Below are 57,671 nucleotides of genomic sequence, written 5' to 3'. Positions count from 1 at the left end.
CCAGCCGCATGAAGTGGCCTACGTCGGGGACAAGTACGCGCTAGACGCGGTAGGAGCCCACGAAGCAGGGCTGCACGCCTACTGGCTCGACCGCGCGAACACCAGCGACAGCACGGCCATCAGGAACGACATTCGAGTCATCCACTCCCTCGATGAACTCCCAGCCGCCCTCACCGGCTGAGCTCTGTTGGCATCATGCCGACCATCGCGACACCTCGCCGAGGCACAGTCAGCTGTCGATGTAGTCCTTTCCTCGATGGAGCCAGGGGACGCGGCATGACGCCATCCTGCTCGTTGCGTCCAGGTTGGCCTTGAGCGCGGCGAAACACTGAGTGCGGAGCTGTTCCGCCACGCCCGCCGTGTTTTCAGGAGACGCGTGGCAGCGATAATGCTGTGGGCTCTTCGCGTGGTGTCCGGTTGCGGCGCCTGGACTCAGCGGCGGTACGAGGTCGGTCTTTGAGATGTTCCTGCGCATGCTCGGTGAGGAGAGTCATCCAGATCGAACGCGCCTGCTGATAGAGCCCTCTTCCCGTCTCCTCGTAGCCCTCTGGCTGCTTGGTCCGGAGGATCAGGAACTCGCCTCCCTGGCAGGCCCACTCGTACGCTCCACAGCATGAGGTCTCCGTGATCCGAATGCGGTCCCTTGGCCGAAGCAGGGACTCCCACCGTGGTGCAGACAGATCAGGAAGCTGGACCACGGCACGTCGCTTCGACGGCGTACTCCTGCAGGTAGCGGTAGACGTTGCGGCGGCTCCGCTGCCATGTGCAGGCGAAGGCGAGTTCTAGGGAGGTGTGGGCCACCAACTCCTGCTGGAGGCCAAAGGTGATCTCCTCGGTGGTCAGTTTGGGTAGGGGTCTTGCTCGCCAATCGCCGAGAGGGTCACGGCAGACGTAGAAGCGTCTGAATGCGCCGAGCATGTCCGGGTCAGGCGCGGCTGAGTCCTCTGTCGTGCGCACGTCGTGGGTGAGGTGCATAGCTCTGTGGTGGGCGTTTCGTGGTTCCGCCATGTCACGGATGGCGGTCGCCGCCTCGGCGGCCGCTCGCAAGCGGCTGTTCAGGCTGGCGTCTGTTCTTGGCTGCTGTCCTGCCATGTCCCAGTGATCATTGTCTGGGGTCATGATGCGCCTCCCTGCGCTTACGCAGGACGACCCATGTGCGATGCCCGGTGTGGTCGCCGGACGCGCCGAAGGATATGGCGGCGCTGGATAGTTCGGCTGTCTCGAAGCCCCGGTGTCGTCGAAACCGCCAGGATCGTGGACCTCGATGCGCAGGCTGTCGGGTGTCACGTCGATCTGTGTGTGGATGAGTTCGTCTCGCTTGGTGCGCCGGATGGCAGCAGACACCAGAGCGCGGGTGGCTTGCTCAGCGTCGCTTGCGAGATCCGGGCGTTCGGTCTGGGCGACAGCGCGTGCCCAGTGGCCGACACTCTCGATACACGTGTCGGTAGGGGATAGAGACAGCCGGTACACCACGCAACCTTCTGTGTAGGTTCTGTATCTATCCGTAAGCTTGAAGCTTGCTGGTAAGGCTGTCAAGCTACCGGCGTGGATCGAGATGCTGATCGCCCTATGTACCTCCGCGTAGCGGACACGTTGCGCAGGAGGATCGCGGCAGGGGAATTTCAGGAAGGTGATCGCCTTCCGTCCGTGCCGAGCCTGGCGGCCGACTTGGGCATCTCGCGCTCGACGGCTGCCGAGGCGCTGAAGGTGCTCATCTCCGAAGGTCTCGCCGTTGCCCGATCCGGCTCGGGCACTTATGTTCGTCTGCCCCGGGAGCCGCAACGGCTGATCCGCGCGTGGCATCGTGCGACGCCGTACGGCTCGCCGTTCAGGCAGGACATGGAACGGCAGGGCCGTGAGGCCGGCTGGACCTACAAGTCACGGACGATCCAGGCCCCACCAGAGATTCGCGACCGCCTGGGCCTCGATGAGCCCGGGGAAGGCATGGAAGATGTGGTGCGGACTGACTATGTCTTCTCGGCCGACGGGGAGCCGGTCATGCTTTCGACCAGTTGGGAACCGCTCGGGGTTACCCGCGGGACGCCGATCGTGCTGCCGGAGGACGGGATGCTGGCCGGCCGCGGAGTGGCCGAGCGCATGCTGAGCATCGGCAGGCCCATTGACGACTGGGTGGAAGAAGTCGCGGCACGGCTCGGGACGGCCGAGGAGTGCGAGCGCCTACAGCACCCGCCCGGCTCGATCATGGTGACGATTCAACGTACGTACCACGCCGGGGAGACGCAGGTAGAGACGGCAGACATCGTGGTACCGGCAGACCGGTTCGCACTGGTCTACAGCGGCAAGATGGGTCGTGTCTCAGTCTCCGACAAGCTATCCGCCGGGGAGAGCGCCTGACCTCGGCTCGCGACCCGGTTCTCCGGAACCGGGCGGAGGGCTTCAACATCTCCGGCCTGTTCCAGGCGGCGACGGAATGCTTCTGGTTGCGGGCTTTACGCGCATGGACTGACGCTCGCACCCGAGTCGTGTCGCACTTGCCCGCAAGAATTATGAGTACGGCCCTGCAGGCGAGGTTTCGCCGGAGTTGGTGACAGGAAGGAGTGATGGCGATGGTTCAGTGCTCGCACAGGGAGAACTCTCGCTCGTAGAGCTGCTCGTTGTGTTCGTCGACGAAGAATTTGCGTTCCTGCATGAGTTGTTCGCGGTAGCTCTTGGCCTGATCCAGCGTCATGGTCGATGTGGCAGACCATGGCTGTTGCGGCGGCACATCGGATGTCGAGACAATCGTTACCGACGGATCGACCAGGAAGAACGCAAGGATTTTGCGATATCCCGGCCGGGTGGGGTCCGTGAGGCGAAACGAGCCGACGCGGTGTTGCAGGATGTTCGGGAACGCCAGGCAGCGGCCCGCTGGGGTCGATGCCGATCCCAGCACCTGATTCAGTGGGTCTTCGTCGTTCAGGCCATAGACCTCACGCACACCGGTGTCGTCATTCTGTTCGTAGTCCGGGTCGTCGACTGCCGCCCGGAAACTCAGTCGACTTTCTGTGATGTTCTCGCTGTCCCAGTAGTAAATGCCGGTCGAGACGATCCGCTCGTTCATCATCCCCTCGACATGCCAGGAACCGCCGGGGTACTCGAGCTTGTCCGGGGTGAGATGAATAGTGGCGAGCTTGACGATGACCTGGAGACGGCGGCCGCGCAGGTCGACTCGAGCGGAGTCATCGGGCAACGCGGGCGGGATGAAGACCGGGGCGTCCGGGACGACCGGGCCGCATTCCTCCATGGCTTCTTCCTCAGCATCATAGGCGTCGTCGTCGGAGGGTTCGACCGGCTCGTCCGGGGCCTGGTCGTACCACGTGTAAGGATCGGCCTCGATCCGCAGGGGCCGCGGATGGCGCAGATCGGTGAGCACGTTCTCCAGCAGCGGGCGCAGGCGCGCAAACAGGACTGGCAGGACGGAGGTGAGTTCGCGATGAGCCACGGGGTGGACATTGTTGACGTACGAACGGAAGACGACATCGCCGTCGTCGCCGACCTCGACATCCGTGGGTAGCCACTGGAATTTCTCCGAGAATTCGTACCGCAAACTGCCGGCTGCCGGGCTCTGCCATGCCCGCTCGGGTGCGCCGCTCACCTGACGCACGAGGCAGAACAGTGAGGGATGAACCAGATCCAGTACCTGGCCATTGGATCCCGGATGCCAATCCTGTTCCGCTTCGGGGACCTGTTCCAAAACCCGAACCGCCTCGCGCAGCCGGGACCTGAGCTCGTCGTCGACCAGTGTGTCCGACTGCCACACCCCATCGACGGCGGACACCTCGATGCCGGTTCGCCCGTCCCGCAGCTCGGCGTAATACGCGAGTTCGGCAAGCACATAACGAATCTGCGCTTCGGTCAGGCCCTCGGCAACCGCTTCTCGCGTCCACCTGGCGACGATTTCGGCGTCGTTCATCTTGACGAACCACCCTGGCTTCGCCCGAATGTGGGCGCTGCACTGCATCATCTGAAGTTCCCGCAATGTTCGGGGCTCCGCGAACGATATTGTTCGGGAAGCAAGAAAGGGCAATGGGAAAGCAGACAGGTCAGTCAATTCTCTCGGTCCTCCCAGTTAATGCGTAAGCATTCATCAGCTCTGTGACGCTCTGTGATGCTTGCCGGTCAGTCGGTCAGGGCGATCGGGGGCATCCAGAGGTGGCCGGTGAAGGCTCGGCGGATCGCGTCCAGGGCGTTCAGGCCGCGCTCCAGCAGGTTGCGGCCTGGGGCACGTGGATGCAGCGACAACCCGACGGCCACACCGTGGTGGAAGGACTCCCAGTGGACCAGCGCCCGTTTGGGCGGGATATCGGTGAAGTGTTGGGCGGCCGCCTTCTTGGCCTGCTCGTTCAGTTGCGGCAGTGCCCAGCGGACCTGGACGGGCCAGCGCTGTTGGGGGTGGTCTTCAGCGGCACCGGTCAGCTCGCGGGCCAGGTGCGCCCCGCACAACTGATGGCGGGCATCGGGGTAGCCGACATACAGGGCCAGCGAATCGCCGCGAAAGTCCGGCAGCACGCCCAGCGTGTTGGCGCCCTCGCGCGAGCGCGGCCCCAGGCCGAGTAGGGTGAGCCGCTCGGTGCAAGCCACGTGCAGCCACCGCTGCCCGCCACCGATCCGGGTGGTGGTCTCATCGGCGTGCAGCACATGCCCCAGCGTCAACAGAGCACGGATCAGCTTCAGGCTGTCGGCCACCGGGCCCGCGGCCTGCCCCAACGCCCCTGACGCCCAGCCGGTCGACACGTTCGCGCAGGTCAGATCACCGATCAGCCGCGCGGTCCGCTCGACCGGGATGTGCTGGAAGTCCAACAGGTAGGCCGCCAAAGCGCACAGGTGTAGCCCGTAAGAGGTCGGCGAGCCGGCCGCCGTCACGGGCATCGCCGCCCGGGTCGTCATCCCGCACCTACACCGGCACCGATGCGCCCGATGCTCGGTCGCTGTCACACGGATCAGGGGGATGTCCCATACTTGGCGGCGCTCGTATCCGGCGCCGTCGGCCAGGATCAGCCCGGCTCCGCACCCGCCACACCCTTGGGACAGATGATCGTCGACCCGGTCCGGGGTCTCGACCATGGCCAGCCCACCACCCGCCGAACCCGGCCGACCGCCCCGCCGCCGCCCGCTCCTGGGCGTCGGCTTCTTCTCTGGCCGGATGAAGGCGGCGGCCGACGGCAGCAGCGAAGAGTTGCCCGAATGCCTGTTCAGCCGCCGCTCCAACTCGGCCACCCGAGCCGAAAGCCGCCCATTCTCCGCCCGCAGCCGTTCATCCTCGGCCAGTAACTCAGCGATGACCCGCGCCTGCTCCACGACCAAGGCGGCAAGCTCGTCATACGACGGACGCCCATCCCCAGCCTGCACCGAAAGATCATCCCACGAGCCGCCGCGACGTGTAACCGGCCCAGGCTGATGGAGACAGAATCCGCTCCCTGGCGCGGAGGCATCCGACTGCCGTGGACGCCCTCGGTGCCGCGGCCCTCTTCGCGCTGAGCGCGGCCGACCTTCCCGACGCGGCGCTTGATGTTCGAACCTCGGCGATATTCGTCCTGCTGGCAGTGGTCGTCGCCGCGCCGGCGGCACGCCGCAGGTGGCCACTGTGGACGTTGGTCGTCACCACACTCGGGGTCGTCCCCGCAGTGGCATTCGGCAGCGACCTCGAACCGTTCTCATTCCCGTTCCGGTGCCGGTGGCGATCGCGACGTACACGACCGTGGTCGGAACGGACCGGTGGACCGGTGCCGAAACCTGGCACTCGTGGGCAACAGCTTGGCGCTGAGCGTCCACACTTCTGTTTGTCATCCGACCATACTGATCAACGAGAGAAGAGCATGCAGCGAAAGAACGGAAAGAGAAAAAGCGTCAAAGAATCTGCGCCGTCGTGTTGTTTGGCGTTTGCGGGTTAGTCGTGCTTAAGTGCCACCCCGACGCCTGGTGCGAGGCCCATGTGGTATGTGGGGGGCGAGAACGTCAAGGATATCCTCGGCGGCTAGGGGCCTTTTGGCGCTGCCCAGTTGCCCGGCCGTCCGGTCGTGGACCAACGCCTATGCAAAAACGCCATGATAATTGCCCATGGCGTACACCATCGATCGCGGGTATATCAGACCGATGATTATGTCGTCCAGATTATAATTGGTTCATTCGAAAAGCACGGAGGTGCTGACGATGACAGCAGTTGAACCCACTCCGTTCGACTCGCCGCTTCGCCGTGATGGACACCCTCAGTCGCGACGGGACTTGCTGAAGAAGGCTGCCCTCGTCGGGCTCGGTGCCGGCGCGGTCCTCGCAACCGAACCGGCCATCTTCGCCAAGCCGGCCGCCGCTGTCCAGAGCGGCTGGGCGCACTGCTATCACTGCCGAGGCCTGTTCTATCCCGGCAACGGCCCGAGTGCCTGTCCCTTGTTCACGAACGGTAACGGCAGCCACAGTACCGTGAGCGACGATGGCGTCGCCAGTTGGAACTACGCTCTCTGGACCGAGTCGAGCGGACCATCCGGCTTTCAGAAAGGCTGGCGCTGGTGCTCCAAATGTCAGGGTCTTTTCTACCTGCCCAACGGCAATAGTCACTGCCCAAAGGGCGGCGCGCACAACGGCACCGGCAGCTTTGCCTACATGCTGGAGGTCGTCCCGCCCGGTACGACGGTCGGTGGCGACGAGCAGGCCGGCTGGACATGGTGCAGAAAGTGCCAGGGCCTGTTCTTCGGACCATTCCAAGCGGACAGTTACTGTCCGGTCTTTTCGACGAATGACGCCCTCGGGCATCACACCGGCGGCGGCATTAGCTATAACTACAGCCTCCTGTACGTGCCTTGATCACGCCTGGCCGCAAGCATGGCGCAAAGGGTATGTCCCCCGGTTCTCTGGCGCGAGCCGCGCCTAGTGGGTGGGGGTCAAACCAACCTGGTGAGAACAGGCACCAATACCATGGCGGTCGGCTCTGCTCAGGGGCTGACCGCCACGGTCGTTCCTCCCCAGCGACACCCAGCGTTCGCCTGTCGCCACGCGACGGTGTTCCCGAGACGGGGCGCGATATAGATGGTGGCCGCGCGTCGAACGGAGTCGGCCCGGCCGCCGCACGAGCAATGGGGCCGACGGCGGGACGTCATACTGGTCGCCAGGCAACTCCCGTAGCGGGTGGGGGGTTTCTCCGCCATGAGAAGCAACATTGGTGGTCATTGAATAACTTAGGGTGATGAATCCTGGCATCCCTGTCCAACGCTCTGAGCGCTGAACAGCCGGTAAGGCGTGCAGGTGGAGATGCGCCGAAGGGGGTCAGGCCCTCGCTGTCCAGCTCATAGGCGAATATGTCCGCCAGTTGGGTCCAGCGTGACAGTGGTCAGGCGTGCCGACATCGGTCTCACCGTCATCCAACTGGCCGATGTCGATGGCGCCTGAACGCTGGTAAGTGACCTGTGATGCGTCGTGACAGTTTGCCGCAGACCTTTGCTGTCTGGACCATGCGATCTTGTCCATGACGCGCCAGAAGTTATGCGTATGACCCTCTCTCTCAAACGGAACCCACATCGACCGTTTGTCGAGACGACCAAGCAGCACGAGACTCCGGATCGGACTATTGCCGATGCAGGCAGGCCCTGACACCATCCGCTTAACGAAACCAGGGCATCACCCCGACAGGCGGTGGCCATGCGTCAGGTGGTCCGAACAGAGAACCTCCCGCGTGCTGACCGGTTCGAGTTCTGGCGGGAGACCTTGGCACAAGTGGCCATGCCGGTCGACGTGCTCAGCACTCACTCGGCCGACTTCGTGGCGACCATCCAGACCGCGAGTTTCGGGGCAATCGAAACCATCGTGATGAGACAACCGCCGATAGACGTCGAACGTACGCGTCGGTTGATCCGGCAGTCCGATCCTGAGGTCTATCAGTTGGTACTCAACCTTGCAGGCCACCAGCAGTTCGCCCAGGAGCGCAGAGAGGCTGTCCTGCGGCCAGGCGAGATGATGCTCTATCACAGCTCCAGCCCGTTTCGAACCCGCTCGGGCGTCCGTGACGGTCGTGAATCGGCGGTAGTTGTGACGATCCCGCCGGCGATGCTGCATTTGCCGGCCAGGAAGCTAAAAGACCTACTCGCCGTTCCGCTATCGCGCCGTGAGGACGGACTCGGCCCGCTGGTCTCCCGCTACCTGCTCACGCTGGCCAGCTCCACCGCCGGATACAGCGCCACCGACGCTACCCAGCTCTCGTTCGTCACTCTCGACCTGATCTCGATCATGCTGGCCAGCCGGCTCGATGCCGAAACCTCGTTGTCAATGGAGACACGAGAGCAGGTGCTGTTCGCTCGGATTCAGTCGTTCATCCATCAGCGTCTGGGCGACTCCACGCTATCGCCAGAAACGATCGCCTCCGCCCACCACGTCTCTGTCCGCTCCCTGCACCGGCTCTTCCGAGCCCACGGCATGACGGTCTCCGGATCGATCCGCAGCCGTCGACTGGATCGCTGCCGACGCGACCTGACCGACCCGCTCCTGCGCGGGCAGTCGATCAGCACCATCGCCGCGCGCTGGGCATTTCCCAGCAACGCAACCTTCGGCCGCGCCTTCAAGGCCGTCTACGGCATGAGCCCTGGAGACTACCGCCAGCGTGTGATGTAAGGGGCCTGAAACGGCCGACGAATACGATCAACCGTGAAGGACGAAGGCCGGTGGGGTGTTGCGCCAGATGGTCCGGGTGGGGATGACCTCTTCGAGCGGTCGGCCAGCAGATGGCGGAAGCGGCGGGTGGAGGCGAGGGGTACGGCCCCAGGAACACGGAGATGACGGTGACGGTCGTCGAGAAGGCGCTGCTGGCCCAGTCGCACATGTACCAATCGGTGCATTCCCGGCGCCCTCGCGACCAACTATCGGACGTCACCTCGGGGCGCTGTCGACCGTCATCGGATGCACCTCTTTGCCAAGACTCGCCGCAGGATATTGATCTCGGCGCCCCAGGGTCAATCAACCGTGATGACGAGCTTTCCGAGCGCGTTGCCCGCCGCCAGGTCACCCACCGCGGTGGAGGCCTCCGCCAGGGAGTACGTGCGCCCGACGGCCGGTCGAACGGCCCCGGCCTCGATGAGGTCGCGCAGCGCGTTCAGGTCGGCGGTGCGGGTCAGCGCGATCAGCGAGTCCAGGCGCTGGCGCGTGAACGGGGTGATCAGCCGGGCGACCAGCAGCCGGCTGAGCCCGCCGAACCACCGACCGCCGCCCTCGCCGCCGACGATGACGAGTCGGCCGCGCTCGGTGAGCAGCCCGCGCAGCAGGGCCAGCGGCCGGATGCCCGCGATGTCGATGATCAGATCGTACGTCCCGGTGAGTGGCTCGCGCGTGTAGTCGATGACGGCCTGGGCGCCCAGCGACCGGACGAGGTCGGCCTTGGCTTTGCTGCACACGGCGGTGACGTGGGCACCGCCGGCCACCGCGAGTTGCGTCGCAAAGCTGCCCACTCCGCCGCCGGCACCGATGACCAGCACCTTCTCGCCAGCGGTGACCTGGCCGACGGCCCGTACCGCGGTCACCCCTGACGTGGGTACGGCCGCCGCTTCGGTGAAGCTCAGGTTGGCGGGCTTGCGGGCGAGCTTGCCCGGGCGGGCGAGCGCGAACTGCGCGTACGCGCCGGTCGCCGCGCCGTACACCTCGTCGCCGGGGCGAAACGCGGTCACGTTGGCGCCGACGGACTCCACGACGCCGGCCACGTCCATGCCCGGCACGCGGTTGCGGGGCCGGCGCAGGCCGAAGCCGAGGCGGCCGATGAGCGGCAGCCCGGTCATGACGTGCCACACGCCGTAGTCGATGCCGGCCGCGTGCACCCGGATCAGCACATCGTCGGCGCCGGGCGTCGGGATCGGGACCTCATCGAGGCTCAGCACGTGCGGCGAGCCGTACTCGTCCTGGACGATCGCCTTCATGAGGGGTCTCCTTCGGTGTCGGGGTACTGGAAGACGTCGTCGAGTCCGGACCGGAACACCCGGGCGATGCGGAATGCCATCTCCAGCGAGGGGGAGTAGCGACCCTGTTCGATCGCGATGATGGTCTGGCGGGTGACGCCGACCCGGTCGGCCAGCTCGGCCTGGGTCATCTCGTCGTGCGCGAACCGCAGGGCCCGGATCGTGTTGGTGACCTGCGTCGGCTTCACCACGTCTGGAAGCCGCCCTTGCGGTACGCCATGATCTTGGCAAACGAGCTGAGCACCGAGGACAGCACGAACGCCAGGTAGACGGCGTTGGCGATCCAGAAGTGGCGCAGCTCGGCGATGGCCATGACCAGTGCAGCGAGCGCGCCGACGATGACGATCGACTGCCCGATGCGCTCACTGACCTGGTTGATCTCACGGTCGCGCTCGTCAGTGCGGTCGCTGCCGTGGCCGCCCGCGATGGCCATCGCGATGTTGGCCACGATCGCGGCGACGATGGCGCCACCGATGGTCCACAGCAGAGTTCCCGCGTAGGCGATGTCGGTGAGCGGGCCGTCGCCGGCCCGGCTCAGGACGGTCGCCACGTAGATCGTGTAGGCGCCGACGGAGACCAAGATCATCAGCCAGGCGCGCTTTTCCTCGAAGGCCATGCCCGCTCCTCACGTAAAACAAAGCTGACATCAACCAATGTAAAGCGCCCCGGACACCATGTCAAAGTTTATTTACACGCATGGTGGGCGATGCCATGGCGCCCGGCGCGGTGTTGCTACAAAACGTCCACAGTCGGCTGGACGGCGCAGGTCGCACCGGCCCGCCCTCATCGGAAGAGCCCGCAGAATCTGGGCTACTCCGGTTCGCGCCGCTGGGCGGCACCCTCGCCGCCGCCCGGTGGCAGACGCTTGGCCACGTCCAGCCGCACCTCGCCGTAGGGCTGGATGTGCTGCCAGAACAGCGGGGTCAGTCCGCAGCGGTCGGTGGGCTTGAGCAGCTCGGCCCATTGGGGGTCGGCCAGGACGTCCTGCAGCATCGGGGTGTTGATGTATGCGAGCGCGGCCTGCAGGATGCGCACGCCGCGCGTAGTGGCTACAAGAACGAGCCGTTGTACCGGCGGTCTTTCACACGATCGTAGATCTCACGTACCCACGGCTGACTAACCAGCGGCAGCCGCTCCAACGTCCTGAGGAACACCTCCCAATCAGGCCGGAAAGGACTGTTCGGCAGCAGCGGCGGCGAATCATCGCGGCGCACATCTGCGGGCATCCGGGCTGCCGCCTGCGCGAGCTGCCGCGAGCGCTGGGCGCATGTGCCCGCCCCTCGCGGTGGGCGACTCTAGACGGCAGCGAGCGACCAGAAGTGGTTGTCGTTGTTGCCCGCGGACAGACGCCGAGGGCCAGGTGCTGTTCCGGACAAGCGCGCGGTGTTTCCTCGATGTCCAAGTGGATGCGCTCTGACCTGCGGTTTCATTTGTCCAATGGGGCGAGCGCCACTTTGGACGACCTCTGGACAAAGATCCCTTGGCCGAGCGGAAAGCCGCGTGCCAGCATACGACCGGGGCCCGCGCCACGGACGCCTTTCCCATTCGAGGGCGCGCGGATATCGATGACGGAGGAAAGAGAAATGTCCACGGCAACAAGACCGGTCAGGCACGTTTGGCGTGCTGGTGCAAGAACCTGATCGGCAATGGTTCGCAGCAGAAGAGCTGGATGAACGTCAAGCCTGGCAAGACGGTCAGGTTCGTGGGTGAATGCACCTTCAAGGCCCGCAACACCGACCGCCCCGGGGATGCGTTTCCTGCTCGTCCGAGGGCGCCGATCAGGAACTAACCTCCTCAAAAGCAGCGCTCACGTCGTCACGGCCGCCTCCAAGGGGGGCGTGGGCGGTCGGGGCGCCGTGGTGGACCTGGACGGTGGTGGCGGCGATCGACAGGCCGAGTCCCAGGCCGTCGCCGGTGGCCCTGCGCCGGCCGGACGACCCCCAGGGCGAACCGATTCGACGAGATGTATCCACAATGCATATGCCGCATCCCGGCGAAACTCACTACTCTGGAAGGAACCCGATGCGAGTCCTTGCTCTCCTGGTTGCGGGCGCCACTTTCTTCACCGCCCCACTGACCGCGCAGGCCGCTACCGGCTCGGCCGCAGGCCTGACCCCGGTCGCGAGTTCGAGTGCCCAGCGCGCGGCCGCCGCCTGGCCCTCCTGTGTGAAAGCCACCCGCACCAAGCTGAACAACAACGGTTGGTCCGATCCCAAGTGGCAGGTCCGGGTGGCCAACAACTGCGCTAGCAGGACCAAGTACTCGATTGTGCGCGACCGGCAGTCCGACTTCGACTATGTGGCGGTCGCCCCCGGTAAGACTAGCTCTCGTAACATTGGCAAGTACTCCTTCGGGCACAGTGCCTCCGAGCCCGACGGCGTGAAGATCTACTACCGGGGCACCCGCTACACGAAGCGCTTCTGAAGCAAGGGCGGGCGGCAGTGGACTGGACTTCCCTGCCGCCGCCCCCATTTCTGTTGGCTCTGTCGTAGCTTCGGTGGTGACGGTACGTCTCACTGCATCACATTGAGTCACGAATGGTGCAGACGAGCTCGTAAGCGTGGTGTTCTCCGGGCTATCGCCGCTGATCATGGATGACGCGACGCGCTGGGCGTGATCTTCATCGTGCTGGGTCTGAGCTAGGCCGATCGTCGTGGGCGGGCCATGGCTCGCTCCAGTCAGCTCGGGGCCAAGCGTGCGGTCCGGCACGCGGCGCTGCTCACTCGGCAGAACCTGCCGCTGCGCGACCCGCACCCTGTTCCAACTGTTGTACGAGAGCGCGGCCCGGGCGGAAGAGGTGCTGGCCCTCGACGTCGACGAGCTCGACCTGCGCAACCGCCGCCAGTCTGGCGCCTCGGTCGTGAGGGCGCTGCTTTGCTGTAATGCGGCACGGTGGAGCGCGAGCGGGGCGGTGATGGACCAAGTGGTCCTGGCCGCGGTTCTGGAGTAGGGCGCCAAGCCGCCCAGCTAGCTCGGCCGTTGCGCCAGGGTGCAGGACCAGCGGCCGTCGTGCCAGCCGCAGGTCTGCTCGTAGCCGGAGCGGAACGACCCGAGCCAGGGGATGTCGTCCTCGTAGCGCGTGGGCGGCGGTGTCGGTGCGAAGTTCGCCGCGTCGTCGATGCTGCCGCTCCCGTCGTAGCGTGCGACGGTCGGATAGGGGTAGACCGGCCGGGTCCGTACGACGGTGTCGTCCTGACGCTTCGTGGCGACGAGCCGGTCGGGTGCGATTCCGTTCTCGACCCAGGCGAGGGTGGGGGTGAGCGCGTCGATCGCGTCCGGTCCCTGACCGTCACCGCAGTGGGCGACGCCCGGCAGCATGAACAGGCGGGCGAACTGCTGCGTGGCGTCCGTCCCGCCCATGCGCTCGGTGAGGGCGTGGTAGTAGGCGATCGTCCCGTAGGGCGAGATTGCCTGGTCTGCCCAGCCGTGCCAGAGGAGGAGCTTCCCGCCTGCGGCGCGGAAGGCCGTCAGGTCGGGGTTGCTCGCGTCGTAGACGCCGGCCTGCCGGTAGATCTCGCGGAACGTCGCCGAGTCGTAGTGCAGGTCATGCAGTGTCGCTGACGGCCGGGCAGACGGGTAGGCGAGGTACTTCAGCGCGCTCGTCGCGTTGCCCTCGGCCACGGCCGGGACGCCGGTGGCGGTCGGGGTGACCCAGCGGGCCCAGTTCGCTTCCGAGCCCACGGGCTCGCCCCCCGGGTACATCCGCCGGCCCCGCTCGTCGCGTGGCCCGTCGTACAGCTTGCGTACGGCATCGATCTGCGCGTCGGTGAGGCAGTCCGCGCTGTCGGTTCCTGTCGCGCAGCGCAGGCTCCGCGGATCGAACGCGCAGGCACGCGGGTCGTCGATCTGGCCGTCGGCCAGGCCGTCCCGTGCGTCGCACTCGCGCATGACGGCGGCGTGCAGCGCGGGAAGCTTGGCAGCGGTCATGATGGGCCGGCCCTGCGCGTCGGTGTTGGCCGTGGCGTGCCAGCCCGTGGACCACACGATGAGCGAGGTGAACAACGACGCCGGGGCGCCGGCGATGATGCCGTCGAAGTCGCGCGGGTAGCGCTGCGCCTCGGTCATCCCCTCGTGGCCGCCCTGCGAGCAGCCGTCGAAGTAGGAGTAGCGCGGGCCTTGTCCGTAGTAGAGCGCGATGAGCCGCTTGGCGACGAGCGCGACGACGTGGTCGGACCGGTAGCCGAAGTCGACCCGGAGTTGCGGATCGGCACCGAACGTGCCGTCGAAGCCGGAGACGCCGACGTGTCCCCCGTTGCCGGTGGCTATGACGAAGTCGCCGCGGGTCAGCGGCACGCACCCGTCCGTCGCGTCGGCGTAGATGTCGACGCTCCCGCAGAACGCCCCGCAGCCGGTCTGCAGATACCGCTGCCGCCACGTCGTGGTGGGGAGGAGCACGTCGAACTGGATCTGCGGCGCCGCGGTTCCCTTGACTTCGCAGGCTGCCCAGCCGACCGGCGAGATCGTCGCGGTCGCGGACCCGATGACCGCCGGAGCGCCGGGCGTCCCCGACAGGTCCTGCCCGGCGAGGGCCGCGCAGTCGATCCTCGGCAGCACCACGGGAGGGCCGGAGGACGAATCGCGCGCCTCGGCGGGCACCCCGGCCACGGCCGTACGGGACGCGGCCTGGCCACCGCCGGCCGTCACGAGGACGGCGAGGACAGCGAGCACAACCGGTAGCGCCCGGACTCCGGCGGTGCGGGCGGCGCGGCCCGGCATCCAGCCCCGTACACAAGCGAGCAGTTCTTGCGTCATCGCCATGCTTGATCATGACGGAAGGCGGGGATCGGCGTAAAGGCTTTTGGGCCCGCTCCAGGTCGAGGTCGGTCGACCCGCATTATCCGCACGCGGTTGATCATGCCAAAGAGATAACCGAGCCAGCCACAGCCACCGCTCGGAAACGATCACGAACCGCAATCGTGATCCCGCTACCTGGCGGCTGGGGACACGATCTGGAGCGGCGGGCCTTAAATACGGCAGAAAGGGGCCACGTCCGGCTGGAGCCGCACGTCATGCCTGGCGTGCTACTAGTAGGTAAGCCGGTCCCTTGCCGCGCCGCCGGACACGACATTGCGGTTGCATCCGATGAAGAAATCGGTCCGTCAGCTCCGATGCGGCCCGTTTCTGCCGTATTCGTGTGTCCTGAACGTGAAGGAGAGTTCGATGTAGGCGAATGATCTGAAGCGATGCTGCTCGGACGATGAAGGTTGTGGCCCTTCGGGGTCGCCCTGCGGAGGGAGACTCCAAACCACCTCATGCCGCGTTTGCTGAAGACAGTCGTGGTGAGCGATGAGGAAAAGGCGCTGGAAAGCCGTCAGGTAGGGACCGGAAAGGCGAACGCGAGTAAACCACTGATGACGTGTCGAAATCGGAACAGATGACATCGAAACCGGGGAGTGAATACGACTCCGGGATGAGCCTGGCGGGTGTCCGCTTATGGGCCAGGCGGTGTCCGGCATGGAGGTGGCGCGAGTCCGGTCTGCGGCGTTCGAGTGGAACAGGAGAAGGTGTGTTCGGACACTGCTCGCTTCGGCGGGTGACAGGGGAGAGCTGTGACCTCGGGGAACCTTGGAGGCAGCGTCAGAGTACCCGTCGCCGGGCGCGCCGGCGGACCGGCTCGTAGTAGTGGTGAAGGTCCTGTAATGGGGCTGGAGCGAAGGGGCCGGGTCGTTCGTGACTTGTTTGTTCGATCAACCGGAGATTCTCCGGGAGGAGTCGCGTGGATGAGTTGAAAGCACCGGGCAAGCCGTTTGAGATCTCTAAATGGGCTGTCCAGGTGGCGTGGGATAAGGTCAAGGCGAATAAGGGTTCGGCCGGGATGGACGGGTTATCCATCGGGGAATTTGAGAAGGATCTGAAGAACAACCTGTATAAGATCTGGAATCGGATGTCCTCGGGGACGTACTTTCCGCCGCCGGTCCAGGCTGTGGAGATCCCGAAGGCGCACGGCGGGGGCACGAGGATGTTGGGCGTGCCCACCGTGGCCGACCGGATCGCGCAGACGGTGGTGGCCGGGGTGCTGGAAGCGAAGCTCGAACCGATCTTCCATCCGAGTTCCTATGGCTATCGCCCGGGCCGCACGGCGCTGGATGCGGCCGGGGCCTGTCGGCAACATTGCTGGGAGTTCGACTGGGTGGTCGAGTTCGACATCCGGAAGTTCTTCGACTCCGTGCCGTGGGACCTGATCGTCAAGGCGGTCCAGGCGCACACCGACCTGCCGTGGGTGGTGTTGTATGTCAAGCGGTGGCTCGCCGCGCCGCTGGCACTGCCCGACGGAACCTTGCAGGATCGAGATCGCGGAACCCCACAGGGGTCGGCGATCTCACCCGTCTTGGCGAATCTGTTCCTGCACTATGCGTTCGACGCCTGGATCACCCGGGAGTTCCCGGACGTGGTGTTCGAGCGCTACGCCGACGACGCGGTCGTGCACTGCTCCAGGCTGGGGCAGGCTGAACGGGTCTTGGCGGCGATCAAGGAACGGATGGCCGAGGTCGGGCTTCAGTTGCACCCCGACAAAACCCGGATCGTCTACTGCAAGGACGACAGACGGCGCGGCTCGCATGAGCACACGTCGTTCACGTTCCTGGGGTTCACCTTCCGGCCGCGAGGGGTGCGGACCAAGACCGGGAAGATGCGTTGCGGCTTCAACCCGGCGGTCAGCAAGCAAGCCTTGAAACAGATGAGCGCGACAGTGCGGGCCTGGCGGCTCCACCATCGCACCGGTTCCTCCGAACACGACCTCGCACGGCGGATCAATCCGGTCGTGCGGGGCTGGATGCAGTACTACGGCGCGTTCTATCGCTCCGCGCTGCATCCCCTCCTGGCCCGTATCAACGCCTACCTGATGCGGTGGTCGCGCAACAAGTACAAGCGGCTACGGAGCCGAAAGAAGGCCCAAGCCCAATGGGAAAGGGCCGTGAAGCTGCGGCCCACATTCTTCGCCCACTGGATCTGGGTGAACACGGTTCCAGCAGTCTGGTGACCAGGACGACAAGAGCCGTGTAACGAGAGATTGTTACGCACGGTTCTGTGGGAGCCCCGGGCTGAGACGCCCGGGGCGACCCGACCGGTCACCTGGGCCGAATGCCGGCCACACGCGGCTGGCGGGTTCAGTCCAGCCAGCGGCCGACGCCGCGTACGGTGACCTCAAGCAGTTCCGCCGGATTGTCCGGGTCGGGGTAGTAGATGATCATGGTCGTACCTGCCGGGAGCAGCAGTTTGATGGCCTGGATGCACCCCGCCACGACCTGTCGCTCCGCATCGGGTCCTGTGCCCTTGATCGGCACCGCGTCGCAGACGCCGCCACGGTTGTTCATGACAAGCCGGAGCGTGTTGTCGCGGAGCGCCACTTCCCGTGTGGCGACGCGAAGAGCGAGTTGCGTCTCAAGGTGCCACGCCGGGGGCGCCATGGGCACCCCGAATGTCTGCCTGTACAGCAGCGCGAGGCGGTCTTCGAGGGCCGTCAGGTCGTCGTGCAGGCCGCTCTCGACCGTGTATTTCGCCCATGCGTCGAGGTTGTCGATCGGTGGAAGATTCGCGATCGGCAGTCCGTTCGCGTCGAGCACCCGTCCGGACGCGTCGACCAGATAGCCCTGGTTGTTCTCGGGCTTGATGGACTCGCTCAGGCTCCTGAGCTGTTCCGCGGCATCCTCGTAGGGGCATTGCCCGCCCTGAACGCATTCGATCGGAAGAATGCGCAGCAGTGATGTCGCGAGATCGCTCTCATAGATGGCCCAGATGATGGTCCGGTCAGCCTGGTGATGCATCAGGTACATCGGCCCCCAGATCGAGTTGTATTCGGCGAACCGGAGTTCTTCTGGGACGAGCGAATCGACGAAGGTTCCCCTCCACTCCTTCGAGTATTTGTTCCAGTCGGGGTCTTCGCTCAGGTCCAGCGCTCCGCTGATGCAATCCGAGAACGCCTGCCCCGCGTCCAGGATGTTTCCCTTGGGGGCGCTCCTGCAGTCATTGACCAGCGAATACTGGGAGCCGGCGTTGATCAGGTCCAGTGCGAACAGGCTCATGTACTCCTCGGCGAGACGATGGGTATCGCTCTCCCGGTCGGCGATCCCCCTCGCCGCGAAGGTGAAAAGCGGGCTCATGACGAGGGACATGCAGGCGTCCTGAGCCTTGCCGACGAACTGGCTCCTGCAGTGCTCGATTCGGTCCTTGGCGTAGCCGTCCGGGTCGTGAAGAGGCCCCTTGGGATCGTTAAGGATCTTCTCCGCGTAAGCGTCGCAGTCGTGGTACCCAGGCAGACCGTCCTCGGGCCCCCACTTGCAGTGTTCTTTCCACACGCTCTTGAGCTCGCGCAGACGGATCTCGGCATCCTCCCGATAGTCCTCGAATATCTGGGCAGCGATGAGAGCCGCGTTCGACGCGCTGTTGCCGGCCCGGATCTGCGCGGCGTAGGCGGTGTCGTAGGCGGCGAAGGCGCTGGCCGCGTCCTGTGCCGCCGAGACGGCCGAGGCGCGGGCCCAACGAGCCGAGAGGGACGCCTTCCTGGCTGACTGCTGGGCCTGCTGGGTCGCGGCGGCGGCGGTGCGGACGGCCGCCGCGGCTCGTTCCGCGGACGTGGCGGCTGACTGTGCGGCGGCGAGGGCTTCCTTGGCGAACTCCTTCGCCTGGTCGGCTGCCTTGCCGGCGGCGTTCGCGTAACCGATGGCCTCCTCCGCCGCACCGCGGGCCCGTGCCGCCGCCGCCTGCGCGGTGCGCGCGAAGTCGACGGCGCTCTGCGCGATCTGCGACGTCTCGATCATCAAGGATGAGGCGATGTAGTTGTGCGTTGCGGTCGCGTAGTCGCGTTCGGCCGCACGGTGTCGTTCCACCTCCAAGAAGTTGACCTGCATGGCCGTCGTGCCGGCGAGAGCGACCTGGGCGCCGTTCCTCACCTCGGTGCCGTTCGATTCATCGCCGGCGATCGCGCCGACCTTCGCCCGAATGTCGATCGTGTGCGCGGTGTTGTACGTCGAGTCCAAAAACTCATCGAGGGCGTCCGGATCGTCCGAGCGCAGGGCGTTGTTCGCCGCTTTTTCGATCTCCGCGTTACCGGCGCTGCGGGCATCGGCGAGGATCCGCCCGATCCGCTCTCGTAGTTCGGCGGCCCGCTCGGGGTAGGCGGGGTTTTCGAGAAACTCGACGACGTCTTGCCGCCCGCGGTCGAGGGCGCCCTGAGCGGCGGCTCTCATGGCCGGGGAGCCGGTGACCAGGAGTCCGGTCAGTGTTGTGCGGTCGTCCTGCTCCTCGGCGGCCGCGAGCCCGCGCTTGACGAAATCGAGGACAAGAAGGTCCGCGTCCTCGCCGAGAGCGGACACGGCCGCCGAACTGGTCCACGTACCGGGCGAGGTCGCGAAGTATCGAGCCACTTGCCGCGCCTTGCTGACCGCCAGTGCCGGATCAGTCTGCGTATTCGCGGCCTCGGCGATCAACGCGTCGATCTGCGGCGTGTGATACTGACGCATCGGCGCGCCGAAGCTGCGGGCGTCCCCCAATTTGGCCTGGGCGGCTTCCGCACTGACATGCCGGGCGAAGGACAGCTCGAGTTCGAACTCATCCTGCAGTCGTTCGGCGTCCGCCTCACGCGCCGATTTGTAGACGGTTTGGGCCGTTTCGGCCGCCTGAATCGCGTCCTCCGCCGCGCGGAAGGAATTGTTCGCGTGCTCTGTCGCCAGCTCGGCCGCGTTGACAGCAGAGCCTGCGTGCTCGGCCGCGCTCGCCGCCGCACTCGCCGCCGCCTCCGCGTACGACACCGCGCGCGTTGCGGCGTCTCGCGCCTTGCCGGCCGCGTCTTTGGCGATGTCCGCGTGACGCACCGTTTCCGCGGTGGCGCGCTTGGCCTCTTGTGCGCTTGCTCCCGCACGCGCGGCCGCCGCGAACGCGGCCTTGGCCTCGGCGCTCGCGGCCCCCGCATGGCGGCCGGCGGCCTCGGCCGCGCGCCCGGCCGCCTCGGTGTTAGCCCGCGCCGAATCGGCGGCGGCGACCGCGGCGAACGCCTGCTGGTTCACGGCGATGATCTGGTTGATGGGCGAGATCCAGGCGGAGATCTGCGGACCGATCTGTTGCATGACCCGGTTGTGATTCTCCGCCGCGGCGGCGGCATCCGCATTCAACTCTGCCGCCGATGCGGCCGCCCACGCCTCGTCGGACTTCGTATGCGCCCGCGCCGCCGCGGTCGCCGCGCGAGCGGCGGCCCCGGCCGAAGCGCGCGCCGCGTCCGCCGCTGCCCGCGCGGCCCGTACGGCGACACGGCACGCCGCCTCGGCGCGGTCGGCAGCCTGAGCCGCACGTAGTGCCTGAGCCTTGGCGACCGCCGACTCCTGCCCGGCCGCCGCGGCAAGGCGTTCCGCCTCCTGCGCGTCGTTCTTGGCCGCCAGGGCCTCGGCCTCGGCGCGGTCGGCCTGCGCGACCGCGGAGGTCGTCTCGAGTGCCGCACGCACAGTCGCCTCGGTGGCGCTCGTCCGAAGATCGTTCAAGGTCTGGTTCTCGTTGTCGCGAGCCTGGGCCACACCCCAGTCGATCTGAACAAAACGCTCCTGCATCTCCTGACTGCCGTCCTGAAGCGCCCGGTTCGCCGCGGCCTGCACCTGCGGGCTGCCTTCCGCCATCGCACGATTGACGACGGCCCGCAGGTCCATCCTGTACGGCACCCGCCATCCGGACTCGATGAACCGCCCCATGGCTTCACGGGTCCCGTTGCGCAGCACCAGGTTCGCGGCGGCCTTGACCTCCGGTCCGCCGGCGGCCTTCATCTGGTTCACGCTGGCGCGCAGGTCGATCTCCCGAGCGGTCACCCAGCCACCGTCGAGGAACTTCGTCACGGCAGCGGAGTCGTCCGAGGTCAGGGCGGCGTTGGCGGCGGCGGCCACCTCGGGGCCGCCGCGGGTCTTGATACGGCCGACCTGTTCACGGTCGTCTTGCGCCGCGAGCCGGGGAAGCCTGCCGAGGAAGGCGCAGACCGCCGCTCTGTCTCCGAGCAGAGCCGCCTCCGCGGCCGGACGGACGTTCACGCCGCCCGTGACCCATGCGTCCAGAACCGTCTGGCGTTCGCACGCCGGGGCGGCGGGTGGATCCGCCACCGTCGCCGCGGCCCGTGCCCCACCCATCGGGCTGCCCACGAGAAGCAACAAAAGCACGGTGCCGATGACACTTGCCGTCTGCCATGGACCTCTGCCGCGTAACGCGCGCATCACATTCATCGCCGTCACTCCCATAATTTCGGCCGATGCTTGAAAAATGAATCGGCAGAACGGCCGGCCGGCTCTCATATACCGGCCGGCCGTTCTGTCCTCAGTTGACGACCCGCAGTTCCAGCAGGGTCTCTCTGCAGTTGTCGGGGTAATCCGGGTGGCTCTCGTCGCACGTGACATCCGTACGTCCGAACTGCTCGCTCTCGTCCCGCTCGACGAGCTTGGTCCGCTCCACGCCGGACGACAGGTTCACAACTTTCGCGTCCACGTCGTGGCCGGCCCCCGGTGAGCGGCCGTCGCCCTGGACCTCGTAGACGTTCGGGATCCGGAGCTTCACCATTCCCGTCGGTCCGAGCACCTTGAAACACACCGCCGTCACGCCGAGGTGCGGCTCGCCGACCTCGGTGTCTCCGTTCAACAAGCCCGGGAACACCTTGATCACGCCGACCCCGTTCTCCGCGGACACCGTGCACGAGACCCAGATGATCCCGCCGTTCCCGGAGATCAGTTCGAAGTTCTTCGCCTCGGCCTCGTCCGTACCCCAATCGGCCTGACCGGAGGTGCCCGCGAATTCGTGCCGGAAGTTCAAGGGATAGACGAATCTCTCCACGAGGGAGTCCGGGCCGATGAGGGGCGACACGGTGACCGGAACCACCCGTACAGGCGGAAGAGCCCGTCCCGCGAAATAGGTGATCCGGTCGCCTGGCCGGTAGAGGAACAGACTGCTCTGCCCGCCTGTGCTCCTGTAGTCGAAGGCGATGATGCGGTCCTTCGCCAGCTTCAGGTCATAACCACCGATGCCGGTCGAGCTGTGGAAGACCGCTGTGAACGCATTGCCCGCGCCGTGTTGCAGAATCCAGGCCGTCTGCCCGCCCGGACGGTAAAGCAGCAGGTGATCCAACCTCCCCGACTGCTCGTAGTCGAAGGCGATGATCCGATCCGCCGTGCTCTTCAGGTCATAGCCACCGATGCCGGTCGAGCTGTGGAAGACCGCTGTGAACGCATTGCCCGCGCCGTGTTGCAGAATCCAGGCCGTCTGCCCGCCCGGACGGTAGAGCACCAGGTGATCCTGCTTACCCGAACTCGTGTAGTCGAAGGCGATGATGCGGTCCCGGCTGTCTTTCAGGTCGTAGCCACCGATCCCACCGTCGGCCGTGGCGAAGACCTGCGTGAACGTGGCGCCACCGCTGTGCCGGAGAATGTGGGCCATCCCGGTCCCCGGCCGGTACAACAGCAGATGATCCAGCTTCCCTGAATGCTCGTAGTCGAAGGCGATGATCTGGTCCTCGGCGCTGTTCAGGTCATAGCCACCGATGCCGGCCGAGCTGTGGAACACGGCTCTGAACGCATTGCCCGCGCCGTGCTCGAGAATCCAGGCCGTCTGCGCGCCCGGACGGTAAAGCAGCAGATGATCCAGTTTCCCAGAACCCGTGTAATCGAAGGCGATGATGCGGTCCCGGCTGTCTTTCAGGTCGTAGCCACCGATACCGGAGGTCGAGGAATAGACCGGAGCGTAGGTGCCGTCCGTATTCCGCTTGACGATGAAGACGATCTCCGAGCCCGGACGGTAGAGCAGCAGATGATCAAGCTTGCCCGAATGCTCGTAGTCAAACGCCACCACCTGATCACGGTTGTCAGCCAGGTCATAACCACCGATCCCGCTCAGACTGGACCCGTACTGAGTGAAGGACGTGGTGGGCTCGATCGCGACCGGGCTGAGCCAGCTCGCCAGGTCGTCCACCCGCACCGCGTCGCCGCCGCGCGCCCCGTCGTCGGCCGCACCGAGGCAGCCCCCCTGCCCTGCGCGGGAGCTGAGCCCGACGAGCTCCGGGCGGCTCCCGCTCGTGCGGAGCACCGGCGCGCCCGCGTCACCCTGGCAGGCGCTCACGTCGCTGCCGTTCGCTCCGGTCCAGTTGAACGAGCCGGCGGCCACGGCCCCGGCCACGACCGGCGCGGCATGCAGCCGGTTGGGCGCCCACTGATCAGCGGTCCGGCCATAGCCGGCGACCTGCAGCGCATCTCCCGTGGCAGGAACGGCGGAGCCGACCGCGACAGGCGTGATGCCGACGGCCCGCAATGACAGCTTGACCAGCACGACATCCCGGTCGCGGTGCGGGTGGATCCACTCCACGGGCAGCACCCGCCCGCCCGAACCGGACAGGTCCGTCCTGCCGACCGTCACCGTCGTCGCGATCTTCGGCGCCCCGCTCGTGAGGGACTGCCCCTGAGAGGCGAAACAACTGGCGGCAGTGAGCACCCACTGCGGGCTGACCAAGGCTCCGGTGCAGCCGTGAGTCTCGCCCACGTTCACCTTCGCCACGAAGCCCCATGTGCCGTCGGCCACCGGGCTTCCGCTTTTCACCGCTTGAGCCGGCGTCGCTCCTGCCCAGAGCAGCACCGAGGAGACGATCATCAATAACGTGATGGTTGCGATTTGTAATGACCGGATGAGTCGCTGAAGGTTCACGGACTGATTGTGAGGATCACGCATTCTGCGAACCAGGGCGTTGGCCGGACATAAGGCGGACATATGTTCGCCGAAGTTACCTGCCGGCAACTCGCCGAGATAACGTGCGCTGGCTCACCATGTCGCCCGGTCACTGCGGCACGAACGGCGGCGATGCCGGTCCAGCCGAGCAGGCGGGCCAGGCCGGCGGCCAGGTGACGGAGGTCGGCCATGATCCGAGGTCGCCGCCCTGCCGACGTCGGCGCGCTCCGTGATTTCGGATGCGGAGCGAAACCCGAACGCCGATCTCTCGCTTTCAGCGGCGATTGAACAATCGCCGGATCATGATTGTCTTCATGGCGAACAAGCGGCGGTTTGTGGCGCATCTCCGGCCCGAGGACGTGGCCGATCCTGACGCAGGACGATTCACCACGGTCGAGGACTTCTTTTCTATGCATGCACGCTCTCGCCCCTGTGGATGGACGGCCGGATCCGGCGATCGTCCACAACCTCCTCCTGGAGATCGTGAGCAGGCTCGACAGCCTGGCGGCCAATGCCATCGCGTTCAAGTGTGCTGTACGAGCGCCGTACCGGCCGCAGCGACCGTTCGACAGAATTCAGGACGTTGGCCGCTGGTTCGCCCCCAGCAAAGTCATCGATCGGAACGGCATGACCTTCAGGCGACGCGGCCGTGCCTCTGCCTCATGATCGTGGAGTCGGTGCAGCTTCACTTCCCTTGTCGCCTCAGAGGCCTCAGAAGCCGACGCGGGCGATGATCTCCAGCGCGAACGGCGCGGCGACGACGAGGACGGCGATGACGATCAGCAGCGCGATCACGTTGCCGACGAAGCTCGACCGGCCGGACCGGCGCGCCAGCCGCGCCGAGTCCTGAGTGGATTGGCGCGCCCACTGGGCCGCCCTGGCCGCGTTCTGGTTGGCGTTCTGCTGGCTCTGCCACGATGAGAAGTTCGGGTTGGTCATGACGATCTTTCCTTTCGTATCGTATGGAGCAGGTCGTTCATTGGGGCGAGTCCCCGGCCGGGCCGTCCTGCGACCTCCGTGCCGGGATGCATGTTCGGATCGCGCCGGTGAGCAGAGCGGCGCCGAGGGGCCCAGCACCCAGGAGGTAGGGGGCTCCCGGATCGCCGGTGAGCGGGCCGAGCAGAGCGGCGAACGCGATGACCGCTCCAGCCGCCGGCCGGACCAGTCCGGCGCGGGTGAGCCCGTACGCCAGCAGCACGATGCCGACGGCGGCGGGATAGGCCAAGGCGAGCCGCGGGACGGACTGCGCCGCGACCCACCGCCCGCTGGCGAGCCGCAGCGTCGCCTCGACCATCCAGGCCGAGGCGACCACCCCGAGCAGGGCCAGTGCGACGGCGGCCCGCCCCCGTCCCGCGTGCCGCGCGACGTCGCGGTACACCGTCGCGGTCGCCGCCACCCCGGTCCATGCGCCGGCCCCCCACATCACCTCGGTGGATGCGGTCAGGGTCCCGGCGAGGCAGAGCATCGCCGAGGCCAGCAGCCCCAGCCCGCCGAGCGCCCGCGCTCTCATGTTCGTCGTCAGGGCCGGCGCTGCGGGCTCAGCAGTGCTTGCTCAGCGACATGTGTTTGATGAGCGGGAACAGCTCCGGGTTGAACTCTGCCTCGGTGTCCTTGATCAGCCACCGGTACGGCTCGGCGTGGCTGGGCATGTTCATGACGAACTTCGTCAGGTTCGTGGGGTTGGAGCGGGTGTGTCGCAGCCAGCCGAGCACGGCGCCGTTCTCGTCCTTGATCTTCGCCCACATCAGCCAGGCGTCGTCGTCATCACTGCTGGTGACCGTGCCGTCGAAGGATGCCTTGCCGCTGGCGGTCAAGGTCCATCGGGCACCCGAGAACATCGTGCAGTCGCCCGCCCGCATCGTTCCGAAGTAGAAGGTCTTGGTGGCCTCGGCGGCGGTGCCCTGCGCGTGGGCGGTTCCGGTGGTGGCGAAGGTCAGCCCCGCGATCAGGGCCGTAGTGGTCGATATGGCGCCCAGCATCATTCGGGTCCCGCGCATGGGATCGTCCTTTCCTGAAGGTGGCTCGTCGATCAGTCACCCTCAGGGTGGGCGGTACCGCGTCCCGTCGTCATGGGTCGCTTGTCCTGGTCGAGCCGGGAGGTTGTTCCGGGACGTGCAGGCGAACGGGTGCTATGGCGATCCGCCGAGTCCCGCCTCGCGGGCCCGTACGATCGCCGCGGGCCGGTCGGCCAGCTGCAACTTGGTCAGTATGTTCGAGACGTGGTTGCGCACGGTCTTGCCGCTCACGCCGAGGCGCCGCGCGATCGCCGTGTTGTCCAGACCCCGCGCGACCAGCCCGAGCACCTCATGTTCCCGCTCGGTGAGCTGCGGGAACGGGGAAGCGACGACGGCCTTGGAGAAGTGCGCGAGCAGCCGCGTCGCCACGCCGGCGCCGAAGACCGCCTCGCCGCGGGCGACCGCGCGAACCGTGGCCGTGATCTCCTCGGGGCCGGCGCCCTTGAGCGCGTAGCCGTGGGCGCCGGCCCGCAGGGCGGCCAGGACATTCTCATCGTCGTCGTACATCGTCAGGATCAGCGCACGCGTGGGCAGACCGGCGGCCCGCATCCGGGAGGTGACCGTGAGCCCGTCGCCGCCGGGCATGTTGACGTCGAGCACCGCGACGTCGGGCCGGTGCTCGATCGCCGAGCGCAGCGCTTCCTCGCCGGTCACGGCGACCGCGAGCACCGTCATGTCCTCCTCGGAGTCGAGCAGGGCCAGCAGGCCCGACGCGAACACGGGGTGGTCGTCGGCAAGGATCAGCCGGATCATCGTGTCCTCCCAGACTCGCCCAGATCCGCCGGCAGGAAGGCGCGCACACAGGTGCCCCCCTCGGGCAGGGAGCATATCGACCATTCCCCGCCGACCTCGGCGGCCCGCTCCCGCATGGAACGCAGCCCCACCCCGGGCGCCCGCTCAGGATCGAGCCCGCGGCCGTCGTCGCGTACCGTCACCTCGACGCCGCCGGCCGCCAGCGCGATCTCGGCGGTGCAGCCGGTCGCGCCGCTGTGCCGGATCGCGTTGGTGATCGCCTCGACGGCGATCCGGTAGGCCGCCGTCTCGACCGCGGCGGGCAGCGGCGGCAAGCCTTCCTCGCCGATGACCTCGATCGGCATCGCTCCCGCCAGGGTCGCCGCTCGGGAGCGTACCGCTCCGACGATGCCCAGCTCGTCCAGCGCGGGCGGGCGCAGCGCCTCGACCAGGCGCCGGATGTCGGTCAGCGACGCGCTCGCCTCCGCGGAGATCTCGCCGAGCAGGGAACGCGCCGCCGAGTCACCCGGTACGGCGCGGGCCGCCAGCGCGGCCTTGAGCCCGATCGCGGCCAGCGTCGGTCCCAGCCCGTCGTGCAGGTCGCGGCGGAGCCGGCGGCGTTCGTCCTCCCGCGAGGCCACCACCTCGGCGCGGGAGCGGGCCAGGTCGTCGTGCAGCCGTACCGCCTGCACCGCGCTTCCCACCTGCTGCGCCAGCGAGGCGATCAGGCTGAGGTCGATGGGATCGAGCGGGTCGTCCGAGCCGCGCGCCGAGACCAGCAGGAGCCCGACGAGCGTCCCGTGGTAGCGCAGCGGCTCGGCGTGCACCTCGCCCGCCGCGACACCGTGCCGGGCCGCCGAGTGGCGCTCGCCCGCGCCGTCCACCAGGTCGATCGCCACGTACGGCACGCGTAACGACCGGGCCACGGTCTCCACGATCGCCGGTAGCATCTCGGCGGGCAGCAGCACCGCCTGCAGCCGTGTCCCGAGGCGGGTCAGAGCCCCCTCCGGGTCGTGGCGGTCGCCGTACATCACGCGGTTGACGGTGCTCTGCGCCGCGTTGCGCAGCGGCGCCAGCGCGAGCGCCGCACTGGCCGCGGCGAGCGCGGCGGCCACGGTGCCCGACAACCGCAGCACGCTGACCAGGAGCGCGACCACGGCCGCGTACCCGGCGACCAGGAGCGCGACCACGATGGCGTACACCAGCGAGCGGTTGGCCAGCCTCTCGACGTTGAACAGGCGGTGGCGGCGCAGCGCGACCCCGATCCCGGCCACGAACGGCAGTCCCGACAGGCCGAGCGCGCCCCACGGCAGCGGCTGCGTTCCGGTGATCAGTTCCGGGAGGTGCCAGCCCGCGATGCCGAGTACGGCCGTGGCCGCGCCGCCGCCCAGCATCCAGCGCGTCCGCCCGCGCATCAGCGGATCCGGGTTGCCGCGATAGCTGATCGCGCCCCAGACCGTCCCGGCCACCAGCACCAGCGCCACCACCGCAGTCTGACCGCTGTGCAGCAGGCCGAGCCACCGCACCGCGTCAGGCGCCATCAGCGCCGCGACCCCGCTCCACGCGGCCATCGCGGCCAGGGGCGCGGCGTACGCGACGGCGATCGTCTTCCGGGTACGGGGCGACAGAGGCTGGCGAGCCGTGAACGCGAGCACGAAGGCCAGGAACGCTCCCCAGCCGATGGAGTACGACACGATCGCGTTGATGTGGAACAGCCAGAGCTGAGGGCCGCCGGTGGCCAGCGCGAGTACGGGCAGTCCGACGGCGACGGTGAGCGTGCTGCCCAGCAGCCCGGCCGCGAGCACGAGCAGCGGGGCCGTCGCGGGCGCCTCGGGCCGCCGCAGGTACAGCGCGGCCGCCAGCCCCGCCAGCGCGAGGACGAACACGAGATTGCCCCAGCCCTGCACGAGCAGCGGGTACGGATCGGGCCGATCGACGCGCACCGCCACGACCGCGTCCGCGCCGGCCACGCCGTACGGGACGCTCGCGCCCAGGCCGGGACGAGAGACGGCGCCGAGCCCATCGGCCAGGCGCCTGCCCGCGACGGCGATCACCAGGTCCCCGGTCCGCAGCCCAGGCCCCGAGGGCGCGGCCGGCACGTCCACCACGACGCCGTCGAGACGCCACGTCGACCAGCCCAGCCGCATGATGCTGCCGTCGGACGGCGCGTCCAGCGAGACGGCGGTCGCCACGACGCCCAGCACCACCAGGACGATCGCGGCCCCGGCCGGAACCCTGCGCGACCGCCGCACCGAAGCCACCCAGGACAGCCGCGCGGACACACCCCCATCCTCACCGACAACCGGCCGCGAAACCACCGGCCCGCCGGACAGGACCGTCCTGAGCCAATGGCGGCCCGCCGACCGGTAGGTCACAGGTCGAGTCGGAGTGTCACGATCTTGTGAGTCGGCGGTAGCCGAGCGCGTCGTTGACGGCGCGCATGTGGTGGTTGCTGTCGGCCGGTAGGCCGTCGATGTACGGGTACCGCTCGCGTGTCCACCGGATGGCCTCGGCGCGGCGGCGATTCGGGCGGCCTGGCTGACGGCCTGGTTCGCCTGGTTTGCACCAGTCTGGGCTGATGTGAGCGTCATCGGAGTTGGCGTTTCTCATCAATGTCTGCCGAGGCCGAGGCGATCATGACCATGCCCGTCGCACGCACATGCCGAGTTCAGGGTGTTTGCGGGAGCGTGGACGCGATGTCGGTCGTGCCGATGAGTTTTGTGCGGATCCGTGGTCGATACGGCTGGACACACCGACAGTGGTGGGCCTGTGCTGGGAACGTTCAGCGCGGGAGGAAGCACATGGAGGCAGTGATGAGCGTCGACGACTCCAAGCAGGAGCACACCATCCGGACTGGCGAGCAGGGGATGCGGGTGAGCGGTCCCAGGGTGTTGGTGGCGGGGGCGAGCATCGCGGGACCCGCGCTGGCCCACTGGCTGCGCCGGCGGGGGGCCGAGGTGACCGTGGTGGAGCGGGCTCCCGAGCTGCGTCCCGGCGGGCAGGCGGTGGACGCGCGCGGGGTCGCCAAGGAGGTCATCGGGCGCATGGGGCTGGACGCGGCGGTGCGCGCGGCGTGCACCGACACCGCCGGCGCGCACACCGTGGACGCGGACGGGCAAGTGCTGGAGACCTTCCGTGCCGACGACGACGGTGGCGACGGGTTCATCGCGGACATCGAGATCCTGCGCGGGGACCTGTCCCAGGTGCTCTACGACGACACCCGCGACGGCGTCGAGTACGTCTTCGGTGACCGGATCGCCGAGCTCAGCCAGGACGCGGACGGGGTTGACGTGGTCTTCGCCGGCGGCGACCGGCGGCGCTTTGACCTGGTGATCGGGGCCGACGGGCTGCACTCGCAGTTGCGAGCGATGGTCTTCGGGCCGCGCGAGCACTTCATCCGCCATCTCGGGCTCGTGCTGGCCTTCTACAGCGTGCCCAACGAGTTCGGAGTGGACCGCTGGATGATCGACTATCAGGAGGCCGGACGGTCCGCCGGCCTGCGGCCCATCCCGGACGCCACCCGGGCGATGGCCATGTTCTCCTTCCCCGCGGCCGACTTCGACGTCGATTACCGCGACGTCGCGGCGCAGAAGCGCCTGCTGTGCGAGCGGATGGACGGTTTCGGCTGGTTGACCCAGCGCATCCTCGCGCACGTGGACGACACCCCGGACTTCTATCTGGACCAGGTCGCCCAGGTGGTGATGGACCGCTGGTCGAGTGGACGGGTGGGGCTGCTCGGGGACGCGGCGTTCAGCGCCTCGCCGATGTCCGGGGCGGGCACCGGGCTGGCCCTGGTCGGCGCCTACCTGCTGGCCGGAGAGCTGGCCGCCGCCGGGTGGGACCCGGAGGCCGGGTTCGCCGGCTACGAGGCTCGGATGCGCTCGTTCGTGGAGGCCAACCAGGAGATCGGCCGGTTGCACGTACACAGCCTCGAGGTCCCGGGGCCGGACGCCGAGCCGAGCCCCGATTTCGCCAGCGAATGGTTCACCGAGCTGGTCGGGCGCGCGATCAACGGCGTCGAGCTGCCCGACTACGCGGGGGTGCCGGACTCCGGGGCGTCGGCCGGACTACCGATGATCTCGTCGGCCAAGCCGTAGGTGCCACATAACGTGTCGAGAGGGACCACGCTAGTGGCGTCCTATCCTCCGGCCGGGTCCCGGTTCCTGGCCGGGCTCTTGACCGGGTCGGCGTTCGGGATGATCGCCGTGTGGTGGTTCGGCCGGCGGCGGAGGCGGCTCCGCCAGGTCGCCAGCTGAGACCAGACGTCGACCAGCGTCAGGCAGGCGTGGTTCCCTCGTAGCGGTGTGCAGTATGGATGGCGCGCCCTAAATCTCCGATGGACAACAGGTCCGCGATCGGACGTTAGCTCACCATGATTTGGTCGGTTTCGCACGCCACCCCTCGCGGGCGCATGCTCGCCGCTCTCCGTGGCGGGGTCGAGGGTCACGGGCATATCTCGCGGTACTCCTCCTGCGGTACCACGTTCTCCCACTCGACGCGCGTGAGGGAGCGGCCGGCGTTGGCGCACGCTGCGGCCACCGGGTCGGGCGGCGTGCGGACGTTCCACAGCCGCGCGGTCTTGTCGCCCGCCACCGAGGCGACGAGCGTCCCGTCGCGGCTGTAAGCCAGCGCGCCGATGAACTCGGTGTGACCGGTCATCGGGGAGCCGAGCGGCCGGTAGGTCCGCAGGTCCCACAGCTGCACTTCGCCGTAGCTGTGGCCGGTGACGAGAGTCTGGCCGTCCGGGCCGAACGCGAGCGCATCCGTCCCACTGGCCGGGATCAGGGCGACGCCGACCGCGTGGCGGTCCGGCACGTCCCACAACTTGATGCTGTTGTCGGCGGCTACGAAGGCCAGCCGCTGTCCGTTGGGGCTGAACGCCAGGACGCTGACCAACCCGACCTGGGACGTGTTGGACGGGCCCGGGATCTCGCGGCGGGTGGTCACGTCGAAGAGGCGTACCCGGTTGTCGGAACCCGAGGTCGCCACGGTCTTGCCGTCGGGGCTGAGCGCCAACGCCGTGATGACGTCGGTGTGGCCGGGGGCGGTGATGCGCGGCCCGGTCTCCTGGCGGCGGGCCATGTCCCAGAACACGAGGGACTTGTCCTGAGCGGCGGCGAGGAGCCTGCCGTCAGCGCTGATGGCGGCGCTCCGCAGGTTCCTTTCATGGGCGATCTCGCGGCGGCTCGCGACGTCCCAGAACCGCAGGCCGTCAAGGCCTTCCGACAGGAGCGTCCGCCCGTCCGGGGCGAAGGCGAGCCGATCCACCCCACGGCGAGCGGTCTTGGATCTCAGCGGGGGTCCGAGGGGGCGCTGGGTGGCCACGTCCCATAGCCGGATCGAGGGGTCCTCGTAGTCGGGCGCACCGGTGGCCAGGATCCGTCCGTCAGAGCTCAGCGCGACGGCCCCCAGCGCGGGCATGAGGGTCCCGACCTGCAGGTGGGTCTGCACGTCGGCCAGCCGTGCCACACCGTCCTGGCCGGCGGCGGCGATCAGCTTCCCGTCCGGGCTGAACGCGACGCTCGCGACGCTGCCGACATTGTCGGCGAGCAGGATGAGCTGTTGCCGGCTGATCGTGTCCCACAGGACGGTGCGACCGCTGTCTCCGCCGGTGAGGATGCGGGTGCCGTCGGGGCTGAAAGCGATCGAATCGTAGCCGGCACCGCGGTCGATGAGCCTGCCCTTCTGCTTGTGCGTGGCCACGTCCCACAGGCGGCCGGTGCGGTCCCCGCTCACTGTCGCGAGGGTGGTGCCGTCCGGGCTGATGGCGACATCGCTGACGGGTTGGGTGTGTCCGGTGAAGGGGGCGCCGATCTGGCGGGACGTGGCGGCGTCCCAGAGCCGCGCGGTCTTGTCCTTGCCGGCGGTGGCCAGGGTCTTCCCGTCCCGGGTGTACCTCACCGCATAGATACTGCTCCGCGGATCCGGCCCATCGTCCGGGCGGCCCATGGGGATGCCACGCGGAAGGTGCGTGGTCGCGTCCCACTGCTGTACGACGCCTTTGAGGTCTCCGGTCACGATGGTCTTCCCGTCCGGGCTGTACGCGAACGCCGACACGACCGCCGTGTGCTTCAGCGGGGCACTCACCTCGCGATGGGTGGTCACGTCGTAGAACCGGACGGTGTCGGAGCACGCCGTGGCCAGCGTACGGCCGTCGGGGCTGAAGGCCAGGTCGACGGTGGAGCACTCGTACTGCGGACGGGTGATCGGGGCGCCGAGCTGCCGCCGCGACGCCGTGTCCCACAGCCGCGCTGTGCCGTCGTCGCTGCCCGTCGCGATGATCGAGCCATCAGGGCTGAACGCCACCGCGTCGAGGCTTTTCGTGTCCCCACGGACATTCCCCCGGCCGGTGCGGGTCGCCGCGGACAGCACGCGGTTGCGGGCCTCGTCGGTGGGCGCGATCCGCCAGGCCGCCACGGCCAGCATCGAGGCCAGGGAGCTGTCGCCGGTGACCTGGCTCTGCGCCGCCAGCTGCCGGGAGCTCGCCAGTATGCGCTGCCGATCGGCTTGGTTCGCCGCGTTGACGGCGGCGCCGGCCCCGATGAGGGCGAGCACCGACAGCACCGCGAGGCCGGCCGTGACCAGGCGACGACGGCGGGTCGCCCGCCGCGCCTCCCGCGTGGACGCCGCGAGGAAGCCCGCCACGGTGGGACCCGGCGGCGGGAAGCTGTCGGCATCGCGGTCCCAGCGAGGCCTGCTGTCCTCGACCGCCAGCAGCCGGGCTCCCCGGTACAGGAAGGCCTGGTCGCGGTGGTGCTCGACCCACTGCGCGGCAGCCTCGACGAGCTGGTCGTACACCGCTTGCGCGGCCATGTCGGGTTCGAGCCATTGGCGCAGCGTCGGCCACGCGGTCAGCAGCGCGTCGTGGGCGATCTCAACGCTGTCCTCGTACAGGGTGAGCAGCCGCCGACCGGCGAACGCCGACACCAGCGCCTCCACCTGGCCCCGCCGCTGCGCCGATTGCGCCGACGCCGCCGCATGGACCTCGGCCAGGCTCACTCGCCGTCGCGCCAGCAGCCCACCTGCGGTGATCAACGTCATCCGCCGAAACACCCTCAGCGCGGCCTTGCGATCCTCCGCCGACAACCGCCCGAGAGCCTCATCGGCCGTGCGCTGTACGGAGTCGCGGACCCGGCCGGACTCCTCGTAACCCCGGACGGTAAGTCGGCCCTCCTCACGTCGCTCCCAGGTGTTGTGCAGAGCCTGCGACAGAAGGGGCAGGGCCGCGACCTCGTAGCGATCGGCCCGGTCGGTGAGCAGCTCGCCCAGGATGGTCTCCACCAGACCGGGCTCGATCTCCAGGCCGACGGCAGCGGCGGGGCCGGTGATGGCCAGCCGCAGATCCGACTCCGTCATCGGCTCGACGATCACCTGACCATCCTGGATGGCCTCGGCGAACTGCGGATAGGCCGCACACCGATCCCAGTAATCCGCACGTACACCGACGATCACACCGGCACCCCGCGGTCCCTCGGTCAAGGCGTGCAGCACGTTCACGAACGCCTGACGCTCCTGCTCCTCGGACACCAGCGTGAACAGATCCTCAAACTGATCGACGACCAGGACAAGACGCCCGTCCGACGGCAGATCCCGCGACATCGCCGCCCGCGGATCGCCCCGCAGCCGCTCGTACACCGTCTCGACAAGGCCGCCGAACGTCTCCGTCCACGCTTCGGCAAGGGCTCGCAGGGGCGTAGCGGTCGGTGTGATGAGCAGGCACGGCCAGCGCTTCGATCCGGCGACCGGCAGCTTCCCCTCCGCCAGCGCCGGCAGCAGCCCCGCCCGCAGCAGCGACGACTTGCCCACCCCCGAGGCGCCCGAGACCAGCAGAACGTCCCCCTGCTCGGCCAGACGCCGCCCCAGGCGATCAAGAAGATTGCGCGTCGCCCGCGCCCGCCCGAAGAAGAGCTCGGTTCTGTCCGTCTCGAACGGTGCGAGGCCTTGGTAAGGGCACACGTCGGACGGAGACGGCGGGACACTGTGATCTGCCGACAGCGGGAGCCCCATCGGCGCCTGTGCGTGCGGCCGTCGGCGGCCGTCCCCCTGACCCATGGCGTTCATTCTGGTCAATTGCGGCGAAGCCGATCAATCGCAATCGACTCCCGCCTGCGGCCGTCCGATTCCGTTCGTCCGACGGATCGCGACCAACCCGCAAGTCTGCTGACCGACGTCGGACCGCATCGAGGATCGCCCGTCTGAGACAGAAGTGACTGATGGGAACAAAGTGAGGCATCGGACATGGCACCATTTCTGGAGTGAATGCGGTCAAGCAGGTGCCTCGGGGCGGAGATCGGCTGATCCGTGCGTCGATGACGGTCGTGGTGCTGGCGGTCGCGGCGGTGGCCGCGTGGGTGTCGTACTGGCATGCGGTGGCGGTGATCGAGAGGTATGGCGCCGAGGACGCGTTGTCGGCGCATCTGGTCCCGGCGACGGTGGACGGCATGATCTACGCCTCCTCGATGGTGCTGCTGTGGTGTGCCCGCTACCGCCTGGCTGTGCCGGCACTGGCCCGCTGGGCGCTGGCGCTGGGAGTCGCCGCGACGCTGGCAGCGAATATCCTGCACGGGGTCGAGCGGGGACCCGTGGCCGCGGCGCTGGCCGCGTGGCCGGCGATCGCCTTGGTGATCTCCTACGAGTTGATCATGTGGGTGGTTCGCTCGGGTCGCGAGATCGCCGATCGCGTGCACGACTCGGGGCAGTCGGAGGCAGCGCTCGCCGAGCCCGCAGACCCGAGCGTCGCCTCACACCAAGCGCCGCGGGAGCCGCAGCCAGGACCGGCGGTGCACGCCACGCCGCAGGTCAACCAAGGCGAGTTGACGCGGGAAACCGGCGAGCGCCGGTCAGCGTCCGCCGAGCCCGAACTGGAGGCCACACAGGCCGGCCAAGACGCGCCGACGGGCGAGGCCAGGGAGGACGGCGACCGGCGAGCCCAGGTGGCGGCCCTGCTTGCTCAGGATCCGAAAATGACCGGGACCGCGCTCGCCCGTGCGCTCGGGGTGCACGAGTCCACCGGGCGCAAATACCGCCGCGAAGCCCTCAACGGCCACGACCGTTCCGCATAGCGCTCTGCCGGCCGGCTCGAGCGCTACGGTTCGTCCATTGTCCTGGCGATCAGGTCGTAGGCGACGATCAACCCTTGGTCAGATCGCGTACAGCTCCGAGGTCGTGCTGAGCGTCCTCGCGCTACCAGCAGACAGCAAGGAGACTCCGACCGGCTAAAACAGCTCTACCAAGCACTCAAACTCCTGCCATTGGAGCCCGGATAGTTTCACCGTCCCCATTGCCGCGACCTGCGTTTTTGGCGGTCGATCGTAAGAGTACTTTCAGTCCTCGATCTCGTGACCAGCCCCTGCAATCCTGCGGGGGGTGATGAAGCTTTCAACGCGCGGCAGTGAGCGCGATGGCGTAATGCCAGGTGGGGGAGGGGTGGGACCTCAGGGGGCGGTAAGGGCGCTCTTGACGGCCGGGCGGTTCGTTGTGTTAGCTCCGCGCAAGCCCTTGCACACCCGCTCTATACGGAAGTGAGAGCGAATGTTAAGACATTTAACAATGAACGTTAGCGCTCACAGGAGGCCCTTCCGATCGAACGTTAATGCCGGTCAGGTCCCGCCCGTTGATCCGGAGTGGTCTCGGCACGCTCTCCGCGATCGGCCCATCGATGTTATGTTAGCGCTAACATGGCATGCGGAGCGAGCACGCGCGCGACGGCCGAGAGCAGCGGTGTCCCTGCTCGTCGTGGCACTGATCGCCGGCGCGATGTCGGTGGCCTTCGGCAGCACCGCCCTGGCGGCCACGGCGCTGGGCGCGTCGGCGGCGGAGAAGGGCCGCTACTTCGGCGCCGCCGTGGCGGCCGGCAAGCTCGGCGACAGCACGTATGTGACGATCCTGAACCGGGAGTTCAACAGCGTCACCCCGGAGAACGAGATGAAGTGGGACGCCACGGAGCCGTCCCGGGGCACCTTCACCTACACCAACGCCGACCGCATCGTCCAGCACGCCCAGCGGAACGGCATGGCGGTGCGCGGGCACACCCTTGCCTGGCACTCCCAGCAGCCGGGCTGGGCGCGGGGCTTGAGCGGCAGTTCGCTGCGCTCGGCGATGACCAATCACATCACGCAGGTCGCGACCCACTTCCGTGGCAAGATCCGCTCTTGGGATGTGGTGAACGAGGCGTTCGCCGACGGCACCAGCGGAGCCCGGCGTGACTCCAATCTGCAGCGCACCGGCAATGACTGGATCGAGGTGGCCTTCCGCACCGCCCGCGCCGCGGACCCGGCCGCCAAGCTGTGTTACAACGACTACAACACCGACGGGATCAGCGCCAAGAGCACCGCGATCTACAACATGGTCGCCGACTTCAAGGCGCGCGGCGTACCGATCGACTGTGTCGGCTTCCAGTCCCACCTGACGAACTCGGTGCCATCGGACTACCGGGCCAACCTGCAGCGTTTCGCTGGCCTTGGCGTGGACGTGCAGATCACCGAGCTGGACATCTCGGGCGCGAACCAGGCGGCCGTCTATGCCAGCGTGACAACCTCGTGCCTGGCCGTCTCCCGTTGCACCGGGATCACGGTCTGGGGCATCCGGGACAGCGACTCCTGGCGGACTGGGCAGAACCCGCTGCTGTTCGACGCTTCCGGCAACAAGAAGGCCGCCTACACCGCCACCCTCAACGCGCTCAACGCCGGCAGCTCCACACTGGGCGGGGCCGACACGAGCGCCTGGTACGTGCGGGGCAACCGCACCAGCGGCAAGGCGGTCGAGGTGCGGAACGCCTCCACCGCCGACGGCGCCGGCAACTCCGCAACCACCTACGCCAACCCGGTGATCTGGCAGGACTTCGCCGACGGCGACATCATCCGGGTCGGGGACGCGTACTACTACTCGGCCTCCACCATGCATTACTCGCCGGGCGCGCCCATCCTGCGCTCCTACGACCTGGTGAACTGGGAGTACGCGGGCCACTCGGTGCCCAGACTCGACTTCGGCTCGAACGCCTACGACCTCAACGGCGGACGCGCGTACGTCAAGGGCATCTGGGCCTCCACTCTCAACTACCGCAAGAGCAACAGCACTTATTACTGGCTCGGCTGCGTCGAGTTCAACCGCACCTACGTCTACACCGCCTCCGCGGTCGACGGCACCTGGACCAAGCGGTCGCAGATCAACAACTGCTACTACGACGCCGGCATGCTGATCGACGACAACGACACCATGTACGTCGCCTACGGCAACACGACCATCAGCGTCGCGCAGTTGTCGGCCGACGGGCTCAGCCAGGTCCGCACCCAGCAGGTGTTCCGCACTCCCTCCAACGTCGGCACCCTGGAAGGCGCCCGCTTCTACAAGCGGGGCGGCTACTACTACATCTGGCTGACCCGTCCCGCCAACGGCCAGTACGTGCTGCGCTCCAGCAGCCCGTTCGGCCCGTACGAGATGCGCCAGGTCCTGCTCAACCTGCCCGGCCCGATCTCCGGCGGCGGCGTGCCCCACCAGGGCGGCCTCGTGCAGACCCAGAACGGCGACTGGTACTACATGGCCTTCGTCGACGCCTATCCCGGTGGCCGTGTCCCCGCTCTCGCGCCGATCACCTGGAGCTCCGACGGCTGGCCCGCCGTCCAGACCGTCAACGGAGCCTGGGGGGCCTCCTATCCCAAGCCGAACATCCAGACCACCAAGACCGTGAAACCGATGATCGGCTCCGACGCCTTCACCACGAGCGCGCTCGGCCCGCAGTGGGAGTGGAACCACAACCCCGACAACAGCCGCTGGTCGTCGGGCAGCGGACTGCGCCTGCAGACCGCCACCGTCACGAACGACCTCTACGCGGCGCGCAACACGCTGACCCACCGCATCCAAGGGCCGACCTCCACCGCCACCATCGAACTCGACTATTCCGCGATGCGCGACGGCGACCGGGCCGGGCTGGCCATGCTGCGTGACTCGTCCGCCTGGATCGGCGTCAAACGCGACAACGGCGCCACCCGGGTGGTGATGACCAACGGCCTGACCATGAACAGTAGCTGGAACACCACCGGCACCGGCGCCGAAGCAGCCGGCACCGCCATCAGCGGCGGCAAGATCTGGCTCCGGGCCAACGCCGACGTCCGACCAGGCTCCGGCCGGCAAGCCCGCTTCTCCTACAGCACCAACGGCACGACCTTCACCCCGCTCGGCCCGGCGTTCACGCTCAACAACGCCTGGCAGTTCTTCATGGGCTACCGCTACGGCATCTTCAACCACGCCACCCAAGCCCTGGGCGGTTCCGTCACCGTGAACCGCTTCGAGCTGGCCACCCCCTGACTCACGGACGCGGCGCCACGTCCGCACCCGCTGACCCGGACAAGGAGACCACGTGCCGCCCTTACCCGGGCGCCCAGATCGTGCTCGCCGACGACGACGGATCCGACGACCGCCGCTGGCGGTTCCTGTGATGATCGAAGGAGAAACAATGCCGACCATCGGCAGACGCAATCGCCTGCGCACGTTACTGGCCGCCGTTCTGGCGACCTTACTGAGCACCACTCTGCTCACCTTCGCCACACCCCCCGCCTCCGCGGCGACCGTGGACACGAACGCCTGGTACGTGCTGGTCAACCGCAACAGCGGCAAGGCCCTGGACGTCTACAACCTGTCCACCGCCGACGGCGGCCGCATCACCCAGTGGACCAGGAACAACCAGAACCAGCAGCAGTGGCAGTTCGTCGACTCCGGCGGCGGCTACTACCGCATCAAGTCCCGCCACTCCGGCAAGGTGCTCGACGTCTACAACTTCTCGACCGCCAACGGCGGCGCGATCGTGCAATGGGCCGACGGCAACGGCACCAACCAGCAGTGGCGGCTGGCCGACAGCTCGGACGGCTATGTGCGGTTCATCTCACGCCACAGCAGCAAGGCCCTGGAGGTCCAGGGCGCCTCCACCGCCGACGGCGCGAACATCGTCCAGTACGACGACGGGGGCGGCACCAACCAGCAGTGGCAGCTCGTCCGTGTTGACGGCGGCGGCAACCCTGGCCCGTGCGATCTTCCCTCGACGTACCGCTGGACATCGACGGGCTCGCTGGCGACCCCGAAGTCGGGCTGGGTCTCGCTCAAGGACTTCACCGTCGCCCCCTACAACGGCAAGCACCTCGTCTACGCGACGACGCACGACACGGGGACGAGATGGGGTTCGATGAACTTCGGCCTCTTCACCAACTGGTCCGACATGGCCTCGGCCGGCCAGAACACGATGTCTTCCGGCACTGTCGCGCCCACGCTCTTCTACTTCGCCCCGAAGAACATCTGGGTGCTCGCCTACCAGTGGGGCGGGACCGCCTTCTCCTACAGGACCTCCAGCGACCCCACCAACCCGAACGGCTGGTCATCGCAGCAGGTGCTCTTCTCCGGAAGCATCTCGGGCTCCGGCACCGGACCCATCGACCAGACCCTCATCGGTGACAGCACGAACATGTACCTGTTCTTCGCCGGGGACAACGGCAAGATCTACCGGGCCAGTATGCCCATCGGGAACTTCCCGGGCAGTTTCGGCTCGACATCGACGGTGATCATGAGCGACTCGACGAACAACCTGTTCGAAGCCGTCCAGGTCTACAAACTCCAGGGCCAGAACCGATACCTCATGCTCGTCGAGGCGATCGGCTCGCAGGGCCGCTACTTCCGCTCGTTCACCGCCACGAGTCTGAACGGTTCATGGACACCGCAGGCCGCCACTGAGAGCAACCCCTTCGCGGGCAAGGCCAACAGCGGCGCCACCTGGACCAACGACATCAGCCACGGCGAACTGGTCCGCGCCAGCGCCGACCAGACCATGACCGTCGATCCCTGCAGCCTGCAGTTGCTCTACCAGGGACGTAGCCCCAGCTCCGGCGGCGACTACGGCCTCCTGCCCTACCGTCCAGGGCTGCTGACACTGCAGCGCTAGTGGCGATGCCGCCCGCTCCCACCCACCGCGGTGGGTGGGAGCGGCGGTGCTCTCGCGGACGATGAGTTCGGTGGCGAGTTCAATGCGGTTCTGGACCAAGGGCTCACCACGGGCGAGCGTCAGCAACATGGTGGTGGCCGCGGCGGCCATGGCGGTGAGCGGCTGGCGAACGGTGGTGAGCGGCGGAATGGCCCATTGCACGGACGGCAGATCGTCGAAACCGACCACGCTCAGATCGTCCGGGATGCGCAGGCCGAGTCGCCGGGCCGCGTGGCAGACGCCGATGGCCTGGCCGTCGTTCGTCGCGAAGATGGCTGTAGGCGGGTCGGGCAGCGCATAGTCGGGGCCGGCGATGATGCCGATCCGGCGGTGCCCCAGCTCCAGCAGGTGACGCGTGGCCGCCAGCCCGCCGCTCCAGTTGCCCGCGCTCACCGACGGGATTCCCTTGCCGGGGTTGTCGGCCGGATCCAGGAGGACGAGGGGGATCTGGCGTCGGGCGAGTTGCTCTCGCTCGGCCTCATCCAGGCTGGAGAACACCGCGATCACCCCGATCCCGGCTGGCAGGCGCCGGGCTCGGCCACGCCTTGAGCAGCCTGGGCAGGCCGCACCGGTGGTCGTGGTGTCGAGGTCGTGCTGCTGGTCAGCGGTGCCGGGCGGCAGGAGCGTGTCTCCGCCTCAGAGCCGACGTTGAGCGCGTCAATCGGGCACGATTACGGCTCGTCCCTTCAGCCGTCCGCTACGTAGCCGGTCCAGCGCCTCAAGGGCATCGGAGAGCGGGAACCGTTCGACCTCGACATGGAGCGCGCCGGAACGGCCGAGCGCGATCACCTCGGTGAGCTCGGGGCGGGTGCCCCAGAACGGTAGTGAGATCCGGGCGCCCTGGGGGAGCGGGCCTGGTTTCCGGACGCTCAGCCGTCCACCTCCGCTGCCGACCACCACGAGCTCCCCGTCGGCGCGGAGACTCCCGGCGGACAGGTCAAGCGTCGAGTCGGTGCCCACGAAGTCGAGCACGACGTCGACGCCGTGACCGCCGCTCGCGGTCCTCAGGACCCGGCTCGTGTCTCCTGAGATGCCGGTGCTCAGGTGGGCTCCGCATCTGTCGGCGAGGCTCAGGGCCTCGTCGCGCACGTCGACGGCGAATACCCGGCTCGGTGTCATCGCGCGGAGCATCTGGATGGCCAGGTGTCCCAGGCCGCCGACGCCGATGACGGCGACCGTCGACCCCTCGCCCAGCGCCGGCCTGCATCGCTGGATGGCGTGGTAGGGCGTCAGGGCGGCATCCGTCATCGGCGCTGCCTGCAGGGGGTCCAACTCGCCGATCGGCTCGAGGTGGCGGGCCGATGGCACGAGGACGTACTCGGCCATCCCGCCGTCGCGGCCGAGTCCGGCTCCAGCCCACGGCAGTTCCGCCCGGCGGTCGCAGTAGTTGTCCTTACCGGCCCGACAGCGCGGGCACTCACCGCAGCCCCATGGGCCGTAGACCGCGACGGGATCGCCGAGGGCGACGTCGGTGACGGCCGGGCCCACGGCCGCGATACGACCGGCGATCTCATGGCCGAGGGTGAACGGTGCCGGAAAGGGCATGCCCGCCGGACCCGCGTCGAGGACGTGCAGGTCGGAGTGGCACAGACCTGCGGCCTCCACTCGTAGCAGGACTTCGCCGTCTCGGGGGGTCGGCCGCTCGACGTCGGTGAGGACCGCCGGAGTGCCCCAGCCCGGAAGCCTGAGCGCTCTCACCGCGCCATCCGGCTCGCCGTGGTGTGAAGTGCGGCCACCGCTCGGCCGCCGATGATCGACATCAGCATGCCTCCCATGCTAGTAAACTGAAGTCAGTTCACCAAACCTGTACTTCCAGGGGGTCGAGGTAGGCGAACCGGCGGCTGATCGTTCCTAGTGAGAGGCGGGCTGCTCCAGGGCGCGGAGGCCGGCGGCGGCCAGCGGCGCGACCGCCTGGCCGGCCGATTCGAACCCGGATCCCCGCGTCATGCCCTGCTGGAAGCGGGCATGGATGCCTTCCGCGATCACGGCGATCTTGAAGTAGCCGAGCCCGAGATAGAAGTCGAGCCGGCCGAGGTCGCGACCACTGACCGCGGCGTAGCGCTGCGCGAGTTCGGCGGGCGTAGGCAAGCGTTCACTGGTGGAGGCGGCCGAGCCGCCGAGGACGGGAGCGAACGCCGGATCCGAGTAGACGAGGTGCAATCCCAGGTCGGCCAGCGGATCGCCGAGCGTGGCCATCTCCCAGTCCACCACCGCGCGAACCTCGGCGGGATCGTTCCGGGCGAGGATGGCATTGTCGATGCGATAGTCGCCATGCACGATCGAGGCGCCACTCTCATGAGGACACCGCTCGGCCAGCCGCGCGTGCAGCCGCTCGATGTCGGCCAGGGGGCGGGTCCGCACCCGTTGCCACTGGTCGTGCCAGCGCCCCACCTGCCTGGCCAGGTAGCCCTCAGGACGGCCGAAAGCCGCCAGCCCGACCGCGGCGGGGTCGACCGCGTGCAACTCGGCCAGCACATCGATCAATCCGTACGAGCAGCGGGCGAGGTCCTCGTCGGACAGCGCGAGCAGGTGGTCCGTGGTCCGGAGCACGACCCCCTCGACGTGCTCGACCACCGAGAAGGGAACGCCCAGCACCTCCGCCCCGGCCAGGACGACCGCGCCGGCGACCGGAACCCGGCTGCCGGCGAGGGCTGCCACGACCTGGAACTCGCGGCCCATGTCGTGCGCCGACGGGGTGAGCCCGCCCAGTGGTGGACGGCGCAGCACCCACTTGTGCCGCCCGTCCATGAGCAGGTACGTCAGGTTCGACCGGCCCCCTTGGAGTAACTCGGCGGTGAGGTGGCCGGTGAACCCGGGCACGCGCTCGGCGAAGAACCGTTCGAGCGCTGGAAGATCCAGGCCGTCGACCACGGACGGGGCCGTGCCGGTCATTGTGCCGCCTCCGCGTCATGCCGGCGCAGCACCCGCCTGGCGATGGCCCAGCGGTGGGTCTCGGACGGTCCGTCATAGATCCTGAACGGGCGGACCTCCCGCAGGTAACGGCTCAACAGGACGTCGCCGGAGATGCCGAGAGCGCCGCAGATCTGCACGGCACGATCGACGACGCGCCAGATCGCCTCCGCGCAGAAGGTCTTGGCGATCGCGGTGGACTGTGACGCGGATTCCTTCCGGTCGAGTTCCCAGCACGCCCGCAGGATGAGGCCACGGGACGCGGCGATGTCGATCTCGTTGTCGGCGATCATCTGCTGGACCATGCCGAGCTCGCCCAGCCGCGACCCGAACAGCCGCCGCTCCGCCGCCCGCGCCACGGCGATGTCCTGCGCCCGCCGTGCGATGCCCAGCCAGCGCATGCAATGCGTCATGCGGGCGGGACCCAGTCTGACCTGGGCGTGGCGGAAACCCTGGTCGACCTGACCGAGCACCGCGTCGTCGCCGACCACGCAGTTGTCGAAGGCCAGCTCGACGTGCCCCCCGTACAGGCTCTCGTCGAGAGTGTCGATGTGCCGGACCGTCTTCATGCCGGGGTTGCCGGCATCGACGAGGAACATCGTCGCGCCACCCGCTTCGCCCTGCCGCCCTGAGGTTCTCGCCATGCAGATCGCGAAACCCGCACCGTCCGCGCCGGTGATGAACCACTTGCGGCCGTCGATGCGCCACCCCTCGTCCACTCGCGTGGCACAGGTGGAGAGCGCGCTCGGATCCGAGCCCGCGCCGGGGGCCGGCTCGGTCATCGCGAAGCAGGAGCGGACCTCGCCCGCGGCGAGAGGCCGCAGGTAGCGTTCCTTCTGCTCGCCGGTGGCGATGGCCTCAAGCATGTGCATGTTGCCTTCGTCCGGCGCCGCGATGTTGAGTGCGAGCGGTCCCAGGAGGGAGTAGCCGGCCTCCTCGAACACCGCCGCCCGGCCGAGCATGTCCAGCCCGAGCCCGCCGTACTCCCGCGCGACGTGCGGGGCGAAGATCCCGGCCTGCTTCGCGGCCTGCTGCAACTGCCTGCGGACGTCCTCCGACCGTACGACACCACGATGTCGCTCTTCAACGGGCATCACCACCTCGCGGATGAACGTCGCGGTACGCCGGGCGACATCGGCGACAGCTGGACCGGGGGCAAGGTCGACGGCCATGGAGCCTCCCATGTGGCTAATCATCGTTAGCCGAACTGTAGCGCGCAACCATGGCTGTGCAAGACCAAGGGGCTAAGATGTGTTAGCCGAAGGGAGGCGCTGTGGACAGGCTCGATCACATCCGTGCGGTAGCGCTGGAGTTGTTCGCCGACAAGGGGTACGAAGCGACCACGATGGCCGACATCGGTGCCATGGTGGGGATGCGCGCGCCCAGCCTGTACAAGCACGTCAACTCCAAGCAGGATCTGCTCGCCGAGATCATGGCCGTGACGATGCGGGAGCTGCTCGCCGCCCACCGTGCGGCGGTCGCGACCACGACCGACCCCGTCGAGCGCCTGCGGCGGGCGAGCGAGGCCCACGTCCGCTATCACGCCCGGCACCGGCGTGAAGCGTTCGTCGGGAACCGGGAGATCCGCAGTCTTGTCGAGCCTCATCGCGGCCGCGTGCTCGACCTGCGCGCCGAGTACGAGACCTGCTTTCGCGATCTCGTACGAGCGGGGATCGCCGCGGGAGCGTTCTCCGTGACCTCGGAGCGGCTCGCGTCCTACGCGATCCTCGACCTCGGCATGGGATTGGCGGCCTGGTACCGCGATGACGGCGAGCACAGCGAGGACGCCGTCGTGTGGCAGTACAGCGAGTTCGCGCTCCGCATCGTGGGCTCTGGATGCTGATCAGCTCTCTGGCGACTACGACAAGGGTCAAGACTTGAATTGAATTGAGTTTGGTCTATCGTGGCACGCGGATGGCAACCACCCCCGCCGACCAGCCGATCCGGGCAGAGGAGAGCCGCGTGAGCGCAGAGGAGACCGATCTGCTGATCATCGGTGCGGGCATGGCAGGGCTGACCGCCGGTGCCCGCGCGGCACGCGATGGACTGTCCGTGGTGATCGTCGAGATCAGCGAAGACGTCGGCGGGTCCGCCCGCTTCGCCGGATACGCCTGGACTGCCCCGAGCCACGACGTCATGGATGAGCACAATCCCCACGGAGACGTCTCGCTGAAGCGCGCCCTGGTGGACCGGTTCGCCGACGGCATCGCGTGGATCCGCTCCATCGGCGTCGAGGCCAAGGACGCGCAACGCGTCCTCAGCTTCGGCCGCGGACACCGGTTCGACACCAACCACTACGTCGACACCTGCCGTCGGCTCATCCTTCAGGGCGGCGGCGAGCTGCTGCTCAACACCGACACCGAACACCTGGTGGCGGAGCACGGGGTCGTGGTCGGAGCGCGACTGAGGTCAGCCGACGGCACGTCGAGGGAGGTCCAGGCCCGCTCGACGCTCATCGCGACCGGCGGTTTCCAGGGCGACCTCGGACTCCGAACCGCTCATGTACACCCGCACGCCGACCGCATGGAGTTGCGCTCGAATCCCCACAGCCGCGGCGGCGGCTACCGTCTGGCCACCCAGGTCGGCGCGGCCACCGGTCATGAGGACGCCGGCTTCTACGGCCACCTCATCCCCAGCGGCCTGTCCTTCGCCGATCCGTCGGATTTCGTGGACCTCTCGCTCTACTACAGCGAGCACGCCCTCCTGTTCAACCTGGACAACGAGCGGTTCGTGGATGAGACGAAGGGCGACCATCTCACGACCATGGCGTTGCTGGAGCAGCCCGGCAGTCGCGGTCTCCTCGTCGCCGACGCCCGGGTGTTCCGCGACTGGGTCCTCGGCTCCTACGTCGAGGGAGCCGTCGCCGTCGACAAGTTCGCCCTGGCGAGCAAGCGAGGAGGCCGCGTCGGAGTCGCCGAGGACCTGGACGAGCTGGCCTTCCTGCCCGAGGAATGGGGCTACCGGGGCAAGGCCGTTCGCGACGGCGTCGAGGCGTTCAACGAGCGCGCTTCGGCAGGGCTGGAGCTGCGGCCCGGCCGGGAGCTGGACCGCCTCCCGCTCGACGAAGCGCCGTACTACGTCATCGAGACGGTGCCGGCCATCACCTTTCCGTTCCACGGTCTGCGCGTCGACGACCACGCCCGCGTCCTGCGCGGGGACGGCGAACCGCTCGGCGGACTCCTCGCGGCGGGGTCTGACGTCGGCGGCTTGTGGCACCGCGCCTACGCCGGCGGTATCGCCGCAGCTCTCGTCTTCGGGCTCACCGCGGCCGACACCGCCCTGAAGGCGGCGGCGACGTGAGATTCCCGGTAGAGGACCTTGCTTCCGCGCGCGGAATTCACCCTACGGTCATCGATAAGGAGCCACCCATGGCCACCGAAACGCCCCTGCTCGACGCGTGGTTCGCCACGATGGACTCCGACGAACCGGAACGTGTGCTCAAGAAGATCACCGATGACTTCCAGATGTCAGTGGTGTTCTCCAAGGGAAACGCCCAGACCGCCGAGTTCTGCGGCGACCGTGCGGGCCTGGTCGGCTACCTCCAGCAACGCGAGAAGAACACGCTCGTTCATCACCTGGTCCGGGCCACGGCCGTCGGCGACGTGGAGCTGGGGTTCGGGCTGGTGACGCGGGACGGCCGGTTCGAGGCGTCGTTCAACGTGAGCGCGCTCGTGGATCCCGCGTCCGGCAAGTGCCGCCGACTGCTGATCTGCCGGACTCCTGAGATCGCCTTTCCCCTGAGCGAGCAGTGAGCGACCAGCGAGCGAAGGGAACCGACGGCATGACCGGAACCACCAACGGCCGATTTGCGGGGACGATCGCTCTGGTCACCGGAGGCGGCTCCGGAATCGGCGCCGCAGTCGTCCGGCAGCTCGATCGCGAGCAATGCGCCGCGATCTATGTGGCCGACGTCAATGAGGTCGGAGCGCGTACGGTGGCCGCGACGACCAGAACCGGCCGCCCGGCCGCCCTGGACGTCACCGTCGCCGCCGCTGTCGAAGCGCAGGTCGAACGGATCGTCGAGGCACACGGCCGGCTCGATGTGGTGGTGAACACCGCGGGAGTCGACGACCCGCGCGCCAAGAAGCGGATCCTGGCCGCCCAGCAGTCAGGGGAGCCCCTCGACGTGTTCCGGCATCTCGAGGACGAACAGTGGCGCCGGGTCATGGCGATCAACCTCGACGGGTCGTTCCACGTCCTGCGTGCCGCGGTGCGCGCGATGATCCCGGCGGGTCGCGGCGCCGTGGTCATGGTCGGATCGTCGGCGGCCTTCGACACGCTGACGGGCTACGCCCACTACGCGGCGTCCAAGGCGGGCGTACACGCGCTCGCGCAGTCGGTGGCCAAAGAGGCGGCGGCGTTCGGCGTACGGGTCAACGTCGTCGCCCCAGGTCCCGTGGACACCCCCATGGCGGCCCGAACTCCCACGGCCGTCAGGCAGGCGTTGGAAGCATCGGGACCGGTGGGGTATGCCTCCCCGGAAGAGCTTGCGGACAACATCCTGTACCTCGCCTCTCCTGGCGCCTCGAACGTGGTGGGTGCCGTGCTGCTGAGCAACGGCGGGCGATTCACGGTCTGAGACCCCCTGACCCAGTTTTGAAGTCCACCAACGCATGGCGGCCGGCCCGTCGATGGCCGGTCGGAAAAGGAGATTGCCGTGAAAGCTCGACTGTCCGGACGCGTAGCCCTGGTCACCGGCGCGACCGGCGGAATCGGCGAGGCAGTCATCCGCCGGTTCGCCGAGGAGGGCGCGGCGGTCGTGATCACCGACGTGGACGCGGGACGCTGTGAAGAGGCCGCCGAGAAGGTCACGGCGGCGGGTGGACGCGCCCTTGGCATGGGCCTCGACGTCACCGACGAGCAGGCCTGGGAGGCGGTGGTGAACGAGGTGGACGGGCGGTTCGGCGGCATCGCCGTACTGGTCAACAACGCCGGCATCGCCAAGATGACGAACGTGGAGACGGAGACGCTGGAGACCTGGGAAGCGGTCGTCGCGGTGACCCAGCGCGGGGTCTGGCTGGGGATGAAGCACGTCGGCCCGGTGATCGAGCGCTCCGGTGGGGGCTCGATCGTCAACGTCTCGTCGATCTTCGGCACGGTTGGCGGATTCGGTGGGCAGTTCTCCTACCACGCCGCCAAGGGCGCGGTCCGACTGATGACGAAGAACGCGGCGCTCTATTGGGCGACGCGGGGGGTCAGGGTCAACTCGCTGCACCCGGGATTCATCGAGACCCCGTTGTCACGCAAGCTCTGGCGGGGGACGCCCCGGCTCGACCTGATGGTCGACAACACCCCGATGGGTCGGTTGGGCAGCACTGACGAAGTCGCCAACGCCGCGCTCTTCCTGGCCTCCGACGAGGCGAGCTTCATCACTGGTTCCGAGTTGTACGTCGACGGCGGCTACACCGCCCGCTGAGGCCGGCTATGGCGGCGCGGACCGGACGCCGATCACTCCGCGCCGCCGTCCACCCGCGTGTACCTGCCCACCTCGCCGTCGAGCTCCACTGTCACCTGTCCGCGCGCGACGAGGACGTCGAGGTGGGCGACCGTCTCATTGACCGCGAGCATCTGATTGAAGTCGTCCAGGCCGGCGAACGGCACCTCTCGCCGGGTCCAGGTCAGCTGCCGCGCGACCGCGTACCCGTCGAGGGTCCGCGTGCCGAGAGCCCGTAGTGCCTGCGCCAGCCGTACGTCATGATGGGCCAGCAACTCGGCGACGCGAGCATGGGCGCTCTCGGTGACCGGGCCGTGCGCGGGCAGCAGCCGCGCGTCGGCGAAGCGGGTCATCAGCCGCAGCGAATCGAGGTAGTCGGCCAGGGGGCGCTCGGACTCGCCGAGCTCGAAGCCGATGGACGGCGTGATGTGCGGCAGGACGTGGTCACCAGCGAACAGCAGACCCCCCGCTTCGTCCAGGTAAACCACGTGCCCCTTGGTGTGGCCGGGCGTGGGGATGACACGGAGAGTCCGCCGGCCGAGCTTGAGAACCCCGGCGCTGAGCCAGCCGTCCGGCGCTTCCCAGTCGCTCGCGGTGAAACCACCGTGGTCAACGCCCGACAGCCGGTCGGCGAGGTCGCCGGCGCCGCCACGGCGGAGCACTCGCAGCGAGGTGACCGGCACGTCACTGCGCACCTCGCCCAACAGCTCCAGGCCCTGCCGCTCGCCGGCACCGAGGTACACTCGCGACCCCAGCAGCCGGCGCAACGCCACGGCCTGTGTGTAGTGATCGCGATGGATGTGGGTGACGAAGATCTTCGTGATCTGACCCAGGTCGTACCCCACCGATGCCATGGCCTCCTCGAGGGCCCGGCGGGATTGGGGCAACGCCCAGCCGCCGTCGATCATGACAATGCCGTCGTCCTCTTCGAGCAGGTAGACGTTGACGGCACGCAGCCCGTCACCCGGAAGCGGCAGCGGAACGCGGTGCACTCCGGACTGGATCAGCTCGGCTCCGGACTCGACCCACTGGCCCCCCCGGGCAGGTGCCGTCACTTCTCCGCCTCGCGGGCCTGGCCGGCCAGGCCCGCGAGCAGGTCACAGGCGAGGTCACGGGCGCCGGCTCGGGAGATCTTGCCGACCGTGGTCTGCGGCAGCTCGTCGACGGCGAACACGAACTCGGGCCACTTCGCTTTGGAGAGCCCCACCTCCTGCAGGTGCCGGCTGATCTCATCGAGCCCGATCCCGCCTCTGTCAGCGGAGGTCACCAGCGCGGCCACCCGTTCACCGAGAATCTCGTCGGGGACCGGCACCACACAGGCCTGCGAGACATCCGGATGAGACGCGACGGCGCGTTCCACCTCGGTGACGTCGATGTTACGGCCGCCGCGGATGATCACATCTTTCTCCCGGCCCATGACGCTGACGGTCCCGTCCTCGTTGGTCATCATGAGATCACCGGTCGGGAAGAACCCGTCCGCGGTCACCTCCGGAGGGTCCAGCCTCCCCTCATGCGCATACCCGAGGAACAGCGACGGCCCGCGCACCTGGGCCCGGCCGACCTCACCCCGCCGTACCTCACGGCCATCCTGGCCGACCACCCGAAGCTCGGTGCCGGGAAACGGACGGCCGTCACGGCCGAGCCGGATCTCCACCGGCTCCTCCGGCGACGGCGAGGTGTGACCCAGGCACTCCGACATCCCGAACACCCGCAGGATCCTGGTGCCCAGCGACTCCTCGGCCCGGGTCATGGCCGCCACGTCCATCGGACCGCCACCGACGGTGATCGAACGTACGCCCTGGAGCGCCCGCGACCCGGAAGCGGCTGCGCCCAGTTGGAGCGACATGGTCGGCACGCACATGGTCCACCGCACCCGCGTCTCGGCCATCCGAGCCAGTACCGCGGCGGGGTCCCACCTGCGCCACAGGACCAGCGGACCGCCCAGCGACAGGGCCAGGAAGACCCCGAAACAGTACGCCGCGGTGGACGACAGCGGCACGATCGCGGCAATCGCGTCCCCGTGGCGCAGGCCGTTGATGGCGATGGTGTGCGAGCAGGCGTACCGCAAGGCGTCCTCGGACTGCACCACCCCCTTGGGCCGTCCCGTCGACCCGGAGGTCAGCCCGATCAGCGAACCTCCGGACCACCGCGAGACGTCCCGTGGCCCATCGCTTGACCAGGCCGCCCAGCCGTCCAGCACCTCGTGCCGGCCCGCGCCGGCCATCAGGGCGGGCACGGCCCACTCCTCAAGGGCGGAGGGTTCGGCGACCACGGCGTCGGGCCGGATGTCCTCGAAGGCCGCGGCGAACTCGGCGCCGGTCGTGTGCCGGTTGACCACCGCCAGCACGCCGCCGCTCATCCCCACGGCAAGGCTGGCCGCGACAGTCCGCCACGAGTTGTCGGCCTGCACCAGCACGGTCCCGGCACCACCCGGGCCGGTCACGGCGTCAGCGAGCCCGGCCGCATGAGTGAGCAGCTCGCGTGCGGTGTGACTACCCGAATCGTCGATGACGGCCACGGAATCCGACTCCTCGGCCCGCCGCCGGAACTCACTCACTACCTGTCGCATACGCTTTCCTCGCATCACTCACGCTGGTCAGCCCGTGAACATTTCCTTCTCGGTTCCCATCACGGCGAGTCGGCGGCCCCTCATGTCGCCGACCTGGGCGACCGCCGCAGCCCACTCGGGGCTGTCCAGCGCTTTCCGGAGGTCTTCCGCGCTGTCGAAGCTGAGCACCGACACCCCGTCCCAGCCCTCGGAACGGGTGTCGAACGCCGCGTCTATCTCGGTGTGCCGCCACGCCCGCAGCCCCGGCAGCCGATAGGTGAGCTCCGCGTGCTCGACCCGCCACCATGCGATGAACTGCTCGTGGGTCCACTCCGGCGGCCGCGCGGCCAGCAGTACGAGGTTGTACATGAGGTCTCTCCTCTACTGATCAGCGGCCGGCCAGTCCAGCAGCTCGAACGAGGTCGTGAAAAAGGACTGGTAGCGGAGCATCTTCCCGTTGGCCGACACGACGGCCGCGGAGTGGAACGTTCCGGTGGGCTTACCCGACTCGACGACCACCCCGTAGACCATCTCGAGGTTCCCGTCGACCGCCGAGCGGAGGACCTTGTGTACCCGCTCGACCGCGTTGCGGCCGGAGATGTACCGGGCGAAGTCCTCCTTGGATTGTCCGCTCACCTGACCGCCGGGGAGAGCGAGCAGGAACCGGAAGTCCGGCTCCACGCACTCGAGCGCCTTCTCCGGGTTCTGGCTGTCCATGCAGGCCATGTACTCTCGCAGCACCATGATCATCGATCCTCCTCAGCATCAAGGAAAGCAGGTGAGCCGGTGTCACCGGTCTGGGGGTGTGAAGAAGTCGCCTTCCGCCACGAACTGGCCACCCTTCACGACCACCTTCTGCACGCTGCGGGTCCCGAGGTGGTTGGCGGCGCTGAAGTTCATGACCGGCGCGACACCAGGGTCGATCTTGCCCGCCTTCTCGTACGCCTGGACAAGCGACTGCGAGGTGATCGGGCCTTGTACGGTCTGCGCGATCTGGACGAAGACCTTGGCTGAGGCCCACCCCCAGAGAGCGATGAAGTCGGCGGCCTGCTTCGGCTCGTACTTGGCCATCGCGTCGCGGAACTCCTTGACCGACGGATCGCTGTCGCTCGGCGCCTTGACCAGTTGCACCGCCTTGAAGCCTTCTGCGGCGTCACCGGCGAGGGTGAGCGTGGAGGCCGCCGCCGTGGGCGCGTAGCCGTAGGCAGGCACGGACAGGCCCTGCAGTTTGGCCTCCTTGAGGAAGGCCGCGGCCTCCGGCGAGGCGAGGATCACGATCACCGCGTCGGGCTTCTTGGCCTTCACCTGCGTGATCGTCGGACTCCAGTCGGTGGACTGGAACTTCACCGACAACAGCTCGGCGCTGCTGCCCGGACTGACCTTCTGCAGGACGGGCCCGACCTGCTTGGCCACGTTGACGAACGCGGCGGGGTCGCTGTGCACGACCAGTACCTTCTTCGCGCCGTCCTCCGCCGCCCAGGCCGCCAGCGCCGCCGCCTGGTCCTCATAGAGGGTCTGGACCCCGAACAGGCCGGGACGGGGCGGGGTGTACCAGCTGGCGGCGCCGCCCAGCTCGTTGAGAATCGGAATCTTCGACTGCTGCAGGACGAAGGGGAAGCTCGCCTCGCCCTGCGCGGTGCCGTTGGCGGCGACGATGGCCACGACCTTGTCCTGGCCGATCAGCTCCCGGGCGATCTGGACGGTCTGCTGGGGGTCGAAGGCGTTGTCCTTGACGATCCAGTTGATCTTGCGCCCGTTGATGCCGCCCTTGTCGTTGATCATCTTGAAGTAGGCGTCGGCGCCCGCGCGCTGCGGGACGCCGGAGGCGGCCACGGGGCCCGTGAGTGGGTACCAGGCACCGATCTTGATTTCTTTGTCGTCCGCGGCGTTGGAGCCACCACCGCAGGCGCCCGTGGCGAGCACGAGGGCCGCGACGCAGGTGGTGAGAAGGTGCGTTGAATGGAGGCGCATGACGTACTCCCACAACTGAGTTCAGTTCAGTTTACGGGACTCTATCGCCGCGCTCACACTCGGGCAATAGCCTGATGAGCCAAACGCGGTGCTTTCATCCCGACACAGAGCGACCGGCACGGCCTTCCCCACTGGCCATGCCGGTCGTCGGACCATCGGCTACGGTGCGACCATCCGCACGCAGCAGTCTTCGGTCAGCTCGCTCACGTTGGACAGAGTCACCGGACCTCTGGGGCGATACCATCGCCAGACGCTCACGATCATGCCGAGCATGTTCAGGGCCAGCGTGTGCGCGTCACGGCGGACGAAGGCGCCCTCGTCCATCCCTCGCTGGAGCAGCTCGGTCCACGCGTCCTCGATCCTATGGACCAGCTCGCGAGCGGCGAGCCGCTCGGCCTCCTCCTTCTTCGAACTACGCGGCACCGCGAGGATCGCCAGGTTGTTCTGCAAGATCCGCATCTGCGCCACATCGCGGTCGGACACCACGTACGCCGAGCGCACCGCTTCCCGCAACGCCTCCATCGGGTCCGGCTGGTCGTCGGTCGCCTTCACGAACATCTCCAGCGAACGCTGAAGCTCAAGCCGCATGATCGTGAGCAGGCAGTGGGCCTTCGACTCGAAGTAGTGATAAAGGGCTGTCTGCCCGATTCCTACCTGATCGGCAACCACCGACCACTTGGTGGCGTCGTAGCCGTTCTTGCCGAAATTCTTGATCGCAGCCGTCAGGATGGCCCCCCGTTTGGAACGGGGACCTTCGTCCGGCTCCGTGATCTTCGCTGCCTTCATCACCCCACCCCTGACATCTGCGCCGAAGAACGTCGCGACCTGGCCAAAGCCCCATGGTCGAGCTGACTTGAACTCGGTTCTACTCCCATTCCAGGTCATCATACTCACAAGAACGCGCCCGCCCAGGTCGAGCTCGGGTTCTCGCGGCAGGCCGGCAACCGACGGCGCGCGTCTGGTCAGTTGTCACGCTTGCACGGATTGCCGGGCCCTTTGGCGGACCAGTCCATGGGCTGAGAGAGGCCGCCGCTCGTCGGTGTGACCGCGCTGGCCGCCGTCCGGAAGCAGTCGGCTCGCAGGAGCGGCAAGCTCACCGAGGACGGCCACGCCGAGCCGCGTTGGATCCGGTAAGCACCACCGGCCACGCTGGCCCGCGCGGGGGCGGTGAGAGCACACGGAAGGATGTTGAAGCCCGTGCAGGCGGAATCGGGCGTCTGGGTCGTGAGGGTGAGACGGAGTGAATGTCCCGGAAGCACGGCCCACAGACGGGGGTGGAGCGCGATGTCGAAGCGTGTCACCACACCGGGCGTGAGGTAGTCGTCACCGGTCAGCCGGTTGAAGGGGCGGATGATCGTCCCGTTTCGGTCGCGCCAGTTCTTGGCGGGATCCAGGGCACGCTGACTGCCGAGGACCGCCCCGAACGTGATGGGCGCCGCCGTCCCGTCGGGCGCGACGTCGGCGAGGGTGGCGATCAGTTGGAGGTTGGTGTTGCTGGAACTCGCGTACACGGCCGCGCTGACGGGTCCCGCCAGGGTGGCGCCGTCCGCGAGGGGAGGCGTCGAGTACGTGAGCGTGCTGCCCGCCACGCTCGGCTGGGCCCACGCGATCGCGTCACTGCCCCTTGACGGCCGGGACGACTTGAGCGCTCCGTTCGCGTGGAGATAGTAGGTGGTGTAGTCCGGGACGATCGGGTAGCGCGCGGCGTTGATCCAGCGGTCCGTGCGTAGCTCGTACAGGTGCATCGGGGTGTCGGTCCGCTCGATGCCGGTGTTCTTGTGCTTCAGCCATGTGTCGTACCACTCGAGCATGATGGTGTTGTCGAGGCCCTGACCGTGTCCCCACGGGCCGACGATGATCTGGTAGCGACCGGTGGTCGGCTGCCTGGGATCCATCGCGGCCTGGACGGGGCGGTCGTGGTAGGCGTTCTGCAGCGCCGTGTAGAACTCGGTCGCGCCCCGGATGACGACGTCGTCCCATCCGCTCCAGAGCAGGGCGGGGATGTCGTTGTCCACGATGCTCTGGGCGAAGGTGATGGGCTGGCGGGCCCGCCAGAAGTCCCGGCTGTAGGCGGCGTCACCACCGCTCTCGATGTTCGCGACCAGATCGGCGAAGAAGGCTTTCGCCGAGGGTGTGTCGCCCACGGAGGCGGCCGCGCGGCGCAGGAACGGGAAGTCTCCGGTCAGGATCCCGTTCACCAGGAAGGTCTCCCGGAGGTAGTCCTGCGCGGTACACGTGGGAATGATCGCTTTGAGGGGCGAGCCGCGGCCGACGTTGGCGGCCGTGTAGAGCTGGGTCTCTCCGGCATAGGAGCAGCCATATCCACCGACGATGCCGTTGGAGCCGTCCAGTTCGTGGGCCGCCCAGTCGACGGTCCGCACACCGTCTCGGTGATCCCGTGCCGACACGTACCCGAACTCGCCGCCCGACGTGCCGCTGCCTCGCGATCGAACGGTCGCGAAGATGTAGCCGTACGGGACGAAGAAGGAATTGACCTCATCCGTGTACGGCGTCTGTTGCAAGATCACTGGAAACCGGCCGGCGGCACGCCGGCCGGTGGCCGGATCGGTCGGGTAGGCCACTGTGGCCGTGAGCGTCACACCGTCGTCCATCCGCACCGGGACGTTCGACAGGATCGTCGTTCCGTAGCGGGCCGGTCCTGGCTCCCATCGCCCGCCCGGCCATGGAGTCGGCGCTTGGCGATCGGCCCGCGCGGGTGCCCAGCCCCCGGCGAGCATTCCCGTGGTGAGCAGGCCTGTGAGTAAAGCGGAGCACACTCGTCGACGCCACGAAGCGCCCATCATGCACCATCCTCGATCAGTCTTTCCCGAACTGAACTCACTTAAGCTAGCAACGAGAACGGCAGGGGCACGAGACCTATACAGCGAAATTGAATTCAGTTAAGGTTCACCGACATTCCGAATGAGGAGGCCACCCATGCCGTTCGTTCTCATCCACGGCGCCGGCTTCGGCGCGAACTGCTGGGACGAGCTGATCCCCCACCTGAACGCTCAGGCGCTGGCGGTCGACCTTCCCGGCCGCGGGACGAGGGCCGGAGTCGGGCTCGACACGGTCACCCTCGCGGACTGCGCCGACGCGGTCCGAGAGGATGTCGAAGCCAAGGATCTGCGGGACGTGGTGCTGGTCGGTCACTCCTTCGCGGGAGTCACGGTGCCGCGTGTCCTGGACCTCATACCGGACCGGATTCGGCACGTCGTTCTCGTCTCGGCCGTGGTTCCTCCCGACGGATCCCGGGTGCTCGACCAGATCGACCCCGGCGTACGGGATCTGGTCGAGCAGTCCATCGCCGGCGGCGTCTACCACCAGACCCGCGAGGGCGCCGCCGCGATCCTGTGCGAGGACATGGACGAGGCGACCACCGTGTCCACGCTGGATCGGCTGATCGACGACTCGGCCGCCCTGCTGAGCGAGACCGTGGACCTGAGCGGATACCGGCGCGAGATCCCGCGGACGTACCTGCACCTCACGCGGGACCTGTGTTACGTCGAGGAGCTCCAGCAGCGATCCATCGCACTGCTCCGGCCGGACGTCATCGATCTCGACACCGGCCACCTGGCGATGATCAGCGCGCCCGGAAAGCTCGCCGCCATCCTCAACACCATTCACGGCTGATCACCGGGTCGGCCCGCCGCGATTCCAGTGGGCCGGCTCTCATACCCGCTCGACGATCGTGGCGTTCGCCATCCCGCCCCCTTCGCACATCGTCTGCAGGCCGTACCGTCCGCCGGTTCGGCGAAGCTGGTGCACCAGGGTCGTCATCAGTCGCGCTCCTGTGGCGCCCAGCGGATGGCCGAGCGCGATCGCTCCCCCGAACGCGTTGGTCCGTTCGGGGGACGCGCCGGTCTCCTTCTGCCAGGCCAGCACCACCGAGGCGAACGCCTCGTTGATCTCGATCAGGTCCATGGCGTCGATGGACAGCCCGGCGCGGTCGAGAATCTTCTCGGTGGCCGGGATGGGTCCGGTGAGCATGTAGATCGGGTCCGAGCCCACCACGGCCATGCTGTGGACCCGGGCCAGCGGCGTGAGCCCGTGGCGGCGCACCGCGTCCTGCGAGGCGACGAGCAGTGCGGCGGCGCCGTCCGAGATCTGGCTGGACACCGCGGCGGTCAGCCGGCCGCCCTCGCTGAGCGTCCTGAGCCCCGCCATCTTCTCCAGAGTGGTGTCGGCCCGCGGTCCCTCGTCGGCCTCCAGGCCGAACGCCGGCACCACCTCGTCGGCGAAGACCCCGTCCGCCCAGGCGGTGACCGCGCGCCGGTGACTGTTCATGGCGAACCGCTCCATGTCCTCCCGAGAGACATCCCACTTCCGCGCGATCAGCTCGGCGCCGCGGAACTGCGACACCTCCTCCTCACCGAAGTGGGTCCGCCAGCCCTCCCCGTCGTACGGCATCCCCATGCCCTCGCGTTCGCCCACGATGGCCGGGCTCATGATGGGCACCAGGCTCATGACCTCGACGCCGCCCGCGACGACGAGGTCGGCG

The 57,671-nt window shown here is 67.9% G+C and carries 47 protein-coding genes and 1 pseudogene (2 of these 48 cut by a window edge); 20 read left to right on the top strand and 28 right to left on the bottom strand.

Annotation, left to right across the window (positions count from 1 at the left end):
* Positions 1-181 carry the 3' end of an HAD family hydrolase gene (locus ACGFNP_RS21515; RefSeq protein WP_393321112.1) on the top strand. It extends 542 nt beyond the left edge of the window, so 181 of the gene's 723 nt are visible here — the last part of the coding sequence; its start codon lies off the left edge, out of view; its stop codon occupies positions 179-181.
* Positions 182-681: 500 nt separating this feature from the next.
* Here ACGFNP_RS21515 and ACGFNP_RS21510 read toward each other — a convergent pair whose 3' ends face one another.
* The gene (locus ACGFNP_RS21510; protein WP_393321109.1) at positions 682-1,344 is read right to left on the bottom strand and encodes a hypothetical protein; all 663 of its coding nucleotides are present in this window, start codon (positions 1,342-1,344) and stop codon (positions 682-684) included.
* Between the two features lie 225 nt (positions 1,345-1,569).
* On the opposite strand from ACGFNP_RS21510, the gene ACGFNP_RS21505 reads away from it, so the two are divergent.
* The gene (locus tag ACGFNP_RS21505) at positions 1,570-2,355 is read left to right on the top strand and encodes a GntR family transcriptional regulator (RefSeq protein ID WP_393321106.1); all 786 of its coding nucleotides are present in this window, start codon (positions 1,570-1,572) and stop codon (positions 2,353-2,355) included.
* 217 nt (positions 2,356-2,572) lie between these two features.
* On the opposite strand, the gene ACGFNP_RS21500 is transcribed toward ACGFNP_RS21505, so the two are convergent.
* On the bottom strand, positions 2,573-4,051 hold the full coding sequence (locus ACGFNP_RS21500) for a DUF4246 domain-containing protein (RefSeq protein WP_393321103.1): 1,479 nt from the start codon (positions 4,049-4,051) through the stop codon (positions 2,573-2,575).
* 68 nt (positions 4,052-4,119) lie between these two features.
* Positions 4,120-5,349 (bottom strand): transposase, encoded by a 1,230-nt coding sequence (locus ACGFNP_RS21495; protein WP_393321100.1) that lies wholly within the window; start codon positions 5,347-5,349, stop codon positions 4,120-4,122.
* 801 nt (positions 5,350-6,150) lie between these two features.
* Between ACGFNP_RS21495 and ACGFNP_RS21490 the strand changes: the two genes are divergently transcribed.
* Complete coding sequence (locus tag ACGFNP_RS21490; RefSeq protein ID WP_393321097.1) at positions 6,151-6,798, top strand: twin-arginine translocation signal domain-containing protein; 648 nt, start codon at positions 6,151-6,153, stop codon at positions 6,796-6,798.
* Positions 6,799-7,629: 831 nt separating this feature from the next.
* Positions 7,630-8,595: a helix-turn-helix domain-containing protein gene (locus tag ACGFNP_RS21485; protein ID WP_393321094.1), complete on the top strand. Its 966-nt coding sequence runs from the start codon at positions 7,630-7,632 to the stop codon at positions 8,593-8,595.
* 338 nt (positions 8,596-8,933) lie between these two features.
* Here the strand turns inward: ACGFNP_RS21485 and ACGFNP_RS21480 are convergent, their stop codons facing one another.
* The 4 genes from ACGFNP_RS21480 to ACGFNP_RS21465 form a co-directional block, all read right to left on the bottom strand.
* Complete coding sequence (locus ACGFNP_RS21480; RefSeq protein WP_393321091.1) at positions 8,934-9,887, bottom strand: NAD(P)-dependent alcohol dehydrogenase; 954 nt, start codon at positions 9,885-9,887, stop codon at positions 8,934-8,936.
* On the bottom strand, positions 9,884-10,087 hold the full coding sequence (locus tag ACGFNP_RS21475) for a helix-turn-helix transcriptional regulator (protein WP_308127435.1): 204 nt from the start codon (positions 10,085-10,087) through the stop codon (positions 9,884-9,886). The genes ACGFNP_RS21480 and ACGFNP_RS21475 overlap by 4 nt, the downstream gene beginning before the upstream one ends.
* A 23-nt stretch (positions 10,088-10,110) precedes the next feature.
* Positions 10,111-10,542: a hypothetical protein gene (locus tag ACGFNP_RS21470; RefSeq protein ID WP_393321088.1), complete on the bottom strand. Its 432-nt coding sequence runs from the start codon at positions 10,540-10,542 to the stop codon at positions 10,111-10,113.
* Positions 10,543-10,736: 194 nt separating this feature from the next.
* Complete coding sequence (locus ACGFNP_RS21465; RefSeq protein WP_393321085.1) at positions 10,737-10,961, bottom strand: Tn3 family transposase; 225 nt, start codon at positions 10,959-10,961, stop codon at positions 10,737-10,739.
* A 445-nt stretch (positions 10,962-11,406) separates the two neighbouring features.
* Here ACGFNP_RS21465 and ACGFNP_RS21460 point away from each other — a divergent pair, with 445 nt between their 5' ends.
* From ACGFNP_RS21460 to ACGFNP_RS21450, 3 genes are all read left to right on the top strand, one after another.
* Positions 11,407-11,715, top strand: a complete 309-nt coding sequence (locus tag ACGFNP_RS21460) for a hypothetical protein (protein ID WP_393321082.1) — start codon at positions 11,407-11,409, stop codon at positions 11,713-11,715.
* A 233-nt stretch (positions 11,716-11,948) separates the two neighbouring features.
* Positions 11,949-12,350 carry a hypothetical protein gene (locus ACGFNP_RS21455; protein WP_393321079.1) on the top strand — a complete coding sequence of 134 codons (402 nt, stop codon included), beginning with the start codon at positions 11,949-11,951 and terminating at the stop codon, positions 12,348-12,350.
* Positions 12,351-12,693: 343 nt separating this feature from the next.
* Positions 12,694-12,876 (top strand): hypothetical protein, encoded by a 183-nt coding sequence (locus ACGFNP_RS21450; protein WP_393321076.1) that lies wholly within the window; start codon positions 12,694-12,696, stop codon positions 12,874-12,876.
* Positions 12,877-12,893: 17 nt separating this feature from the next.
* Here the strand turns inward: ACGFNP_RS21450 and ACGFNP_RS21445 are convergent, their stop codons facing one another.
* On the bottom strand, positions 12,894-14,684 hold the full coding sequence (locus ACGFNP_RS21445) for a tannase/feruloyl esterase family alpha/beta hydrolase (RefSeq protein WP_393321073.1): 1,791 nt from the start codon (positions 14,682-14,684) through the stop codon (positions 12,894-12,896).
* Positions 14,685-15,642: 958 nt separating this feature from the next.
* On the opposite strand from ACGFNP_RS21445, the gene ltrA reads away from it, so the two are divergent.
* On the top strand, positions 15,643-16,905 hold the full coding sequence (gene ltrA / locus ACGFNP_RS21440) for a group II intron reverse transcriptase/maturase (RefSeq protein ID WP_393321070.1): 1,263 nt from the start codon (positions 15,643-15,645) through the stop codon (positions 16,903-16,905).
* A 127-nt stretch (positions 16,906-17,032) separates the two neighbouring features.
* Here the strand turns inward: ltrA and ACGFNP_RS21435 are convergent, their stop codons facing one another.
* Both ACGFNP_RS21435 and ACGFNP_RS21430 read right to left on the bottom strand, forming a co-directional pair.
* A complete protein-coding gene (locus ACGFNP_RS21435) occupies positions 17,033-21,118 on the bottom strand; it encodes a DddA-like double-stranded DNA deaminase toxin (RefSeq protein WP_393321067.1) in 4,086 nt (1,361 codons plus the stop codon).
* 91 nt (positions 21,119-21,209) lie between these two features.
* Entirely contained in the window at positions 21,210-23,576 is a 2,367-nt protein-coding gene (locus tag ACGFNP_RS21430; RefSeq protein ID WP_393321064.1) for a S1 family peptidase, read from the bottom strand.
* A gap of 435 nt (positions 23,577-24,011) precedes the next feature.
* On the opposite strand from ACGFNP_RS21430, the gene ACGFNP_RS21425 reads away from it, so the two are divergent.
* Positions 24,012-24,263 carry a hypothetical protein gene (locus ACGFNP_RS21425; RefSeq protein WP_393321061.1) on the top strand — a complete coding sequence of 84 codons (252 nt, stop codon included), beginning with the start codon at positions 24,012-24,014 and terminating at the stop codon, positions 24,261-24,263.
* A gap of 45 nt (positions 24,264-24,308) precedes the next feature.
* Here ACGFNP_RS21425 and ACGFNP_RS21420 read toward each other — a convergent pair whose 3' ends face one another.
* The 5 genes from ACGFNP_RS21420 to ACGFNP_RS21400 all read right to left on the bottom strand — a co-directional run bounded on the left by ACGFNP_RS21420 (position 24,309) and on the right by ACGFNP_RS21400 (position 28,626).
* Positions 24,309-24,536, bottom strand: a complete 228-nt coding sequence (locus ACGFNP_RS21420) for a hypothetical protein (protein WP_393321058.1) — start codon at positions 24,534-24,536, stop codon at positions 24,309-24,311.
* 37 nt (positions 24,537-24,573) lie between these two features.
* Complete coding sequence (locus ACGFNP_RS21415; protein WP_393321055.1) at positions 24,574-25,107, bottom strand: hypothetical protein; 534 nt, start codon at positions 25,105-25,107, stop codon at positions 24,574-24,576.
* Positions 25,108-25,135: 28 nt separating this feature from the next.
* Positions 25,136-25,594 carry a DUF6294 family protein gene (locus tag ACGFNP_RS21410; protein WP_358315764.1) on the bottom strand — a complete coding sequence of 153 codons (459 nt, stop codon included), beginning with the start codon at positions 25,592-25,594 and terminating at the stop codon, positions 25,136-25,138.
* A gap of 132 nt (positions 25,595-25,726) precedes the next feature.
* Positions 25,727-26,365: a response regulator gene (locus ACGFNP_RS21405; RefSeq protein ID WP_393321051.1), complete on the bottom strand. Its 639-nt coding sequence runs from the start codon at positions 26,363-26,365 to the stop codon at positions 25,727-25,729.
* Positions 26,362-28,626 (bottom strand): sensor histidine kinase, encoded by a 2,265-nt coding sequence (locus tag ACGFNP_RS21400; RefSeq protein WP_393321048.1) that lies wholly within the window; start codon positions 28,624-28,626, stop codon positions 26,362-26,364. Before ACGFNP_RS21400 ends, ACGFNP_RS21405 begins: the two co-directional genes overlap by 4 nt.
* A 531-nt stretch (positions 28,627-29,157) precedes the next feature.
* Here ACGFNP_RS21400 and ACGFNP_RS21395 point away from each other — a divergent pair.
* Together ACGFNP_RS21395 and ACGFNP_RS21390 are read left to right on the top strand one after the other, a co-directional pair.
* Complete coding sequence (locus tag ACGFNP_RS21395) at positions 29,158-30,441, top strand: FAD-dependent monooxygenase (protein ID WP_393321045.1); 1,284 nt, start codon at positions 29,158-29,160, stop codon at positions 30,439-30,441.
* 33 nt (positions 30,442-30,474) lie between these two features.
* On the top strand, positions 30,475-30,600 hold the full coding sequence (locus ACGFNP_RS21390; RefSeq protein WP_393321042.1) for a hypothetical protein: 126 nt from the start codon (positions 30,475-30,477) through the stop codon (positions 30,598-30,600).
* A 187-nt stretch (positions 30,601-30,787) separates the two neighbouring features.
* On the opposite strand, the gene ACGFNP_RS21385 is transcribed toward ACGFNP_RS21390, so the two are convergent.
* A complete protein-coding gene (locus ACGFNP_RS21385; protein ID WP_393321039.1) occupies positions 30,788-34,396 on the bottom strand; it encodes an NACHT and WD repeat domain-containing protein in 3,609 nt (1,202 codons plus the stop codon).
* Between the two features lie 203 nt (positions 34,397-34,599).
* On the opposite strand from ACGFNP_RS21385, the gene ACGFNP_RS21380 reads away from it, so the two are divergent.
* From ACGFNP_RS21380 to ACGFNP_RS21370, 3 genes are all read left to right on the top strand, one after another.
* Positions 34,600-35,406 carry a DUF2637 domain-containing protein gene (locus tag ACGFNP_RS21380; RefSeq protein WP_393321036.1) on the top strand — a complete coding sequence of 269 codons (807 nt, stop codon included), beginning with the start codon at positions 34,600-34,602 and terminating at the stop codon, positions 35,404-35,406.
* Between the two features lie 658 nt (positions 35,407-36,064).
* Positions 36,065-38,647, top strand: coding sequence for an endo-1,4-beta-xylanase (locus ACGFNP_RS21375; protein WP_393321034.1), 2,583 nt, complete (start codon positions 36,065-36,067; stop codon positions 38,645-38,647).
* Between the two features lie 148 nt (positions 38,648-38,795).
* Positions 38,796-40,268 carry a non-reducing end alpha-L-arabinofuranosidase family hydrolase gene (locus ACGFNP_RS21370; RefSeq protein ID WP_358315781.1) on the top strand — a complete coding sequence of 491 codons (1,473 nt, stop codon included), beginning with the start codon at positions 38,796-38,798 and terminating at the stop codon, positions 40,266-40,268.
* 105 nt (positions 40,269-40,373) lie between these two features.
* Here ACGFNP_RS21370 and ACGFNP_RS21365 read toward each other — a convergent pair.
* From ACGFNP_RS21365 to ACGFNP_RS21350, 4 genes and pseudogenes are all read right to left on the bottom strand, one after another.
* A pseudogene (locus ACGFNP_RS21365) lies at positions 40,374-40,700 on the bottom strand (substrate-binding domain-containing protein); the annotation flags it as partial.
* A gap of 264 nt (positions 40,701-40,964) precedes the next feature.
* A complete protein-coding gene (locus tag ACGFNP_RS21360) occupies positions 40,965-42,005 on the bottom strand; it encodes an NAD(P)-dependent alcohol dehydrogenase (protein WP_393321030.1) in 1,041 nt (346 codons plus the stop codon).
* Between the two features lie 153 nt (positions 42,006-42,158).
* Positions 42,159-43,199 carry a phosphotransferase family protein gene (locus tag ACGFNP_RS21355; protein WP_358315788.1) on the bottom strand — a complete coding sequence of 347 codons (1,041 nt, stop codon included), beginning with the start codon at positions 43,197-43,199 and terminating at the stop codon, positions 42,159-42,161.
* Positions 43,196-44,389 (bottom strand): acyl-CoA dehydrogenase family protein, encoded by a 1,194-nt coding sequence (locus ACGFNP_RS21350; RefSeq protein WP_358315791.1) that lies wholly within the window; start codon positions 44,387-44,389, stop codon positions 43,196-43,198. The genes ACGFNP_RS21355 and ACGFNP_RS21350 overlap by 4 nt, the downstream gene beginning before the upstream one ends.
* A 101-nt stretch (positions 44,390-44,490) precedes the next feature.
* Between ACGFNP_RS21350 and ACGFNP_RS21345 the strand changes: the two genes are divergently transcribed.
* From ACGFNP_RS21345 to ACGFNP_RS21325, 5 genes are all read left to right on the top strand, one after another.
* The gene (locus ACGFNP_RS21345) at positions 44,491-45,060 is read left to right on the top strand and encodes a TetR/AcrR family transcriptional regulator (RefSeq protein WP_358315794.1); all 570 of its coding nucleotides are present in this window, start codon (positions 44,491-44,493) and stop codon (positions 45,058-45,060) included.
* Positions 45,061-45,179: 119 nt separating this feature from the next.
* The gene (locus ACGFNP_RS21340; RefSeq protein WP_393321025.1) at positions 45,180-46,517 is read left to right on the top strand and encodes an FAD-binding protein; all 1,338 of its coding nucleotides are present in this window, start codon (positions 45,180-45,182) and stop codon (positions 46,515-46,517) included.
* Between the two features lie 68 nt (positions 46,518-46,585).
* Complete coding sequence (locus ACGFNP_RS21335) at positions 46,586-46,969, top strand: hypothetical protein (protein WP_393321022.1); 384 nt, start codon at positions 46,586-46,588, stop codon at positions 46,967-46,969.
* 29 nt (positions 46,970-46,998) lie between these two features.
* Positions 46,999-47,796: an SDR family NAD(P)-dependent oxidoreductase gene (locus ACGFNP_RS21330; RefSeq protein WP_393321019.1), complete on the top strand. Its 798-nt coding sequence runs from the start codon at positions 46,999-47,001 to the stop codon at positions 47,794-47,796.
* A gap of 78 nt (positions 47,797-47,874) precedes the next feature.
* A complete protein-coding gene (locus ACGFNP_RS21325) occupies positions 47,875-48,633 on the top strand; it encodes an SDR family NAD(P)-dependent oxidoreductase (RefSeq protein ID WP_358315806.1) in 759 nt (252 codons plus the stop codon).
* A 32-nt stretch (positions 48,634-48,665) separates the two neighbouring features.
* Here the strand turns inward: ACGFNP_RS21325 and ACGFNP_RS21320 are convergent, their stop codons facing one another.
* The 7 genes from ACGFNP_RS21320 to ACGFNP_RS21290 all read right to left on the bottom strand — a co-directional run bounded on the left by ACGFNP_RS21320 (position 48,666) and on the right by ACGFNP_RS21290 (position 55,782).
* Positions 48,666-49,706 carry an MBL fold metallo-hydrolase gene (locus tag ACGFNP_RS21320; protein ID WP_393321015.1) on the bottom strand — a complete coding sequence of 347 codons (1,041 nt, stop codon included), beginning with the start codon at positions 49,704-49,706 and terminating at the stop codon, positions 48,666-48,668.
* Entirely contained in the window at positions 49,703-51,220 is a 1,518-nt protein-coding gene (locus ACGFNP_RS21315) for a class I adenylate-forming enzyme family protein (protein WP_393321012.1), read from the bottom strand. The genes ACGFNP_RS21320 and ACGFNP_RS21315 overlap by 4 nt, the downstream gene beginning before the upstream one ends.
* Before the next feature lie 27 nt (positions 51,221-51,247).
* A complete protein-coding gene (locus tag ACGFNP_RS21310; RefSeq protein ID WP_358315815.1) occupies positions 51,248-51,568 on the bottom strand; it encodes an EthD family reductase in 321 nt (106 codons plus the stop codon).
* Positions 51,569-51,580: 12 nt separating this feature from the next.
* Positions 51,581-51,949 (bottom strand): nuclear transport factor 2 family protein, encoded by a 369-nt coding sequence (locus ACGFNP_RS21305; RefSeq protein WP_358315817.1) that lies wholly within the window; start codon positions 51,947-51,949, stop codon positions 51,581-51,583.
* A 39-nt stretch (positions 51,950-51,988) separates the two neighbouring features.
* On the bottom strand, positions 51,989-53,170 hold the full coding sequence (locus ACGFNP_RS21300; RefSeq protein ID WP_358315820.1) for an ABC transporter substrate-binding protein: 1,182 nt from the start codon (positions 53,168-53,170) through the stop codon (positions 51,989-51,991).
* A 159-nt stretch (positions 53,171-53,329) separates the two neighbouring features.
* Positions 53,330-53,956 carry a TetR/AcrR family transcriptional regulator gene (locus tag ACGFNP_RS21295; RefSeq protein ID WP_393321007.1) on the bottom strand — a complete coding sequence of 209 codons (627 nt, stop codon included), beginning with the start codon at positions 53,954-53,956 and terminating at the stop codon, positions 53,330-53,332.
* A 176-nt stretch (positions 53,957-54,132) separates the two neighbouring features.
* Positions 54,133-55,782 carry a CocE/NonD family hydrolase gene (locus tag ACGFNP_RS21290; RefSeq protein WP_393321004.1) on the bottom strand — a complete coding sequence of 550 codons (1,650 nt, stop codon included), beginning with the start codon at positions 55,780-55,782 and terminating at the stop codon, positions 54,133-54,135.
* A 325-nt stretch (positions 55,783-56,107) separates the two neighbouring features.
* On the opposite strand from ACGFNP_RS21290, the gene ACGFNP_RS21285 reads away from it, so the two are divergent.
* Complete coding sequence (locus tag ACGFNP_RS21285) at positions 56,108-56,803, top strand: alpha/beta fold hydrolase (protein WP_358315829.1); 696 nt, start codon at positions 56,108-56,110, stop codon at positions 56,801-56,803.
* Positions 56,804-56,842: 39 nt separating this feature from the next.
* On the opposite strand, the gene ACGFNP_RS21280 is transcribed toward ACGFNP_RS21285, so the two are convergent.
* A protein-coding gene (locus ACGFNP_RS21280) for an acetyl-CoA C-acetyltransferase (RefSeq protein WP_393321000.1) crosses the window boundary here: on the bottom strand, positions 56,843-57,671 show its 3' portion. 320 nt of this gene lie beyond the right edge of the window; only the last 829 of its 1,149 coding nucleotides appear in the window; its start codon lies beyond the right edge, outside the window — the gene reads right to left on this strand; it ends in the stop codon at positions 56,843-56,845.

It is taken from the genome of Nonomuraea sp. NPDC049269, from assembly GCF_043197155.1.
GTDB lineage: Bacteria > Actinomycetota > Actinomycetes > Streptosporangiales > Streptosporangiaceae > Nonomuraea.
The sequence above is the reverse complement of the archived record's forward strand: the minus strand, read 5'-3'. Positions and strand labels throughout refer to the sequence as shown.

Bases quoted from the DNA above. Each gene is read 5' to 3' on its own strand.
- ACGFNP_RS21385 (WP_393321039.1), bottom strand. From the start codon at position 34,396: ATGGGTCAGGGGGACGGCCGCCGACGGCCGCACGCACAGGCGCCGATG.
- ACGFNP_RS21445 (WP_393321073.1), bottom strand. From the start codon at position 14,684: ATGGCGATGACGCAAGAACTGCTCGCTTGTGTACGGGGCTGGATGCCG.
- ACGFNP_RS21330 (WP_393321019.1), top strand. From the start codon at position 46,999: ATGACCGGAACCACCAACGGCCGATTTGCGGGGACGATCGCTCTGGTC.
- ACGFNP_RS21455 (WP_393321079.1), top strand. From the start codon at position 11,949: ATGCGAGTCCTTGCTCTCCTGGTTGCGGGCGCCACTTTCTTCACCGCC.
- ACGFNP_RS21425 (WP_393321061.1), top strand. From the start codon at position 24,012: ATGCACGCTCTCGCCCCTGTGGATGGACGGCCGGATCCGGCGATCGTC.
- ACGFNP_RS21355 (WP_358315788.1), bottom strand. From the start codon at position 43,199: ATGACCGGCACGGCCCCGTCCGTGGTCGACGGCCTGGATCTTCCAGCG.
- ACGFNP_RS21480 (WP_393321091.1), bottom strand. From the start codon at position 9,887: ATGAAGGCGATCGTCCAGGACGAGTACGGCTCGCCGCACGTGCTGAGC.
- ACGFNP_RS21290 (WP_393321004.1), bottom strand. From the start codon at position 55,782: ATGGACGACGGTGTGACGCTCACGGCCACAGTGGCCTACCCGACCGAT.
- ACGFNP_RS21370 (WP_358315781.1), top strand. From the start codon at position 38,796: ATGCCGACCATCGGCAGACGCAATCGCCTGCGCACGTTACTGGCCGCC.
- ACGFNP_RS21435 (WP_393321067.1), bottom strand. From the start codon at position 21,118: ATGAATGTGATGCGCGCGTTACGCGGCAGAGGTCCATGGCAGACGGCA.
- ACGFNP_RS21490 (WP_393321097.1), top strand. From the start codon at position 6,151: ATGACAGCAGTTGAACCCACTCCGTTCGACTCGCCGCTTCGCCGTGAT.
- ACGFNP_RS21485 (WP_393321094.1), top strand. From the start codon at position 7,630: ATGCGTCAGGTGGTCCGAACAGAGAACCTCCCGCGTGCTGACCGGTTC.
- ACGFNP_RS21420 (WP_393321058.1), bottom strand. From the start codon at position 24,536: ATGACCAACCCGAACTTCTCATCGTGGCAGAGCCAGCAGAACGCCAAC.
- ACGFNP_RS21410 (WP_358315764.1), bottom strand. From the start codon at position 25,594: ATGCGCGGGACCCGAATGATGCTGGGCGCCATATCGACCACTACGGCC.
- ACGFNP_RS21295 (WP_393321007.1), bottom strand. From the start codon at position 53,956: ATGAAGGCAGCGAAGATCACGGAGCCGGACGAAGGTCCCCGTTCCAAA.
- ACGFNP_RS21300 (WP_358315820.1), bottom strand. From the start codon at position 53,170: ATGCGCCTCCATTCAACGCACCTTCTCACCACCTGCGTCGCGGCCCTC.
- ACGFNP_RS21395 (WP_393321045.1), top strand. From the start codon at position 29,158: ATGAGCGTCGACGACTCCAAGCAGGAGCACACCATCCGGACTGGCGAG.
- ACGFNP_RS21415 (WP_393321055.1), bottom strand. From the start codon at position 25,107: ATGAGAGCGCGGGCGCTCGGCGGGCTGGGGCTGCTGGCCTCGGCGATG.
- ACGFNP_RS21505 (WP_393321106.1), top strand. From the start codon at position 1,570: ATGTACCTCCGCGTAGCGGACACGTTGCGCAGGAGGATCGCGGCAGGG.
- ACGFNP_RS21315 (WP_393321012.1), bottom strand. From the start codon at position 51,220: ATGCGACAGGTAGTGAGTGAGTTCCGGCGGCGGGCCGAGGAGTCGGAT.
- ACGFNP_RS21310 (WP_358315815.1), bottom strand. From the start codon at position 51,568: ATGTACAACCTCGTACTGCTGGCCGCGCGGCCGCCGGAGTGGACCCAC.
- ACGFNP_RS21405 (WP_393321051.1), bottom strand. From the start codon at position 26,365: ATGATCCGGCTGATCCTTGCCGACGACCACCCCGTGTTCGCGTCGGGC.
- ACGFNP_RS21350 (WP_358315791.1), bottom strand. From the start codon at position 44,389: ATGGCCGTCGACCTTGCCCCCGGTCCAGCTGTCGCCGATGTCGCCCGG.
- ACGFNP_RS21285 (WP_358315829.1), top strand. From the start codon at position 56,108: ATGCCGTTCGTTCTCATCCACGGCGCCGGCTTCGGCGCGAACTGCTGG.
- ACGFNP_RS21305 (WP_358315817.1), bottom strand. From the start codon at position 51,949: ATGATCATGGTGCTGCGAGAGTACATGGCCTGCATGGACAGCCAGAAC.
- ACGFNP_RS21335 (WP_393321022.1), top strand. From the start codon at position 46,586: ATGGCCACCGAAACGCCCCTGCTCGACGCGTGGTTCGCCACGATGGAC.
- ACGFNP_RS21470 (WP_393321088.1), bottom strand. From the start codon at position 10,542: ATGGCCTTCGAGGAAAAGCGCGCCTGGCTGATGATCTTGGTCTCCGTC.